This is a genomic window from Otoolea muris (assembly GCF_943193115.1).
In the GTDB taxonomy this organism is placed as follows: domain Bacteria; phylum Bacillota; class Clostridia; order Lachnospirales; family Lachnospiraceae; genus Otoolea; species Otoolea muris.
Genome location: NZ_CALPCY010000003.1, coordinates 173,015 through 219,787, shown reverse-complemented (window position 1 = coordinate 219,787; position 46,773 = coordinate 173,015). Strand labels below are relative to the sequence as shown.

Here is a 46,773-nt window from a genome sequence, read left to right as displayed (position 1 = left end):
GCCTGAGCGCTATTTTGTGAGCTAAAGTATTGATTTTTCAAGGAGCAAATCCCATTTTTAATGTGGGAAGTTTGAGTAAGGTCATAAATATGCTTGCAAATCGATGGATTGAAAGAGGGGCACTGGATTTAACAACCGATATTTTTATTCGGGATTATTACATGCCGTTATATCATGGGAACAGTCTTGCAGTCGATTCCGTTTATGACCAGATTATGGATGCATATAGTAATATTATCATGACCCAGGAGCAGAAAGCTCAATACCGGACCATGCGCAAAAATATGCGCGGACGATGGACCGGCGGCGGGTTTGGCTTAAGCGGTGCAATCGCAGGAGCAGCGACAGCAGGGATGCTTAACGCAGCCAGCGGAATCGGACATGGTATTTTTAATGCGATTGGCAATATCGGGTCAAGCTGGGAGGCGAAGGAGAAGAAAAGGAAACTGTATGAGAATCCTGACACTGTAGGACGTTTGCTGCAGGCGTTAAGTGATGATGCCTTTAATATCCTGCTCGCAAATACAGATTGTGGGAGTGAACGCTTTGGCATAGAATATAAACCGCGATATGAGGAAGAATCGGAGAGAGCGAATGCCATTTTGGGAAATCTTGAAAAGCTACAAGTGGAAGGCAGCAAATTTAAAGAAATGATGGGCGAGCTATTTGAACTCGACCCGTACAATATCCGGTTTTACCGGCTGGCCCTTTCCAGATTTGGAGATGAAAAAAAAGAGCTCCAATCGATGGCCGGATTCTTTGGGTGTGGAAGAGAACTGAACGCATACAAGAATCAGTTATTGGAAGACATGGCTTTAAAACCAGAGAGTGAAGATTTAGCCGGATATCAGAAACTGTTAGAGGAATTAAAACCGAAAGCTCAATATTATGGAATTGATGAAGCATCCAGCCCTGTTTTCAAAAAAGTGCAGGATAATTACAATCGGCTGGAAACCGAAGCGAGGATCTTTGAGGCGACGACATATTCTTCTATTCAGGAAGCGGAGGCAGCGAAGGCAGAGAAGCAGGAGCTGGAGCACATTTTTTCAGGGATTTCATTGACAGAGAAAAAATCAATTTGGGAGGGATTACTGCAGCTAAGAGATTATCCGGTAGAGCGGTATCCAAAAAAGAGCTACTTAGAAGAAGTAGAACGAGCCCTAAAAAATGAAATTATCAACTCGGTTGACAGTCTGGATAAAGCAAGTATCTTGAAGGCACAGGAAGAACTTTCGGAAGCCGGATTCCAGGAGATTTCCGTCGAGAAGGAGATTGGTGATTTAGAGGAGAAATTAAAGAATTTTGATACGAATTTTCGGACAGTGGACGGGGTGCTTTATTCTTCCGATGAAGAAGCAAGGGCGGCCAGGGAAGAGCTTAAATACTGCGAGGATACGCTGAATGCAGTAGATATTGACGATGAAGCAAGTATTTCCTCGGCAATGGAGAAGCTTCGCTCTCATTCGTTTCAGTATATTCATGTGAATGAATATTTGGAAAAAATAGAGCAGGTACTGGAGGCGCTTCAAGTTGAAATGCTGCCGGAAAAGATAGAAAGATTTTTAGAGCGCAGGGATTTCAGCGGGGCCTGGCAGTTTCTAAGGACGGTTGAAGTTCCGGAGGATGCAAGGGAAAAGGAGAAAAAATTGCTGAACCAAAATGCAAAAAGGATGCTGTCAGAAGAGCTTAAGCAGGCAGAAGAATATAAGGATACCGGAATGGGAAATACCCTGCTTGGGGCTGTCTTAATTGTCGTTATCGGAATATTTTTAACCGCGATTTTTCCACTGGCGTTTCCTATTGCGGTTATTATCAGTATTCTGGGTATCATTGGAAATTTGGGCAGAGCAAAAGAGCGGAAAGAATGGAAGAAGGCGTTTGACCTTATTTCTGAGTTAAAGCGGATTGGTTATACATTTTAGAGATACATATTTTTGAGGTTTGATAAGGGAGGAATAGAAGAGATGTTAGCAACAATGATGTTTATTGTAATAATCGTATTGACGATAGTGATCAATAGAATATATCATAAAATTTTTAAAACGGTGTTCTATATTGGCTGGCGGCCAGTATTTATGGAATGGTTCGCTTGCTTTTGTATAGCTACCTTAATTACGGCATCAATCTTATCACTATTTGTCAAAAAGGATCCGGATCGTGATAAAGGACGAAATACTGCTTCATCAGAATCCTACATAGAAACCGATGAAGACATGGAGGATAACAAAGAATATTTGGATTATGATGAGGAGGATAACCTGGAAACGATTTTCGCAGAAGAACAGGAAGATTTTATCAACGCAAATCCAAATTTTTTCCCAGCTGGTTATGATGACCTGGATGAATTGGAACCTTATATCAACTACAGCCTGGATTATGCCTATATGTCGAAAAATCCGCTGAGATATAACGGAACATTCGCTTTCTTAGAAAATCTGCAGGTGAATCAGATTTGGGATGAAAATGCAGATATGGAAGAAATTGAAGCAGAAGATACAGAAGGAAATTTGTACTATGTCCTGTATCCGAATATGAACGTCAATGCAGTGAAGGGTGATCTTGTCCGGGTGATTGCAATGCCTGTTGTTAGTCTTTCCGACGGGAATGAGCCAGAAGCCCAAGGTACAACGCTGGTAATGCTGGCAGGACTTGTGGAAACAATGTCTGCGTCAGAATTATCTGGGGGATATTTTTCTAACATGGAAGCATATCCGAAAGATGCTGCCGGAAATCTGCAGGAAGAATCCGGAAGTAATAATCCTTATGGGGATTCGCTTCTCCTTTGGAAATCTTTTTATGAGCCGCTGAGCCCAGAGGATGTTGCCGGCTTGAGTGCAGATGAGCTGAGAGTTGCCAGGAATGAGATTTATGCCGCGTATGGCAGACAGTTTTCTTCTGCTGATTTGAAGGCGTATTTTGAGGGAAAAAGCTGGTATAGCGGTAGGGTTCCTGCCGATCAGTTTTCGGATGATATACTGACAGAAGTTCAGAAAAACAATGTTGCATTGATTTCATCCTATGAGAAATAATCCTATTTCAGTACAGGATTTGTATCATCAAGTGTTTCTAATATATATTATCTCCCTGAAATATAACAACCAATCAAAATTCAAGGAGGTAATGAAATGTCAGCAGAAGTTGAGACCATGTTTTACACAAGAGAATGTCCCTGGCATGGCCTGGGAACCAGAGTAGAAGAAGCGCCTAATTCCCGTGCGGCCCTGCAGCTGGCTGGGCTGGACTGGAAGGTGATTCAGAAGCCGATTATGACTGGGAACGGACAGCTGATTCCTGGTTTCCGAGCAAATATCCGGGATAAGGACAGCCAGGTTTTGGGTGTAGTGACAAACCGTTACAAAGTCGTACAGAATGAAGATGCCTTCGCCTTTACAGATGCCCTGTTAGGCGAAGGCATTACTTATGAGACTGCAGGCTCTCTGCAGGATGGCAAGCGGACCTGGATTCTGGCAAGGCTTCCCCAACGCTATATCATCAGCGGGGATGAAATCACTCCCTATCTGGTATTTATGAATGCCCATGACGGGACAGGGGCGATCAAAGTAGCCATGACACCAATCCGGGTCGTATGCATGAATACGCTGAATCTGGCATTAGCCCAGGCTAAGCGGTGTTGGTCGGCGGCGCATACAGGGAATATTCAGTTTAAGATCGAGGATGCCAAGGATACCTTGTTCCGTGCAGAAACCTACATGAAGGAACTGGGGAAAACCGTTGAGGAGCTGCGCAGGATAAAGCTTTCCGAGCAGAAGGTAATGGAGTATATTGACCAGTTGTTTCCTGTGTATGATTCCCCTACGTCTCTGCAGAAAAAAAATCAGGCGCGGCTAAAGGAAGATTTAAAGGCCCGATATTTTGATGCACCGGATTTAAAGCATGTGGGGAAAAATGGATACCGGTTCTTAAATGCTGTATCCGACTTTGCAACTCATGCTAAGCCGCTGCGGGAAAGAGCCAATTATAAGGAATGCCTTTTCGCAAAAACAGTGGAGGGGAATGCTATGATTGACCGGGCTTATGAGTTGCTGAAAACAGCGTAGCCGGGGAAAGACAGGAGATAAAACGAGGGAGGACGAGAGATGCCATTTGCAATTATACATGTAATTGTGAAATTATTTAAGTGGTGGTAGTGCAGGTGTCGGAAACAGCAGAACGAGAAGAAAGGAGTGTCTTAGAAGGCACTCCTGTTTTTGCTTTATGCAAATCGATTAAATTGTTTGAGCGTAGATTGAGAGAAGGAGAAGAAGAAACGATGATGAGAAGTGCCATATCAACTGCAGGAATCAGCCGCGAAGAATGGCTGCGCATGAGGAAATCTGGGATAGGTGGTTCAGATGCCGGAGCAGTCTGCGGACTGAATCCATATAGCAGCCCGATGAAGGTATACCAGGATAAAATCTCGGAAGAGATTATCGACCTGGATAATGAGGCCATGCGCCAAGGCAGAGACTTGGAGGAGTACGTAGCCAGACGGTTTATGGAGGAAACCGGGCTAAAAGTACGCCGCTCCAATAAGATGTACCGGAACAGGGATTATCCTTTTATGCTGGCGGACGTGGACCGGTTGGTAGTAGGGGAGGATGCTGGCCTGGAATGCAAGACGGCCAATGCTTTCCAGGCAGGAAAGTGGAAAGAGGGGCAGATTCCGCCCCACTATCTGATTCAATGTCTCCATTACATGGCTGTGACCGGGAAACGGGAATGGTATATCGCGGTAGTCATCCTGGGAAGCGGGTTCCAGTACCAGAAGATCACCTGGGATGATCATGTAATCCAAACACTGATTACAATTGAGGAGGCCTTCTGGAACCAGCACGTTATCCCGAGAGTGATGCCGGAGCCGGACGGTTCTAAAGCCTGTGACGAAGTATTGGCAAAATATTACCATAGCGCCAGGAAGAATAGTGTGGTTCCCTTAGTCGGATTTGATGAAAAGCTGGAGCGGCGGGAAGCATTGCTTAAGACGATTTGGGAACTGGAACAGGAACAGAAGCAGATTGAGCAGGAAATCAAGTGTTTCATGCAGGACAATGAGCTTGCGGTGAATGAGAAGTACCGAATTAGTTGGACGAATGTGGACACTACAAAGCTGGACACCAAACGGATGAAGGAGGAGCGGCCGGAGGTTTATCGGGATTTTGCCAGAACGACTACATCCAGGAGATTCACCATCAAGGCAGCATAGGAACTGGTATCCCGCCAGACTTTTATGTGTGTTAGTGCGTTCTCCGCCGGGCGCATGGAGATTTAGAAAGGAGAAGAGAAAGCAGTGAGTGATATTAAGATAAGACTGCTTCGTGCAGATGAGATAGAATGCAGAATTTCTATGATTAATGAAAAGGGCTTAAGCCTGCTTTTATTCAAGGATGCCCGTGTTGACCAAAAAATATTGGATGAAACCTTTACGCCTTTCGGCTGGAAGCGGAGCCATCAGATGATTGACGGAAATTTATACTGCACAGTAGAGATTTGGGACCATGAGAAAGGACAGTGGGTCGGGAAGCAGGATGTGGGAACCATGAGCTATTCGGAGAAAGAGAAGGGGCAGGCATCGGACAGCTTTAAGCGGGCCTGCTTTAACTGGGGGCTGGGCAGGGAACTGTATACAGCGCCCTTTATCTGGATTCCTGCAGAAGTTGCAAATATCCAAAAAAAGGAAAAGGACAGGGAGCAGAAATATTATACCAGCGACCGGTTCCGGGTGCAGGCAATTTCTTATGACGAGGAAAGAGCGATTGATTTTCTCGTGGTGGTAAACGCTAAGGGGCAGGCTGTATATTCCATGGATAAAAGGAAGGATGCCATGTTGGCAAAGAAGAAGGCAGCTGCAGCCGGAAATATGCCTGGGAATGGATTGGGATACCTTAGCCAGGAACAGCAGGATACGCTGAAAAGGGAACTGGAGCGGACCGGGGTTACATTGGATACAGTACTGGCCCGATACCATCTCCAGTCCCCCGAGCAGATAGATGGGGAAACGTATAGGAAAGCCATGAAATCCCTTAAAAATTCAAAAAGCAGGGAAGCGGCATAGTGTATCCAGGGGCAGAAAAGAAATTTTGAAATTAGGAAGGACGTGTGAAAATGGATAGGAAAAAAGGAGATAACGCAGAAAAAATAAAGGAAGTGCTGGCGGCCCAGGAACCAGACTTTGGGCAATGGCTTTGGGATACATTGGATGATGAAACAAAAGACTTGCTGGAATTGCTTTTGGCAGAGAGATTGTCTTATTTCAGCAAGGAGAGGGAGAAAGAAAGCCCGGGGGATGCCCAGGAAGAACAGGAGCAGTTCCACAAATGGAGGGAATTGTTCACTGGGAAATATCCAGAGATGGAGAAGGATGGGAGTGATTTCCTGGACTGGCTGGTGGCCTGCCAAGGAAGGGAAATTGAGGATGTATACCGCTTTGGGATAAAAGAAGGAATCCACATAGCAAAATGGATTTTCCTTGCTTAAGTGAGGGGAATAGAACGGATAAAAGCAAATGATTGGAAGAAAGGAAAAAATATGTACCGTGTTGAAAAAGAGATATTGGGAGAAATAAAGAATGGGGATTCCACAGCCCAGGGAAACTCTATAAGTCAGATGGGAAAAATATTTTGTGAAGCTGTCGATGGAATACTTCGGGAGATGTTCGATTTCCAGAAGGTTAAGGGAAAGCTGATTTATCAGCTGGTTAATTTTGACCGAAACCAGGAAATGCTGAGGGAGCTTCCATATAAAGAAGTATGTGGTGACCTTACAGCAGTATTCATGATTGTGCTGGGGCAGGGAGAGCATGGGCGGGTGACCACCAAGGTGACGAACCGCCATATGGAGCTTTGGGGGACGGACATAGATGCCTTGTGGCAACTAGCAGAAGAAAATACGCCAAAGCTGTGCCCAGTAAAATGGATGCGCTTGCAAGATATGCTTAAGGAGATAACAGAAGGGATACCAGATTTCGGGAATCTGCTGGGGAGCTGCCACGATGAAGTGATGGGAATCCCGGGAAAAGAAAGAAGAAATCCATCTGACCTTATGTATGTGCTGACGAATACAGTAAACGTTAGAGGAGCAGCGTCCATCCTGTATCCCGGCGTTTTAAAGGAGATGGCAGAAGAGATGGGAGGTGATTTTATCATCTTTCCTTCCAGCATCCATGAAACCATCCTGGCGAAAATTGATGGCTTTTTTGACTGGGAGGAAGCAGAAACAATCGTCAGGGAAATCAACCGAAAGGAGGTAGCACCGGAGGATATCTTGTCAGATATGGTATACTATTACAGCCAAGAAAAAGACTGTATTATGCTGGCCCGGGAAACAGGGGGTGGAGTCTGCAGCATATTATGGTGATGGGCAGCTGCAGATAAGCTGCAGATACTGGCATCCATGGGGAAATCCGCCTGCCATAGTTTAAGGGCAGGCGGATTTTGGGATTGCCCTTGAAGGGCATAAATTTTTTTTGTATAATAGGGTTAGAAAGGTGAAAAGACATAAATAAGGGCAGGAACTTGGCTGCCCTATAGCAAATGAAGATAAGGGGAACTGGATGGAAGAAAAGGATGTAAAGAAGAATACCGACACGGCGATTGCCTACCAAAACAAAGACATCGTGTCCAAGTTTTTTGGTGACCGGATGAAAGGGAAATCCCTATCGCTGTTCCATTTAAAAAGTGATTTGAAGGTAGTGGATGTAAGGCCCACGAATATTCCAATCGTCCAGGCCAGGGAGCTTAGGATGGATAACCTATTTGAGCTGGAAGATGGGAGCGTGGCGATTTTAGATTATGAAAGTCAGTATAAGACAGAAAATTTTACAAAATATGGCCGGTACATTATGGAGGTGCTGGACCGCTGCTTAAGGGAGGGAAAGCTGCCGGATATCCATATGATGGTGCTGTACACAGCAGATATTGAAGAGGTTAACACGATTTTGGAATGTACGGCCTGTAAGATACGAGTAGAAGCCTCCTATCTGATGGAAGTCCCTTCCGATAAATGGCTGGAGGATGCCAAAAGGCACATATCAGAAGGCAAGGTTACGGATGAGGTGCTGATGCACCTGGTCATCCTGCCATTGACCTATAAAGGGGAGGAAGAAAAGCAAAAGGCAATCAGGCAATGTGCGGACTTGGCGAGGCAGATACCGGATAAAGAACAGGAGAGCTTTGTCATGGCGGGGATACTGACATTTACAGATAAAATAATCAGTGATGAAACGAAGCAGTATATCAAGGAGGTGCTTGGAATGACGCAGGTTGGAAAGATGCTGATGGACGAAGCTAGACAGCAGGGACTGCAGCAAGGGATACAGCAAGGAATACAGCAAGGAATGCAACAAGGAATGCAGCAAGGGGATATGGAAAGAGCAAAGAAAACAGCGTTAAATATGTTGAGGCGGGGGGATTCTTTAAATGATATAGCGAATATTTTGGATCTTCCGGTTGAGCGGATTAAAACCTGGGAAGAAGAAGCTTGTGCAATGGCATAAAAATCAAATTAATTAGAAATATATCAATGAGGTGTTAGGCATGACGCAGGTTGGAAAGATGCTGATGGATGAGGCCAGACAAGAAGAAGCAACCCAAACAGTTATGAATATGCTGAAATCCGGAAAATTTTCTGTAGAGGAGATCCAGGAATATGTCCCCAGATTATCAATCCATGAGATTCAAACGATTGCGGGGGAATTGAACCGTACTTGACTATAGCAAAGAGGGTGATGGAATGCAGCAGACATTTGGTTTTACAACCCCGCCAGAGGAACACTGGAAGTATTGCCCATACTGTATGAATCCGCTGGGGAAAGTGGAAATCATAAAGCGGAAAACGAAACGGATTGCTGTATGTAAAAAATGCAAAAAAATGATTGATGAACGTCATATTCGTTGGTAAATATCAACTTTATGCAAGAGGAAGATATCAATAGTTGACTGTGGGGCCAATTATCGACAAGGGGAACCGGATGGAAGAAAAGGATACAAATAAGAAGAAGGATACTGATGCTACGATTGCGTATCAAAACAAAGACATTGTTTCCAAGCTGTTTGGGGACAGGATGAAAGGAAAATCCCTTTCGCTGTTTGGATTGGGAAGCGACTTGAAGGTGGTAGATGTAAAGCCTACAAATATCCCCATCGTCCAGGCCAGGGAGCTTAGGATGGACAATTTGTTTGAGCTAGAAGATGGAAGCGTGGCAATCCTGGATTATGAGAGTGCCTATAAGAAGGCGAACTTTACCAAATATGGCCGCTATATCATGGATGTGATCGACCGTTACCTCAGGGAAGAAAAAGAGCCGGATATCCATATGATGGTACTGTATACGGCAGACATTGAGGAAGCGAAGGCCAGCATGGAACGGACTGCCTGCCTGCCGGATACAGGTGGAAGCATCTTACCTTGCCGGGGTTCCGTCAGAGGAATGGATGGAGGACGCCAGGAAACGCATAGAGGAAGGTAATATAACGGACGAAATGCTGATGCATCTGGTGATCCTCCCCTTGACCTATAAAGGGGAAGAAAAGAAGCAGAAAGCCATTAAAGATTGTGTAGACCTGGCAAAGCAGATACCAGATAAGGAGCAGGAAACGTTTGTGTTAGCAGGAATACTGGCCTTTACCGATAAGATAATCAGTGATGAAACGAAACAATATATCAAGGAGGTGTTGGGGATGACGCAAGTTGGGAAGATGTTGATGGATGAAGCCAGGCAAGAAACGAAAAAGAAGACAGCCAGGAATATGCTGAAAAGAGGGGATTCGTTGGAAGAGATAGCCGAGGTCTTAGAACTTTCCGTTGAAACGATTAAAGTTTGGGAACAGGAAGCGTGTGCGGTGGTGTAAACATCCATACACCAATTTATACACCAAATAGTTAAATAATCATAAACCCCAATAATCAAAAAATAAAAGGAAAGGCAGCGGATATGCCGGATTTAAGCGGTAATAAACCGTGAAAATCCAGTATATCCACAACCTCCCCTTTTTATCCGGCCCACCTGTGAAAGCACAGGCGGGCCGGATTTTTTTGCTGTACTTTCTTGAATCACAGAGCTTTTTTCAGTATAATAAAAACAGAGGCAATGCATTAAATCGTACAGATCAAAAGAGAAAGGAAGCTGAATGGGGCCGAAAGATACAGGTATTGCAGTAGCATATCAGAATAAAGATATTGTTTCAAAGCTTTTTGGAAATCACATGAAGGGAAAGCCGCTGTCTTTGTTTGGGCTGGGAACGGACTTAAAAGTAGTGGATGTCAAACCGACCGATATTCCGCTTGTCCGGGCAAGAGAGCTCCGGATGGATAATTTGTTTGAGCTGGAAGATGGAAGCGTTGCGATTCTGGACTATGAGAGTGAATACAGGAAAACCAATTTTACCAAATATGGGCGCTATATCGTAGATGTGATCGAGCGGTATCTGAAAGAGGGAAAAGAGCCGGATATCCATATGATGGTATTATATACGGCGGATATTGAGAGGGCGGAGACGGTACTTGGGCGGACAGCCTGCAGGATACAGACAGAAGCGGCGTATCTGACGGGAGCGCCGTCAGAGGAATGGCTGGAGCAGGCCAGGAAGAGTATTGAGAATCAGACAATTACAGATGAGACGCTTATGCATCTGGTGATTCTTCCGCTGACTTACAAGGGGGAAGAAAAGAAACAGAAGGCAATCAAAGAATGCGTGGATTTGGCAAGGAAGATATCGGATAAGGAACAGGAATCCTTTGTGCTGGCGGGAATACTGAGTTTTACCGACAAGGTAATCAGCGAGGAAACCAGGCAATATATTAAGGAGGTGTTGGGAGTGACGCAGGTTGGAAGAATGTTAATGGATGAGGGCAGACAGGAAGGCAGGCAGGAAACAGCCAAAAAAACAGCCAGAAATATGTTAAAGAGAGGCGACTCACCGGAAGCGATAGCAGAAGTTTTAGAATTTCCAGTGGAGACAATCAGGGCATGGGAGAAGGAAGCTTGCGTGTAACCGTTCAGAGGTTATCCGAACGGTTACGCCTGCGCAGCGATATAAAGGTCTGGCGGCAGTAAGAAACTGTCATGAAAACCGTTTGGCGGCAAAATGCTGTCTGAGATGTGATAATATTTAGGCAGGCCGGTCATGCGCTGTCTATGCTGCTGATTACCCCTCTTAAAGCATCCAACGGTTTTTTGCAGGCCGAAGCCCAGAGGAACAGCCAGTCGTAGGGGTTTCCCGGAAAAAGGTCTTCATAACCACATTCGGCCAGGAGGGCGTTGGTTTCGTCGCAGTAAATGTCAAAGGGACTGTGGTCAATTAAATCGGGCTGTAAAAGCAGGGCTGCCCAGAAATGATAAAATTTTAACAAAATCAGGCATTTCCGGATGGAATCATAGGAAGTGGAGCTTCCACAGCGGTTTAAAATATCAGAAAACGTTTTTTTGCTGGGGAAATTCCGTTTTACGAAGAGGGGGACCGGCGCCTGCCTGGAGAGGCCGGAATTGAGGGTAATCATCCGCTCTAACATAAAATCTACAGAGTCGATACTCTTGCCGGAGATATAATCAAATCGGCCGCCGCGGGCTGCCAGCAGGTATTCCTGTACGATAAGGCCGCATTGACGGACTTCTTTGGGGAGAAATGTCTTGCCGGCTTTGCATGCATTTATCACGGCTTTGTCCGATTTCTTTCCCCGTATGAGCTTGTCAAACCCGTTGATATATTTCATGGCAGTCTGATTCCACTGATGGAAAATATGTTTGTTATGTTTGAAAAAGCGGAGCAGTTCCTCATCGGTTTCACAGCGTTTCAGAGAATGGATGATGTCTTTTGTAAAAACGGTCCCGGAGCCGGAGGGGGATTTGGGGTCAGGGAACGCGCGGATGACGGCAATCAGCTTTTCAGCATGGCGATAGGGAAGCTTATGGGTGAGGCAGTAATCATAAACCGCTTCTTCCACGGTATGGCAGTTGAATGTCCTGTCAAAATAAACACGGCCGAAAAACCACTCCATATCGGCCGGGGAGACGGACAGGGCAAAGCATACATGAAACATATGTTCCCTGCTTTCGGAGGAAGAATTGGGGCGGCGCTTTTCCCTGAACCAGTCGAGAACCGTCGATTTTGTGATGGATATCTCTGCTTCTGAGAGCTTAGATAAGAGAAAACGGGTTTTGTCATCGGTATGGTCCGGGCGTCCTTTGTATCCATATTTACTGATCAGCTCTGTCAGTCCGGATGAAAACGAAGGAAAATGTTCCGGATTATTTAAATATTCCAGGGCATAGGCCGGATCCGCCTTATCAGAATCGATTGGCCAGTTAAAGCTGTCACTGGACTGTGTAGATGTAATTGCCATTATTCATTCTCCTTTAACTGCTGTAATTGTGTTCATTATACTACAATTCGGCCTGTTTAGGAGGATGAATTTTCGCGCTGCTGAAAGCGGAACATAAGATTTTATGCGCCGGAGCGGCTGATTTCGTGAGAAAGGGGGGGACGATGCTGGATGACAGAACAGCGCTTGCAAAAGGAGCGGCGGTAGAGTCAGAGGCCGGAGTGAAATATACGATCATTGAGGAAGCCGGGAGAGGCGCCAGTTGCATTGTATATAGCGCATTCTGCACGGATACATCAGGACACAGGCATTTGGTGCGGCTGAAAGAATGCTATCCCTGCCATTTGGATATACGGAGAAAGCAGGACGGCGGGTTGGAAGCGCCGCCTGGCGCGGAGGATGCGTTTGAAGGAGAGAAGAAACAATTTGAAGCGGCGTATGCAAAAAACGTGGCTTTAAAACATACATTGGGGCTGATCAATTCTACGGTGGATGCAATGGATCTCTTTTCCGGCCATCATACCCGCTATTCTGTCATGGCATGCATGGAGGGCAGGGATTACCGCCGGGATGCGGATGAGAATCTGCAGTCCCTGTTTACCCGGATCCTCACACTGGCAAAGATCATAAAAAAATATCATGACCATGGGGTGCTCTATCTGGATATCAAGCCCGAGAATATTTTTTTAATTCCTGAGACAAAGGAGCATATGATTCTGTTTGATTTTGATTCTCTGGTGGAAAAAGAGAAGCTGAGAGACGGGACGGCGGTAAGGCTTTCATTTTCGGATGGTTTTGCAGCCCCGGAGCTGGCGCGGGGAAACAGAAACAGGATATGCGAAGGGACTGATATCTACTCCATCGGCGCAGTGGTTTTTTACAAGCTGTTCGGAAGGACGCCCAATGCGTTTGACGGCGCAGTGGAGGCCAATTATGATTTCAGCCGGATGAAGATAAGAGATGAGCGGTATCAGCCTGATTTATACCGGGAGATGAGCGTGTTTCTGCATAAGACAATCGCCCCATCGGTTTTCAGCAGGTACCAATGCATTGACAACCTGATCGCGGCGCTCGAAACGCTGATCCGTATGTCAGATGTTGGCCGTGTCTTTTTATACCACAATTTTTCCTATAATTCGGCCTGCTTTATCGGGCGGAGGGAAGAATTGCTGGAAATAGGGGAAATCTTTGATTCCGGGCAGCAGCTTGTCTTTCTGTCAGGGATCGGAGGGATCGGAAAGACAGAGATTGCCAAAAGATATGCTTTTGAGAATGCCGGAAAATACGGAAAAGTTGTATTTGTCCCCTTTGCGGACTCCATTTTGGAAACGGTTTGCAGGGATGATCTGCGCATCAATGGCGTTGAACAGGGGGAGGAGGAGACGAACGGGCAGTATTTTGAGAGAAAGCTTGGTATCTTAAAGACCGTTGTTTCAGCCAATGACCTCATCATTCTCGATAACTTTGATGTGGATTATGACGAGAATCTGGAAAAAATACTGGAGTGCCCGTGCAGATTTTTAATTACCTCAAGAGAGGTTTTCCGGGACTATGATTACACGCAGATTGATGTGGAACGTCTGGGGGAGGCAGAAGAAATCCTTCAGTTGTTCCGGGTCTGTCATCCACAGGAATACGGCCCGGAGGAGCAGGAGCAGATTCAGGAAATCATTGAGATAGTAGACCAGCATACCATGACGGTGGAGCTGATCGCAAAATATCTGCGCACCACAGGCGAGAGGCCGGGGATACTCTTGAAAAAACTGCTGAGAACAGAGGGGATTGCCGGTACAGAGGAAACCGGCGTCCGCCACAGAAAGGACCGAAGGCTCCGGGCAGAGAGCATCCATAACCATCTGCTGGCCCTGTTTGATTTATCCGGGTTTTCTGCAAAACAGGAAGAGATGATGAGAAGCCTGTCGCTTCTGGGCTATGTCCGCATTGCGAAAAAAAGGTTTTGTGAATACTGCGGCGCAGAGGATCATGAAACGGAATTGGACATACTGATCCGCCGGGGCTGGGTGGAGTATGATGAAGCTTCCGGCAAGATATCGCTGCATCAGATTATTCTGGATCTGGTATATAACGATATGCAGCCATGCGCTGAAAACTGCCCTCATATCGTGGGCGCAATGACAGACTATCTCAGAGAGAGTATGCCGAATCATGTGGAACGGCGGATCCAAAGAAAGCTGCTGGGCTATTTTATCCGCAGAGTGAGGGGAGCGAATCTGGCTTATGCCGGGCTGTGCGTATCGTACTGCGAACACATAGCAAGACATTCAGAGTACCTGGATCGCGCAGAAGAAATCTGCCTGCCAAATGCGGAGAGGGGCTCAAGGGATCTGCTGCAGAGGATCTGCCGGGTGAAGATGCAGGCGGCGGGCTCGGATGATGATTTGTCTGCGCAAATGCTGGAGAGGGATGACTTTGACGAGGACAGATATTGGGAAGAAAAATCCGTGGAAGTCTGCAGGTTAGCAAGAAAAGCATACGCTTATGCCAGGGATTTCAGCGAAGAGCCTGCGTTTCTTGGAACCTTTTGTATAGAACTGGCCGGCGAGCTGGATGGTATTGTGGCAGACAGCCTGTTCTGGTCAATGCAGACAGAAAGACAACCCTATCTGGACCGAATCATGGATTTGATGATGAATTTGCTGGATGATGCAGCGGGATACTTTCTGAAGTCCGGGCTGGATTTGGGTGAAAAGAGAAGGCTGTTCCGCCAGATGCAGGAGTTTTACAGAACCGATGATTATACATCCATGTACCGCTCCATTTATTACGGCAATGCAGAAACGGCATATAAATACCAGCAGATTATCGACAGCCTCCGGGAGCCGGGGGATGCGGCAGTCTATATAGGGCCGGGCCATGCAGATTTGTCAGATCTGGCGAAGGAGGCGGAAGAACAAGGGGAATACCAAAAGGCGGTGGAATACTATCAGAAAGCCTGCGGGGAGGGGACAGAGCCCTACCAGACTGCGCTGCGCCAGATTGCGCATATCTATTTGAAGCTGGATGACAGGGATACGGCAAAAGAATATCTGGAACGAATACTGGAAATCGATAGGGAACGCGAATACGGGCATAACGTTCTGTATACGAATCATGTGTGCTGCGAACTGATTGACTTGTTTATGGAAGAAAAAAATGACGAAAAAGCCAGGAAGTACAGCGAAGAGTTAATTCATTATAATATCCGGTATGTGGAAGAGGAGAATAACGCCTTTCACATCAAATGGCTGATCGCGGCATATTATCGGTTATATAAAATAGAACCATGCGCTGAAAAAAAGCAGGAATACTGGAAAAGCGCCGCTATGTATTTTTCCATGCTTCCAGAAGAAGAAACATGTTCAGAAGAACTTGTGGAGTTTTTGGTGGAGCTGGCGGATCATCAGGAAAAAGAGGCCGATAAAATACAAAAGGCATTTGCGTACAGAGAGCGCGCGAAAGACGGATACATGTGGGAAAACACGATCCCGTTTCTGGATTATATTTTGCGGCTCTGTGAAGAAAAGCCGGAATACGCCAGGCAGCAGGTGATGGCCAGGCTCTGTTACAGCGAGGCATTGTCCCGGATGTATGCAGAACAGGGCGAAGAAGCCCTTTCACATGCCCTCAGGGCAAACGAGCTGTATGATCAAAGCGGAATGGAAGATGCGTATGTGTACAGCCTGATCCATAAAGCTATCGGACATTGCTATTCCAATAGCAGTGATTACGATTATGATCAGGCGCTGGAAGAAAAGAGAAAATGCAATTACCTTCTTTTAGCGGAGCATGACGCCGCGGGAAAATCAGAAGAGCAGCGGATAGAAATATGGAAGGAGGCAGCCCGCGCGTATAACGAGGTAGAAAACAGTGCGATGGAAGAACTCTGTTATGAAAGGCTGTTCGCGGTGTTTGACCCCATCCTGGGCCGGTATGCATACAGCGGATTTGACGAATACTGGTATGCAGCGTTAGAACAGGTTTCCTGCTATATGCGTTTAAAGAAATGGCAAAAGGCGGGAGAACGGATCATAGATTTATATGAAAAGCTGCTGGGCGAATATGGCAAACGGGCCCGTGAAAGCGATTCCGGGAACAGCGCCCGGGAATTCCGGGACAGGCTCATCACATGCGCGGATAAGCTTGCGGAGGCTCAGAGGGAGAACGAAGCATTCTGGATGTATATCATGGCGATCCCGGCCGGAGTTAATGGAACAATTCCGACAAAATGGCGGTGTGCGGATGATACGGCGGACGCGGTCAGGCAGAGAGAATTATGGACGGAATTTTCCAGTGTCCTGCACGGGACTGTCACAAGCCGGAATGTGGAGGACATCATCAATATTTATGAAAAAGTAAAGCCGGTATTGGAAGAAGATGTGGAATTAGAAGAATTTTATAAGGAGCTGAGGTGGTTTTCAGAAAGGTATCAGTACCAGAATATAGAGTTTAAACGGTAAAACGGGCGTGATGCCCGTTTTTTTCTGTGCGCCAAATACAGAAAACAAAAAGCGCGGCTGTCCAAAAGAGCGTTTGTAACAGTTCGGATAACCCTGGACTGTTATGGGCGTTGGCCAAAAATGGTTTTTACAAATTGAAAATAAAAATCTGGTAGAATATGGAACGCAGGGAATCAGGAGAAAGAACCAATCAGATTTTGAGGAGGTCACAGGCTGTGGAAGCAAATGAAAACCAGAAAAGGAACGGCAGGCGGACAGGGATCGATGCAGAGACGGAAAAAATAATAAGCATGCTGATTGCAGAACGGATTGCCTGCTCCGGGAGAGAATGGGGGAAGACATATCCGGAGGAGGAGCGTCAGAAAACGGAGCTGATAGAACGGTGGGAAGCGCTTTTAAAAGAGCAGCGCCCGGAAATCCTGAGGGAGAACAGCAGTTTCGCGGACAGCATCATCGCGGTTACGCGCGGGGAATTGGAAGGGCTTTATTTGTTCGGGCTGAAGGATGGGGTGCGGCTGATGCGGGCCCTGCTCCGTGTGTAAGCGGCGCGGAAGGCGGAGGCCCGGGCGATGAAATACCCGGGGAATGAACGCGTAATGCGAACGGAGATGGCTGTCCCGGAATTTGGCTGTGCAAAAACACCGGATAAGCCGATACAAAAGGAAATGGCAAAACAAAAATACGAAACAGGAAAAGGAGATAATTTATGAACAGCTTGTTATTATTTGCATATATTATTTTATCCTATATAGCGATTGACAGGGTATGGTATTCAAAGAGGAGCTATATTATTCGTAACCATGGAGCTTTCTATACGATGAAGATCTCGTTAGCGATTCTGTTTGGTTTCATTTTTATTCCGATATTTATCATACAGATGATAGTTTCAAAAAAATAGTGTCAGAAGCAGTCATATATTCAGATTTCCCGCGCCATTTGGCGCTCTGGGCCCCGAAAAGGGATCCTGTTTTTACATCGGCGAGACGGAAATGACATTCGCGCATCATCCTGGTACAGCATTGCATAAATAACGGTGAATTCAGCATCCGATATTTATGCGATGCTGTACTGGCAGGCGGCGGCAGGAGGAACTGGCTGGGTGCGCCAGTTCCCAGGATGTGAAAGTCACCTTAAAAAAGCTTCTATGATATAGAGAACAGCCTCGCGCTGCTTCCGGTTCAGCAGGCCCCATTTGTCTAACAATAATTCTTGCTCCTGATTCAATGATTTTCTGGTTCCGGTGCTGAAAAATTCGGACAGGGAGATGCCAAACGTATTGCAGATGATTTCAAGCTTATCGACAGGCGGAAGCAGATTTTTCTGGTACCAGGTTGCGATCGTGGATTGAGGGATATCTGAAAGCTTTGCCAGCTTGTATACAGAAAGCCCTCTGGCTTCCCGCAGCTCCTGTAACCGTTCCAGTACATTGAACATAATACCACCTCTTTTAAATTAATTATTACGATAATTTTATTTCGGCAAAACGATGGACAATAGATAAAAGACGTATAATATATATCGTATATACGATATATCGGCTGGAAATATGCAGATAGTGGAGATTTTTTAAGGAACAAAGAAGTGGAATTCCTGCTATGAACAGAATGTATGATGAAGCAAACCAATAAATGTAATTACCCGGAGATAACAAGTATGAATCCAATCATGTTAGAAACATCCCAGATGCTGAGAAATCATCCTATTTTAAACGAAAAGCAGAGCTATAAATTAAAGTATATCAATATACTGGAATACTTTATCCGCAAGTATTCGGCAAATGACGCATGGGCAAATCAGACACTGAAACTTTATATAAAAAAAGTCCTTGGTAATGAGGATAATTACCAATACAGGAATTTCAATTTGCAGCGCGATTCAAAACCTGTATTGGCGACAAAATTCCGAATTTTTAAGTTTTTTACATACCGATACTGCCTGATCATTGATTGTATATTTATCTGTGCATACGAAGATAAGGATAAGGGAGAACAGATTTTTGCAGAACTCTCATCTATATATCGCAAACGGTATCAGAAAAAGATTCGGCAGGTATTTGATTCTCTGTATGACCGTTCGGATTCCGTTGAGGGTATTGAGCAAATACAGTATTTGAAGACTTGTTGGGATCAAAACAGGGCTTTTACAGGGGATAAGCCGATTAAGGTAATTGTTACTGCAAATATGAGCGCAGGCAAATCAACGCTTTTGAATGCGTTTGTGGGTAAGAAAGTGAATAAAACGCAAAACGACGCCTGTACAGCAAAAATACATTACATCTTAAATAAGCCATACGATGACGGCTTTTGCTACGAATTGGATCATCTGTTAGAGTTGGATGCGGATTATAAAACCTTAATGGAAGATAACTCAGATAACAGAAGTTCTGTAATTATGGTTGGCTCTTTCTTTAGGACGGTTGGTACAAAGGCAAAACGGATCTGGTTTATTGATACGCCTGGAGTGAACTCTTCCCAGGATATTTCTCACCGGGAAATTGCCGAAAAAACCATTTGCAGTACAGACGCGGATTTGCTGATTTATCTGTTGAATGGTGAAAATATTGGAACGGATGACGACAGAAAACATCTGTTGTTCATATTGGACAATTATCACGGAAAAATTATTTTTGTTGTAAATAAGTTGGATCGCTTCAGGAAAAAAGAAGATTCCGTTACTGCTACGCTTGAAACTGTCATATCTGACTTAAGCAATATGGGATTTGAAGCCCCTGCTGTTGTACCGGTTTCGTCATATGCGGCATATCTTGCAAAAATGAGCATTTTTGCAGAACCACTTGATGAAGATGAGCAGGACGAATTCGACAGAATGTCAAAAAAAATGAAGAAAAAAGAATATCAATTCGGTAATTACTACCCTGATCATATACAAAGCAATGTCCGTGTCAGGAGAGAAGATGAAAATTATCAGTTACTGCTGCACTCAGGTCTGCCGTATCTTGAAAATATAATTTATAATATGAGGTGATAACATGAGAGAAATTTTTATTAAATACAATCCGTACAGCTTAGAAACAACCATTTTAATTGATAATGCCGCGCCTAAACAGAATAGCCGATTAAACTTCGGCGACCGCCGCCTTCAGGAATGGATTGAAGAATTACCTGAAATTCTTTTTGAGGAATGCAGCAGCCGTGATTTCAAAATTATTTTCCATGGCGCCATTCTCGATTACGAGGATGTTGAAGCAATGGCCCGTGAAGCGGAGAAAGGCGGCCTGAACATAGAACTGGAGCATATACCTGCAAAAGAAGTATCAGACAAAGAAGCTGCTATCAGTGAAATTTTCGATGAGATACAATCAGGTCCTTTTGACGAGCTTAAGCAGCCCGATGTAATCAAAGCCTTTAATATGGCCAAGAGCAGCGATTTTGAAGTAAATGTTGTCGCAACCATGAGCGCTGGCAAATCTACCCTGATCAACGCGCTGCTCAGACAAAAGCTTATGCCGGCAAAACAGGAAGCCTGTACGGCAACCATCACGGAGATTAAAGACAATGACGGCGATTCCTTTATGGCAAAGGTTTATGATACGAACGGCAATTTGATTCAGACTCATCCGGAGCTTTCTTTTGAAATTATGGATTCTCTGAACAGTAATCCTGATGTTTCAAGAATCAGGGTCGAAGGAAATATTCCTTTTGTTTCCTCCGACGATGTGGCGCTGGTTCTTGTAGATACTCCTGGCCCTAATAACTCAAGGGATCCAGAACATAAAGCGGCGACGTACCGTATGTTGTCCGAATCCTCGAAGACGATTGTACTGTATATTATGAATGCAACACAGCTTGCGGTGAATGATGACTATAATTTATTAAGCCACGTAGCTGACAGCATGAGAGTTGGAGGAAAACAATCCAGAGACAGGTTTATTTTTGTTGTGAACAAGCTGGATGATTTCAAAAAGGGTGAAGACAGCATTGAAGCAGCCATAACGAAGGTAAGAGACTATCTGCGTGATAATGGGATTGAAAATGCAAATATTTATCCTGCGTCTGCCCTCACAGCTCTCAATATCAGAACCATCCTTTCTGAACGCGATGACGAGGATGATGATGAAGTGTACGAAGCGAAAGGAAAAGTCAGGAAGTTTAACCGGAATCCTGAAATGTATTTTGAGACGCTCGCCCCGCTTACGCCGTCTATCCGGGGACAAATCGAGAACCGGCTTGCGGATGCGCGAAATAACGGGGACACTTATGAAGAAGCGTTAATCCACTGCGGCATCATACCGATTGAAATGGCGATTCAAATGTACGTCAGGAAGTATGCAAAGACAGCGAAGATTAAAAATATTGTTGACACGTTTTCAAAGCGTCTTGAAAGCGCAAAATCGTTTGAAGTTACGAAACAGGAGATTACTGAAAATCAGGACAAGCAGAGAGAAATCCTTGCAAACATTGAAAGCATCAAAAGGAAGCTCGCAAGCGGTGAGGACGCCAAACGTTTTAAAGGCCGCATTGAGCAGATTAACTATGACAGCGAAATCAGTAAGCTGGCAAATGAAGTCATTATGGAAGCGCAGAAAAGAATCACCGATCAGCTCTCTTCCAGTGACACAAAGATAAGCAGGCGTGAGGCAGAGGAGCTTTGCAGGCAGTTTGCCCGGTTTGCTGATAATCTCCAGGCAGATGTACAGGTGAAACTTGAACAGTTGATTGCGAATCATGTTCAAAAGAGTGCAAATGATTTACTCGATGAGTATAAAAAGAAAATTTCTGAGCTCGCTCAGGATGTGAGCGTCGGAAATGTTGCCATCGATCCGTTTGAATTAATGGCAGGAGATATTTCTACGGATGCGTCCTCTCTCATCAGCAATCTGACTGAGACGAAACGTGTTAAAGTGGATGAAGTCTGGGTGGAGAATACAAACAGAAAATGGTACAAACCATGGACCTGGTTCCAGGAAAAAGGGCACTGGAAAAATGTTTATGAAAATAAAGAATATGTTGGCGGCACAAAGCTTGCCCAGCGTTTTTTTGCTCCCATTCAGGAACACCTTTATGAGAATAGTAATAATGCCATCGAGTATGCCAAAGATCAGGCTAAGAAAATCAAGCGTGAATTTTCTAAGAAATTTACCGAACTTGATGGCGTGCTCAAAGAGAAACTTCAGGAACTTGAGGATTGCGCGAATGACAGCAAAGATGTTGAACGCAGAATCCGTGAATCACAGGCCAGACTGAAATGGCTTGAGGAAATCCAGATTAAGACAAAATCTATTCTGGATATTTAATGAGGGCAGGCAGCGTATGGTATCACCTGAATTCAAAGCAGTCATATCAAAGAAAAATTTGCTGCGCGTGAGAATTATGCTTAAAGATTCTTTTGTAGTGGATCCTACATTTGTACAGTTGGATGAAATGTTATCTTATGCTAAAAACAATCTTCCTGGTTTGCTGGTTCCTTATGATGGCGGTTATCTTGAAAATGACTCGTTAAAATGGGACTGTGATATGATGAATGAGGAGCTGGTTCAGTTGGTTACGAATTTCTCCGAAGCCAGAATAAACCATCTGAAGAAAGTGGTGGCCAAAGTAATGGCTGCAAAAGCGAAGAAAACGAAAACCAGGCGAATGGAAGAAAATGGCCAGAGATTCCATTCAAGGGGATCAACATCGGAATTTGCCGCCAGGCCATGGAAAGAGATGATAGGAAACGTTCATTCCACAAAAGAATTCGCACGGCATAATGCGCTGAAGGAGCTGATGAGCCAGGCAAGAAAGATCAACAGGATTATGTTTGAGGTTGAATCGAATAACGCCTGGAAACCTTACAACATTCACGAAATGGAACAGGCCGCGGAGGCAATTCTCATGGCGGTTCAAGATTACGAAGATAACAGATAGGGAGAATTTAGCATGGCTATAACAAATGAATTTATGGATGCGGTGCAGTCAGGAAACATGATGCGCGTCCGTATCATGTTGAAGGACAGTCTTTTAATAGATCCGACAGCAGCCCAATTTGACGAAATGGAGTTGCATGCGGCTGAAAAGATGGGGAATATCTATACGGAACACGATGGAGAAAAACTGGACTTTGATGTGAGCGCCTGGAACGAGGATTACCTTAATCGGCAGATGGTTACGGCCGTCAATAGCTTTTCAAAAGAGCGAATTGCTCTTTTGAAAGGAATGGCGCGGTATTTGTACAAAAATAAGGCAGACAAGATTCGGAATGAACGAAAAGAAATCTATTCCACCAGCGGAATCACACGTAAACAAGTGGGCGCGGGTATAACAGTTGCCGGCTCAGTTGCCGTTGTTGCGGGCATCTGTACTTCTCATATGGCGCTGACGATCGGCGGCGCTGCTGTTGCCGCTGTTGGAGTGGCATTAATTGTTAGCGATAAGGGGAATGACAAATGGGAGAAATAGCAGAGAAGAGACAGGAAATTGTACCCGCTGCGGCTTCTGCTTACCCAAATATCGCAAGTGAGTATCAGGCTGCCTTAAAAGTTGTTGACGACGTGATCCTGAAAAATTACATTACAGAACTATCCAGGCTGGAGATTGTTCCGTTGAGCAAAAGCATGCTGCAATCTAATATCCGGGACAATGTCCGCTTTTTCAAAATCACAGAGATGGCGTATGAAAAGTTGCTGGCAAGTCGGTGGAAATGCTTTCCAATGCTATTGCTGAAATGAGAACTTACGGAGAAGGATTTATTATTGCCGATCAATCTCCAGGAGCTGTTGACATTTCAGCAATCAGAAACACAAATACTAAAATCATCATGAGGCTGCCGGATGAACAAGACCGCCGTCTCTCCGGGAAGTCAGCCGGATTAAAAGACAGTCAGCTTGACGAAATAGCAAAACTTCCAAGGGGTGTCGCTGTTGTGTATCAAAATGACTGGATTAAGCCGGTTCTCTGCAGGATTGAGAAATTCAGGGGAGAAGAAGGCGCCTATAGGAGGAAAACCAGCATAGTTCCTGATTCTTCAGGCGAACAGAAAAAAATTCTTATCAAAAATCTTCTAAATAAGGCCACAGGTGAAAAGCTTGATATGACAATAGGCGAACTAACCGATATTCTGACAGGTATGAATATTTTAACAGAAACGAAGGTCAAAGCATTACGGGCATTGCGGGTTCATGGCGATTGTTCTCTGAGTGAAGTCAGCCCAGTTATTTATGATTTGGTTTGTACATCTTCTGCCGAAAAAGAAGCCGATGCTGCCGGGTCTGTCGAAGAATGGAGGGATGCCTTTGTCTATGCAAATGATTCCATCCTCGCAGGACTTGACAGAATTGCTCAAAACACTGTGCTCGAATGTATTTTGCGTGAGCAGATTGAGCGCTATGGCAGGCCTGCTGAATACCTCGAGACATGGAGGCGGTTTCTTAAGGAAGAGGTGATGTGATGTCCCCATTTGCTATAAAGGAAGCCACAGAATGTTCAAAAGGCAAAAGCGAGGTAAGAAATACTGCAAAGGCATTTGAAGAAAGTAAAAACGAAGTTAAGCCTCCGAGACATATTACTACAATTAACGAGGGCCTTGCCGGCCAAATCTATCCTGGTACAAATGTAGAATATAAAAAACGCTCATTTATGCTCAACGGTGAGAGAATAGAGGGTGTTTTTCCACAGTTTGACAGCAAATTTGAGACAAGGCTTCCACAAAATTTGTGGAACGCTTTCGATACAGAACAATTTAGGTTTTGTACACAACGGCTTGCAAAACAAATTGAAATAAATCCTGATCTGGCAAGCCATTTTACATCAAGGCAGCTTGAACAGATCAAAAACGGCGAGCCCCGTATTTCCGGCTTAACCTGGCATCACAACGAAATTTCGGGTAAAATGCAGCTTGTCAGCGCGGATGAACATAGTATGTGCCGCCATACTGGCGGCCGAAGTATCTGGGGCGGCGGTTCTGATTGCAGATAGGAGGTTAAAATGGCTATAATATGGAAATATAAAATTGATTTATCGGACGCTTCCGTGTTTGATAAGATTGAAAAAGAACGCGGTATTTCCTTTCCGGATGAACTGAAAAGATTTATCTCAGAAACAAATGCATCAACACCGTCCAAATATAACTTTATGGCTGGTAATAATGAGCGTGTTTTCGGCGCTGTGTTATGCTTTAATGACGGAAAAAGTGAGACAGACTCCGTATTTACTGCCCTTTCAATCATTGATGACAATAATTTAATTCCATTTGGAATTGATCCTTTTGGCAATTATATTTGTTATTCCCTGAGGGAAAAACTGGTGGTCTTTTGGGATCATGAAACGGGAAAGGTTGTATCTACAGGCGCTTCCCTGACAGACTTTATAATATCGCTCTATTAAAATAACAGGCTGCGAGGCGCGGCCTCCTTTCATTCATTTGTTCCGGATTAAAGGATAAACCTCATCGCGCCGGCACAGATGGAAGCCAACAGTATCACTGCTCAAAAAACAGTTACATAGCCCGCTATGCGCCTGATTTTTGAGCAGCGCTCCCGAAGAAAAATTCTGCGGATTAATGGGAAGTTATTTCGGGACAGTTTCTAAAAATTTACGCTTCTTTATCCTCCTTCCCCGCCCCGTCCTCCTCTTTTAGCTGCCGCTGCCGGACTTCTGTCTGCTGGGCTTTCGCCGCGCGCTGTGGATCGAAAAGGCGGACTAAATGGAGGGAGCTTAAGAGGGAGATCACAGAAAATCCAAGGATCAGATACAAAAAGAGGATCTCCCCAAAATAAGCGGGGGCTGCCACAATGGCGAGCGCAGGAAGCAGGTTGATCACCATAATAAAAACCGTGAAGACGCCGTTCTTCATAGAAAACAGGAAGGCCCTGCGGACACTTTCCTTAACGCCGGCGTCAAAATAGGCGAGCACAGGAAAAACATGGCTGAGCACAGCAAGATAAAAGTAAAACACAGCCAGTATGACCACAATAAACACAAATCGGAACGGTATATCCCACAGGATGGCGCACCAGAGATCCAGGGCAAGAAACAGTCCCGCAGCCAGGAAGGCAAGGAACAGCAGGGTCGCCTTTTTAAAGGAATGCCGGAAGGTTTCAAAAAAGGTTCTGATAATGGGCGGCTCCTCATAGAGGGCGTAGCGCATTGTGATTTCATAGAGGGCGCAGGTTGACGCGCCGATCGTAAAAATGGGCAGGCAGCACACAAACCACAGTAAATTTAAGAGAATTAAATCCGTCAGGCGGTTTAAAAAATTTGCCAGTGTCCCTTCCTGAAGAAATTTCATGCAGAAATCCCCGCTTTCTTTAAATTTAAGATACGATTTTGACGCCGCTCAGGCCGCCGGGGCCTGGGCTATTCTAACTGGAACTGCTGTACCAGAGAATTCATGCTCTGAGATTCGTCCGACAGCTCCCGGGATGTTTCAGCGCTGCGCTCGGAGGTTACGGAGGTGGCGTGGACTACAGAGGAAATCTGGTCGATGCCCCTGGTAACCTGGGAAATAGCGCTGGTCTGATTCCCGACCGCATGGACCATGAGGCTCATTTTGTCCGTCACATTTCCGGCAAAGACGCTGGTTTTGTCCAGGGCGTCGGTTACATTGCCTACGGCCTGGCTGCATTCGGCGACCGCTGCAATCGAGCCTTCAATGAGCTCCTTGGTGGCCTTGGCCGCCTCATCGGATTTGGAGGCCAGAACGCCGACCTCGTCGGCCACCACAGCAAAGCCCTTGCCGTCAACGCCCGCCCGCGCCGCCTCGATCGCGGCGTTTAAGGCCAGAATATTGGTCTGGAAGGCGATGGTTTCGATGGTATCAATGATTTTGCCGATTTCCCGGGAGGAGGTCGAAATCTGTTCCATGGCCGAATTCAGATCTTTGACATAATCCACGCTGACGCCTAACTGGGCTCCGGCCTGATCGACGAAATGATTCGCCTCTATAACAGCATCCGCCGTCTCTCTGGCGCTTTTGTCGATCTCGCCGATGGTAAAGGAGAGGTCCTTTACAGCGCCGGCCTGCTCCGCGGCCCCCTGGCTCAGGGACTGGGCCCCGTCCGCCACCTGGCCTGCGCTGGCAGCCACTGTCCCGGCAGACTGGCGGATCTGACGGAGCGTGTCCTTAAGAGCGCTGTGGATGGAGCGTATCGATTGCTCAATGGCAATAAAATCGCCCCAATAAGAGCGGTTTATCTCTTCCCGGAAATCGCCGCGGGCCATCTGCCCCAGGTGGTGAGAGACGTCCTGCACCACATCATTCAGGTGGGAGATCGTTGTCCCCAGGGCGTTTGTCAGCTCAGCCGTTTCATCATTGGACTTTACGACAGGGGTGGGTGTATGTAAATCGCCGTCAGAGAGGCGTTCCAGCCGGGCGACGCAGGCCCGGATAGGTTCGGAAATCGAACGCGCCATTCGTATCGCGACAGGAAAAGAGGCGATTACCACCAGAGCCACAACCAGGATCGTGAGAAGGATGCTGCGGTCCAGGGTGGACTTAAACTCGCGCTGGCTGGCTTCAATGGCAAGGCTCCAGTTTTCACAGCCGCCGATGGGGGCAAAGCCTACCAGCTTATTGTCGCCATAAAACTTATAAGCGCCGAAGCCGGTTTCCCCCTGGATCATGCGCTGGTTGACCGCGGCCACATCCGCAACGCCGGGGTCGGTTTTCGCGGCCTCAATCATATTGGAGCCTTCCTCCACGACCGAGCGCTCCCGGTGGCCGATGACATTGCCCCTCTGATCCAGGATATAAGCCACGCTGTCATTTCCCATGGCCAGATTAACCACAATATCCGTCAAAAAGTCGGCGCTGATACCGCCATAGACCACCCCTTCAAAGCGGCCGTCGGTCAGGATCGGTACTTCAAGCAGAAAGATCATCTGCTGGCCATCGCTCATGATATTGGAAATATAGGGCTGCATGGATGTCCTGCACGCCTGGAAATAGTCCTCGCCGCCATAGCTGATGCCAGTGGAGGCGAAACCGTTCGCATCCATCTTTCCGACATAGAGGAATCCGTTGCGGGCCGCGATGTCGTCCCGGATCGGGCTCAGATTTGGATCCGTGGGCTCCGATTCGCGGAATACTTCAGAGGCCGCCGCCTCGGAAAGCGCTGTCCAGTAGTTATCCATCCGCCAGCGGACCGCGTCCGCAGCTATCTGCGTGGCAGGCCCCAGGGTTTTTTCCATCAGGGCATCGATGCCGCCCGCATTCAGCAGGGCGGTGATTGTGCCAATCAAAATCGAACCAATCAGGACGACGGACAGCATGCTAACCAGAATTTTTGACTTGATCGACTTCATGGGTTTTGTTCCTTTCATTTCTTAAATTGTTACAATCCTCCGCCCGGCAGACTGGCACAGCGTTTTTTAAAAATCATTCTGCATCATCTGAATGAAAATGAACGTGTCGCCGGCTGCCCGCGGAAATCAAATCTATTCTATCATAGCTCAGGGATTGCCGCAATATGGTCTGAACAGGGAATTGTACGAATGGATCGCTGCGGATAACCGTTGAGATAACCTCTGAACGGTTACGGCATACGGCCGCTACACATTCGTACGGTCAGCGCAGCAGGTGCGCAGACCTATCTGAACTGATACCGCTGCGGTTACTGTCCACAAAACAATGTACTTATGTTAAGCGGACGATTGCAGGATTTTGTTTATCGTGGGAAGGCCGCCAGCGCCAGATCCTGTATCCATAAGGAACCCTGCTTCCACTTATGATATTGCGTGCGAACAGCAGCCGTCGTTTCCGCTGGAATTAGAAAAAGTGCACAAAAATTTCACGATAAAATTATATACATTTCACATTCTTTGCATTTTGGCGCAGAAATTTATGAAAAGCTATGGACAAAATTCGGAGAAAGTGCTAATATATAGCCACAGACATGGAACGGGTTCCACAAACCCGGAACAAAACCACAGGAGGCGTCCTGTGGTAAAAAATGAAGTATATGGAACGGGTTCCATATAACAAGTTTAAGGAGGAAAATGATATGAAGAAAAACAAAGCAGCCAGCTTGGTTCTGGCATCTGCGATGGCTTTATCACTGACAGCCTGCGGCGGTGGCGGCGGCAGCGCCCAGCCGGCTGAGAGCGGCGGTTCAGACGCCCCGGCAGCTCAGGAGGGAGGCGTCAGCTTATCCATATGGAGTCCGACGGATAAAGAAGCCGTGGAGAAATGGTGGGTGGAGAAGATTGGCGAGTGGAACGCAGAGCACCCGGAGATTCAGGTAAGCCGTGAGGCGATTGACCGTTCCGACTCCTATGCGTATGAGAATAAGATTACCACAGCCGTTACGTCCAACGATCTTCCGGACATCTTTTTCGTAGACGGCCCGGCGGTATCTTATTACGCAGGCAACGGCATTATCGTACCGATCACGCAGTTCTTCAGCGAGGAAGACCTCTCTGATTTTGCGGCTTCAACGGTAGCCCAGTGTACATATGACGGGGAGCTGTACGCCATCTCCGCGACGGAATCATCGGTGGCCCTGTATTATAATAAGGATTATTTAAGCGCCTGCGGCGTGGACGTGGCGGACATCGAGTCCCGCACGCTGGATAACCCGCTGACCTGGTCCGAGCTGGCGGAGATTGCTGAGAAATGTACCACAGCGGATTATGTGGGAACCCACATCATCATGGATCACGGCGAGGGACTTCCGTATGCGCTGGAGCCCATGTTCATCTCCAACGGCAAGGATTTCGTCAGCGAGGACGGTTCCCAGGCTGACGGATATGTCAACAGCAGCGAGTGTGTGGAGACCGCCGAGTACCTTGCCAACCTGATTGCAAACGGCTATGCCAATATTGACCCGATCCAGGATGAGTTCTTAAACGGCGCCTGCGCGACCATGCTGGGCGGCTCCTGGGATGTGGCAATCTTAGAGGGAAGCGCTGATTTTGAGTGGGGCGTAACTTACTATCCGGTATCGGATAAGACTAAAAAGGCCGTTTCCCCGTGCGGCGACTGGTCTGCAGCGGTCAGCAAGGATTGCAAGAACGTAGAGGCAGCGGGAGAGTTCCTCCAGTGGCTGATGAGCACGGACAATGTGGCTACCTATGCAGCGGCAGTTGCGAAGCCGGCTACCCGCACTTCCTCTTATGAGACGGAGGCTATGGCTGAGTACAAGGAAGGCGCCCGCGCCCTGTTCGTGGAGCAGCTTCAGAACACGGCTGTTCCCCGTCCGAGAACGCCATCCTATTCTGTATTCTCCACAAAATTTGCGGAGTCTATGACAAATATCTTCTCAGTGGCCGCTTCCTCCCATACGGTGGATACCGCGGAGATCCAGTCTGAGCTGGACGCTGTAGCGGAGGCATTTAAGGAAGATTACGATATGTATTATGCCCAGTAAAGGGGAGTAACAGCGGAACATTGGGAGCTGCTGCAGTTAAATGGTAACAGTTCAGAAGGGGCATCTTCTTGCCCGTCTGCGCCGGACAAAAAGCATCGGATGTCCATCCAATGTGGAATCTGGAGAAAATTTTGGCTTTTAAGCAAGCTTAACGCCAAAATTTCCTTCACATTCCCCGCCGTCTGAACTGTTATGTTAAATGAGGTGTTTGTCCGGCTCATCCCCTGCGTTTCAGGCGCAGGGAAGGCCGGACGGAAAAGAGAGCCGCACCCGCGATGCGGTGCGGCTCTTTTCTTATCAGGAAACGGCGTTTTGTGCGGCAGGTTTTTGCCGGCCGCCGCGGCGTCTGAACGGTTGATTTTAACAAAATGGGGCCTTGTGTACAGCTTGTCCGGTATATGGGAAGCACGCACAAGAGGCCAAAAGAAAGAGGGGAAAAATATGTCGAATAAGGCCAGTCTGCCGGGGAGAAAGAAAAATGAGCGCGTCGCCGCTTATGTATTCAGCCTGCCTGCCATGTTTTTGCTGATTGCATTTCTGGTGGTGCCGATTGTATATACCATCCGCTATTCTCTGTTTCAATATCAGATTGTAAGGCCGGATAACATTAAGTTTATCGGCCTGCAGAATTATACGAAGCTGTTTACCGACGAAAATTTCTGGCTGTCGCTCAAGAATACGGTTTACTTTACGGTTCTGGTTGTTCCGTTCCAGTGTGTTCTGGCATTGGCGCTGGCCATGCTGGTTTCCTCCAAGTTTCGCGGGGTAGCCATTTTCCGTACCATGTATTTCAGTCCGCAGCTTACCTCTATGGTTGTTATCTCGATTCTGTGGACCGTGCTTTACAACTCCAATCCGAATACGGGCCTTATCAACTCGCTTCTGGTGAGTATCGGGCTGGAGCCGATCAACTTTTTGAGTAACCCGAAAACGGCGATGAATGCGATTATCTTCATGTCGGGCTGGCAGGGCGCCGGTTATCAGATGATGATTTTCCTGGCCGGCCTTCAGGGGATTCCCAGGGATCAGTATGAGGCGGCGTCCGTGGACGGGGCCACCAAGGTGCAGCAGTTCCTCTATATCACGCTGCCGGGCCTTAAGGGAACTATCAAGTACGTGGTCATGATCACCATGATTCAGGCTATGAAGCTGTTCACACAGCCGTACGTTATGACGCAGGGCGGCCCGAAGAACAGCACAAAGACACTGGTTTATTACATTTATACCCAGGGCTTCCAGCAGGGTAACTTCGGCTACGCGTGCGCGGTGGCAACCGTGTTCTTCATCATCGTAGTTGTGATGTCCCTGTCCATGAAGAAGCTGATTGCGGCTACGGATTAAGAAAGGAGGATAAGAAAATGACAGGTTCTATGAAAGCGTCGAAATTCCTGACTAAATTTTTATTCTATGCGGGAAATATCATCATTGGTATCATTTTTGTATCTCCTTTAATCTGGATGATATCCGCGTCACTGAAGCCGGAGGCGGAGATCTTTGCAAATATGAACTCCATCGCCACCTTTATTCCGGTTGACGCATCCTTAAATAACTTTGCAGAGGTGTTCTCACGCCTTAACATGGCGCAGGTATTTAAAAATACGCTCGTCTACATTGCGCTGATTCTGGTGTTTGACCTTCTGCTCAACTCGATCTGCGGCTATGCGCTGGCAAAATTTGATTTCAAAGGCCGGGGCCTGATGCTCAGCTTTATCGTTGCGCTGATGGTAATGCCCATGGAAGCAATCATGCTGCCGCTTTACATTGAAATGTCCCAGATCGGCTGGGTGAATAAGCTCCCGGCCCTGGTGGTGCCCTTTATCGCCAAGTGTTTCTCGATTTATATGTTCCGCCAGTTCTTCTGCGATATTCCGGATGAGCTCCTGGAGGCGGCGTCCATCGACGGCAGCAGCCCGATCCGCACCTTCTTTACCGTAGTTATGCCGATTTCCAAGACGGTGTATGCGACTGTGTTTATCCTTGATTTCGTGGCGCACTGGAATGACTTTATGTGGCCGTTCCTGGTTATGACAGGCGAGAGCAAGCGTACCATCCAGCTCGCGATCCAGGTCTTCTTCGGAACGCAGCCGATCCACTACAGCGCGATCATGGCGGCTCTGGTGGTATCCGCGATTCCGATGCTGGTAATGTTCATTTTCATGCAGAAGTATTATATTGAAGGAATCGCTTCTTCCGGTATCAAGGGCTGATTGACAAATGCCGAAAAACGAAGTAAACTGGATAGCATGGTTTACCAGAGCTTGTTTCAGACAGGCTGGCCTGTATATGGAGGCTGGAGCAGGAGGGGATATCCTGCCTGCGGCGGCGGTTTGGGATTTAGGTTTTAGGTATTATGGTTACAATTCAGGATGTTGCAAAGCATGCGAATGTAGGAGTAGGGACCGTTTCGCGCGTGCTGAGCGGTAAGGGCTATGTCAAGGATGAGACCAGAAAAAAGATTCAGGCCTCGATTGAGACTCTGAATTATACCCCGAATGAGAGAGCGAGGAATCTGTTTTTCCGCAAAAGCGGGATTGTGGCTGTGATTGTGCCGGAGATGGCGCATCCGTTTTTTGCGCAGTTTGTCAGCGCTTCGGAGTCGGTGCTGTGCGAGATGGGCTATCAGACCATGATCTGCAATACGTATTACGAACAAAACTATGAGCGCCGATACTTAGAGATGCTCAAACAGCAGAGAGTGGACGGGATTATTTTCGGAGCGCACACAGCGCTGGATGTCACCTTATACGCGGATGTGGATATGCCGATTGTGGCGATGGACCGGGATCTGGGGGAACATATCCCCTGTGTATCGTCTGACCACGAGTCAGGAGGGCTTATGGCAGCGGCGGAGATGATCCGCTCCGGATGCCGGCATGTGGTCCAGCTTATGGGTGTCCGGGGAGAGGATAAGGTCGCGACGCCGTCGAGCGAGCGCCATAGAATCTTTAAGGATGTTCTGAGCGGCGCGGGGATCCGGTGCAGTCCCTTCTATATCAAGTGGCATCTGTCAGACTACAGCTATTATCAGAAGGTGGCGGATGAGATATTTGAGGCGTACCCGGATGTGGACGGGATATTTGCCACGGATCTCACGGTTATGGCTGTGCACCAGTGGGCGGGAGCCCGCAAAAAGCGCATTCCGGAGGAGCTTAAGCTGGTGTCGTATGACGGAACGAACGGAGTGAGGCTGATACGCCCGCGCGTCACCATCATTGCGCAGCCGATCGAGCGGCTGGCAAGGGAGGCTGTGAAACTGGTGGTTGACTTAATTGACGGAAAGCCTCTGAAGAATAAGAAGATTAAGCTGCCGGTTTCCCTGATTCCGGGCGAGACCACCCTGTAAAACGGGGTGGCCGCGTATGTGGAACCGGTTCCAAAATGAACATTAAGGCGCCTAAGGCGCAAGGGAAAGGAAAGTTATGAATCGAGGTAATAACATGAAGAGCAGTAAACTGACTGAGGCAAGAAGCTATGAAACGAAATACGGAGATCAGATAAGCCCCCAGGAGCGCCCTCTGTTCCATGTTACGCCTGCGGTGGGCTGGCTGAACGACCCCAACGGATTTTCGGTTTACAAAGGGGAGTATCATCTGTTCTACCAGTATCATCCGTATGACATCAATTGGGGCCCCATGCACTGGGGGCATGTGAAAAGTACGGATTTGCTCCAATGGGAGCGTCTGCCGGCTTCCCTTGCGCCGGATCAGGAGTACGACGGGCAGGGCTGTTTTTCGGGAAGCGCGGCGCAGACGCCGGACGGCAGGCATCTGATCATGTATACAGGCGTCCGGGGAAAGGATAATTCGCCGCAGTGCCGCCAGACCCAGTGCATGGCTTACGGAGACGGGGTGGAGTATGTCAAATATGAGAACAACCCGGTTATCTCCGCCGAAATGCTGCCAGAGGGGTGCAGCGCGTCTGATTTCCGCGATCCGAAGCTGTGGTGGGACAGGGAAGAGGGCTGCTATTATGCGGTAGTCGGGAACAGGACAGAGGACGGCAGCGGCGCGGTGCTTTTGTTTACCAGCCCGGACGGATTTCAGTGGAGCTATGTATCCATGCTCGACCGCTCGGGAAATAAGCATGGGCGGATGTGGGAATGCCCGGATTTGTTTGAGCTCGCGGGAAAAGGGGTGATGCTCGTTTCGCCCCAGGAGATGCGCGCGGAGGGCCTTACGTTTCACAACGGAAACGACGTTATCTGCCTGATCGGAAGCTATGATAAGACGGCGCATTCCTTTACCCGGGAGGAGATTGCGGCAGTGGATTACGGCCTGGATTTCTACGCCCCCCAGACGTTAGAAGCGCCGGACGGGCGGCGGATTATGATCGCCTGGATGCAGTCCTGGGAGACCAGCCATTTTCATCCCCATGGGACAAAGTGGGCGGGCATGATGACGCTTCCCAGGGAGCTGTCCCTTGTGGACGGGCATCTGATCCAGACGCCCGTCCGGGAGCTCCTTTCCCGCCGCGCCAACCCGGTTGTGCACAAGGGGGCGCGGCTTGAGGGGAGGACAAAGTTTCCCGGTGTCGAAGGGCGCGTTCTCGACATGACCGCTGAGTTTCGTGTTCCGGACGGAGAGGAGCTGCCGCGCTCTGTCGCTGTCCATATCGCGGAGAATGAGTCCTACAGGACGGCGATCATCTTTGATCCGCGCGAGAACACGGTCTGCCTTGACCGGACGGATTCCGGCTACCGCTATAACATCGTTTCAAGCCGCAAAGCGCCGGTGCGGGATCAGGGCGGAAGGCTGAAGCTGCGGATTGTGATGGATCGGTTTTCCGTGGAGGTGTTTATCAACGACGGGGAGCAGGTGATGAGCGCATGCCTGTACACGCCGCAGGAGGCGGATGGCATCACGTTTGAGTCGGACGGGGCGGTTCTGCTGGATGTGGAAAAATATGAGATTGTATTAGATTAAAGTGGATAAAAAAACCGTGGCGTCAATCAGGTATTGGTTGACGCCGCGGTTTTTATCCGGCAAAAACGCCGCCAGCCGCCCGTATTTCCAGGGAAACGCTTCAAAAGAGCTCGGGGCAGCCTTCTTTTTTTAACTGGAGGACGCGCTGGTTCGTGCTTCCGCGGAATTTGAGGCTGATGTCGTACTGCTCCTGGTCGAATTCGCCGTCTACGAGGATATCGACGCAGTTTAGGAATGCGTCCGTGACCTCGCATCTGGCCCTGCCTTCGGGGTTTTTGAGGTCTGTTTCGTACGTATAGCCTGTATAGCACCAGATATCCTTTTGCGGGAACTCCTCCTTAAAGCGCAGAAGGAGCGGCAGGAGCGCCCGCTGGTTGACAGGCTCCATGGGCTCGCCGCCCAGGAGCGAGAGCCCGCGTATATAGGGGGGCCTGCAGGAGTCAAGGAGCGCCTGTATCGTCTCTTCGGTAAATTCCGCGCCGTAATCAAAATCCCAGGCAATTTCATTGAAACAGCCCTTACAGCGGTGGGTGCAGCCGGATACAAAAAGGCTGGTACGGACGCCGAGGCCGTTCGCAATGTCGCAATATTTTATATCCGCATATTTCATCTGTGTCCCATCCTTTCCGGGGCCGGAAGCTTAAAGGTGCAGCACCCGCTCCCGTATCTCCTGTGTGCGTCCCTGATTCCAGAACTGGGTTCCGATGTAGCCGCAGGTGCGCCTGGCCACATTCATCTTTTCCTGATCCCGGTTGCCGCATTTTGGGCACTCCCAGATCAGCTTATTGTGGTCGTCCTCAATGATGCGTATCTCGCCGTCATAGCCGCAGCACTGGCAGTAGTCGCTCTTGGTGTTGAGCTCCGCGTACATGATGTGATCATAAATATGCTGCATGACGGCCAGGACGGCCTCGATGTTGTCCTGCATATTCGGAACTTCCACGTAGCTGATCGCGCCGCCCGGGGAGAGCTTCTGGAACTGCGCCTCAAAGGTCAGCTTGTCAAACGCGTTGATCGGCTCTGTCACATGGATGTGGTAGCTGTTGGTGATGTAATTCTTATCCGTCACGCCCGGAATGACTCCAAAGCGGTCCTGAAGGCATTTGGCAAACTTATAGGTCGTGGATTCCAGCGGCGTCCCATAGAGGCTGAAAGCAATATTGGACTCCGCCGCCCATTTTTTGCAGGAATCATTCAGGTGATTCATAATCTCCAGGGCAAAGGGCGTGGCCTCCGGGTTCGTGTGGGAGCAGCCTGTCATATAGCGGACGCATTCGCACAGGCCGGCATACCCGAGGGAGATCGTGGAGTAACCGCCGTAGAGCAGGCTGTCAATGGTCTCTCCCTTCTTTAAGCGGGCCAGCGCGCCGTTCTGCCACAGGATGGGAGCCACATCCGAGGGCGTGCCCTTTAAGCGGTTGTGGCGGCACATCAGGGCGCGGTGGCACAGGTTGAGGCGCTCCTCCAATATCTCCCAGAATTTGTCCATATCCTGCCCGGAGGAGCAGGCGGCGTCCACGAGATTGATGGTCACAACGCCCTGGTTAAAGCGCCCGTAAAACTTCGGCTGCCCGTCCGGCTCGCGGTATACGGTGAGGAAGGAGCGGCAGCCCATGCAGGGATAGCAGTTTCCGTCCTTTAATTCCTTCATGATTTTCTCGGAAATATAGTCCGGGACGAGGCGTCTGGCGGTACACTTCGCGGCCAGCTTCGTGAGCTCCCAGTAGCGGCTTCCCTCGCGGATGTTGTCCTCCTCCAGGACATAAATCAGCTTGGGGAAGGCGGGAGTGATATACACGCCGGCTTCATTTTTAACGCCCTGGATCCGCTGGCGCAGCATCTCCTCAATAATCAGGGCCAGATCGTCCCGGGTCTGTCCCTCGGGTACTTCGTTTAAATACATAAATACGGTGACAAAGGGCGCCTGGCCGTTTGTGGTCATCAGTGTGATTACCTGGTACTGGATCATCTGGACACCCTGCACGATCTCGCGCTTGACGCGCATCTCAGCCATACTGGCGACCGTCTCATCATTGGCCGGGAGGTTCTGCGCCTCAAGCTCCTGGCGGACCTCGCGGCGGAATTTCTCACGGCTCACCTGCACAAAGGGGGCGATGTGGGAGAGCGTGATGCTCTGCCCGCCGTACTGGGAACTGGCGATCTGGGCGATCGCCTGCGTCGCGATGTTGCACGCTGTGGAAAAGCTGTGCGGGCGCTCGATCATGGTTTCGCTTATAATCGTGCCGTTCTGCAGCATATCTTCTAAATTGACCAGACAGCAGTTATGCATGTGCTGCGCAAAGTAATCCGCGTCGTGGAAATGGATAATGCCCTTTTCATGGGCTTCCACGATATCCTGGGGAAGCAGGAAACGCTTTGTAATATCCTTGCTGACCTCGCCGGCCATATAATCCCGCTGCACACTGTTCACAACCGGATTTTTATTGGAGTTTTCCTGGAGAACCTCCTCATTGTTGCACTCGAGCAGGGAAAGGATCTGCTTGTCCGTGGAGTTGGACTTGCGGATCAGCTCGCGCTTGTAGCGGTAGGTGATATAATTGGACGCGACCTTATAGGCGTCCTGCTTCATGATCTCCTCCTCTACAAGATCCTGGATCTCCTCTACGCTGGGGCTGCGTTTCATCTGAATGCAAAGTTCCGTCACCTGCTCGGTAACTGCCTTGATCTGGGCCTCAGAAAGGCGGTCTGCCTCGTGAACTGTGGCGTTTGCTTTCGTTACGGCCTCCTTTATTTTAATGGCGTCAAAAGGAGTTTCCATACCGCTTCGCTTGATGATATTCATGTTTGCCTCCGCTATCTTGTATTTGATTTGTGTCCGAAAACTACATGTAGTATTATAATACAAATTCCAAAATAAGCAAGGGGATTTTTTGTATACATGAGTGACGGTTCAGACAGGTCTGCGCAATGCTTGCGCTGACCGTATGAAAGTGTAGTGGCCGCGGGCATACGGCCCATCGCGAAGCGATTCTAAATGGCCGTATGCCGTAACCGTTCAGAGATTATCTGAACCAATGGGGTTTAGTTAAGCGGACGATTGTTTATCGTGGGGAGGCCGCCGTCGCCAGCTCCTGTATCCAACGGAACCCCGCTCCCGCTGCGCTTTTCTCCGAGCGGGAGCGGGGTTCCGTTGGATACAGGAGCTGGCGACGGCGGCCCTCTCACGACAAATAACGCCCCGCAATCTTTCACTTCGCTTATCTAATTACCATTGGTTCAGAGGTTATCTGAACCGTTACATACATGAGATTGGTAATCGCGAGGAGCCTGCCAAAAATATTTTGCAAAAATCCCCGTCTTGTTATATACTAAAGACGGGCTGCCGCGGCAGCAAAAATATTTTATGGAAAAAGGAAGGATATAACCTATGGCATTATTAGAAAACTGGCGCAATCAGGCGTATGGGGACGGGCTGGACGATAAGAAAAAGAACGAGCTCTGGGAACGCTATTTTAAGATTGAGAAGGGAATCTACGAAAAGCTGCTGTCTGACCCGGCCCAGGTAGTGGAAGGTACTGTGAAGGAGCTGGCGGAGCGGTACGGGACAGAGGTCTTTATCATGACCGGGTTCCTGGACGGGATTAACGAGAGCTTAAAGGGGTATGAGAACCCGATTGAGACTATGGAGGAGGACACGCCTGTTAAAATCGAGATCGATCCGGAAAAGCTCTACTATAACATGGTCGAGGCCAAGGCGGACTGGCTCTATGGGCTTCCCCAGTGGGATTCGATCCTGGACGCGGAGAGAAGGAAGGAGCTGTTCAGGGAGCAGAAGGCGTCCGGCACGGTGCGCAATGAGCAGAAGATTTATCCCAACGATCCGTGTCCCTGCGGCAGCGGCAAGAAGTATAAAAAGTGCTGCGGCCGGAAGTAATTATGATGCCGCAGTCTCGCCGCGCCTGATTCTGCAGGGCTTCGGGGAGCACATGTAAGCGGAGAGAGGGAGAACTATGCTGAGGATTACGCTGGGAGATATTACGAAAAGCCATGCGGACGCGATCGTGAATGCGGCCAATACAAGCCTTCTGGGCGGAGGCGGCGTGGACGGGGCGATCCACCGCGCGGCGGGGCCGGAGCTTCTTGCGGAATGCAGGCTGCTTCACGGCTGTAAAACGGGGCAGGCGAAGCTGACAAAGGGCTACCGCCTGCTCGCGAGGTATGTGATCCATACGCCCGGGCCGGTCTGGAACGGAGGGAGAAACGGCGAAGAGGCGCTTTTAAAGAGCTGCTATGAGAGCTGCCTGGCCCTGGCTGCCGAATATCAGTGCCGGACGGTCGCTTTCCCCTCTATCAGCACCGGGATCTATCATTTTCCCCTTGAAAAGGCGTCCCGGATCGCGGTGGAGACGATTCTGGAGTTTTTAAAGGGGCATGAGGAGATGGAGATCGAGATGGTCTGCTTTGACCGGGAGACGAAACGCTTCTATGAGGAGGCGCTTGAGAGCCTGGCGCAGCCGTCCTGATGACGGCAGGGTGCCGCCGCATACGGGAGAGGATAAACGTGCGTTTATATGCGTGGCAGAAGGAATGTATACGCGCCTGGAGGGACAACGATTTTCACGGGATTGTGAATGTTGTGACCGGGGCGGGGAAGACGATTATGGCGCTGTATGGCGCCAGGCTGCTGGAAAAGCATCTGCAGAGTGTTTCTCCGGCCGCTTCCCTGCGCGTAAAGGTCGTTGTCCCCACATCTGCGCTGGCCGCCCAGTGGGAGGCCGCCATGAGGACGTATCTTCCGGGCTGCGGCGCGTTCCATCAGCGGCCCGGTTTTCACCACAGTGAACGCAGGGATGATCCGGGCCGGCGCCACATGATCTATGTGATCAATTCGGCCCGTTACGCGCTGGCCCGCCATATTCTGGCCGACATCCGCGCCGGCTTTCATGTCCTGCTGATCGCCGATGAATGCCACCATTATGCCAGCCCTGAGAACCAGAAGATATTTGATTTTCTGCGCGCGGGCGCGGATCTTGAAGGCCGCTATCATAGTCTTGGCCTTTCCGCCACTCCTCTGACGGGCGGCGGGAGCGCTGTCCTTACATCTGCCCTGGGCAGGGAAATCTATCAATACGGCTTTTCCCGGGCAGCCAGGGAGAAACATATCTGTGATTTTTCCATTTTTCAGATTGCAATGTCCTTTTCCTGTGAGGAAATGGAGGAATATAAGGAGATCAGCGAGAAGCTGTCTCTCTCCCGCAGGCGGCTTTTGCAAAGCTTTCCGTACTTAAAAACGCTGGATCGGCAGGCATTTTTCGCCGCCGTCCGCCGGATTGCAGGGGAAGATAAGAACCGGCTTTCTTCCTATGCTAATGTATTCCTGAATCTCTCTTACAGAAGACAGGCGGTCACCCATATGGCGTCGTCCCGGATTTCGTGCGCGCTCAGCCTGGCGGACCGGCTGGATCCCCGGGAGCAGATCCTGGTTTTCGGAGAGCGGATCCAGCAGGCGGAAGCAGTATACCGCGCGCTGCTGATGAAATACCCGAACCGTGTCGGCTGCTACCATTCCGGTATGACGGCGCAGGCCAGGAAAAATATCCTTGGCCGTTTCCGCGACGGGGAGCTGCGCATCCTCGTGTGCTGCCGCGCCCTTGACGAGGGGATTGACGCGCCGGGGGCCGGGGTCGGGATTGTTTTGTCGTGTACGTCGGTAAACCGCCAGAGAATCCAGCGCCTGGGCCGCATTCTCCGCTGCCGGGAGGGAAAGGATTTTGCCAGCCTGTATTATTTTTATATCCCTGAATCAACTGATAACAGCGCATTTCTTCCGGATCAGGCGGAGCGTTTTACACTCTGCGATCTGTCGTATCTGGCGCAGGAGGACGCGTTTGTCCATCCCGCGTATGAGAAGGCGGCAAAGGTTGTGCTGAGCGAGGTGTGCAAAACGTATACGGATGAACGGCTGATCCGGGAGGCGCGCCGCTGCCTGTCCCTGGGCCTTGCGCGATCGGACTGGCTGATGAGCGAGGCGGCGTGTGAGGAGAGGATACGCAGGGCGGAGGATCAGGGGGAGAAGAATTACTGGATTTGTATGCGGAAGATGGCGAAGGGGCGGTGAGTTCTTTGTGAGAGGGCCGCCAGAGCCCATAACATTGCGCCTGAACAGCAACAATAAGAGAAATTTGTAAAATTATGTCAAAAAAGGTTGCTTTACCCCCTTATCTTTAGTATACTGATCCAGAAATTATGTATGTATGATAAATATGAAGGAACGGAGAAATTCATGAACTACGAAGATTTATACGAGGAGCTTGTGCCGCTGGAGAAGCGGATGAAGGACGCGCTTGCCTCCCTCCAGAAGCTTTACAAGGCAGTCGCCAGGGATACGGAATCGGGCGATATCAGGAGCCTTTCCAGGAATCTGGCCGGTTTTTCGGATCTTTTGCAGGAACAGGCGGCTGCTGCGTCCCGGCTTTCAGAGGCGGTAAGGGCCTTTGACGGAAAGGAATACTATGAAAGCGGTGATTTTACCGCCCAGATGCTGGAATTGTGCCGGGAGAAGGGGATCGACGTGACGGGGGAATATCCGGTATTTGCGATGTTTCCATATAAGGTGCGGCTGGACGCGGAGAATCAGGATGTGTATCTGGACCGGAAGCGTTTTTCCTGTGTCCGTCCGCAGAGCTTTGTGCAGGCCGTGAAGGCCGGGCAGGATCGCCTGATGAAGGCAGGGTTCAACGCGCAGGCGTTTGCGAATGAACTGGCGGACGCCTATGATCTGGCGCTCCTTAAGATGAGGAAGCAGCCGGAGGCGGATCTCTACCTTTCAAGTCTTTATAAATACCTGGTTCCCATGGGGAGGTTCCGCAGGGATTACGATCAGCAGAGCTTTGCGTTTGATCTGGCGCGCCTGTATGCCTGTGTGGATGAGATTACGACAAAGAACGGGCGAAAGATTCAGTTCGGGCCCAACCGTGAGAACAGCAAGGCGATCCGGATCCTGGATTCGGGCGGGAACGAGCATTTTCTGGCGACCATCCGTTTCTATGAGGGTTAGGATGTCACTGAATAACCCGCATATAGCCCGCGGGTTGTCCGGCGGCAGTTCTTTATAAACTCATTTGGTGAAACAGGCGCGCGCGGGAAAGCGCCGGATGTACTCCCGGAAAATCGGCCGCCAGGGCAGGCGCGGAGTAATAGTTCAGGTTGTCTGACTGTTACGGCGCGGAGAGACTTCCGGGGTACATGCCTGATGTACTCTCGGAATCTCGCTGTGCCTGATTTTGTGAGATGATTTTTTGTCAGATGTGCACAAATTTATGAGGCGTACGTGGAGCGTACGTTGATTAAATTTGGGTGCATCTGGCGGAAAATCAGCCGCAAAAGCAGGTGCAGAGAGATTCCGAGAGTACATCCTGTTGGAATGGAGGAAAATATGGCATTGGAGACGGCGTCCGGGGCGGACGTTTTACTCTATACGCCGTCGGCGGAGGAGCTCCTTTTGGAGGGAAAAGCGCCGGGCAGGGGATCCCTTGTCAGGGAGCTGTCGGCCGGGATCGGTTTCCTGGCCGATTTCTGGGCGGATCGGTATTTAAAGGAGTATATCGCCTCAGGCGGCAGCAAGATAAAGTTCATAACCGGAAAGACAGGCAGCGGGAAAAGCCATTTCCTGCAGCTTTTTTCTGTTATGGCAGAGGAATTGGATTATAAGACGGCCGATTTTTCGGCAGAGGATATCTGGCTCCATGATTTTAAGGATATTTATGTGGAAATTCTGCGCCAGTGCGATTTGATGGAGTGCCTGCGCGGCTGTGCCAGGCAGGTCATCGCGCGGATGGGCTACGGGGCGGATGAGATTCCGGATGGCATGACGTTTATGGATTACCTGTCGTCCCGGGACATGGGGGATGCGCTGACGAGGCGCGAGATACGCCTGCAGCTTAAAGAGCTTTTTCTGGAAAATCCTCTGATGGACAATAATTTCGCCCTGGCGTGCAGCCTGCTGACCGGCGGGATACTGGGCCATCCGGTGCTGGAGCGGCAGAACCAGGAGCTCCTTCTCGGCTGGCTGCGGGGCGACAAGACGGTGAAGCTGGCGCTGCTTCGCGCCCTGGGGCTGTCGCCCAGCCGGATCACGCGCTACAATGCGCGCCATATGCTGCGCTCCCTCGCGGAGGCGGTCCGCATCAGCGGGCGTGCCGGGCTGCTTGTCTGCGTGGATGACGTGGATATCCTGCTGAGCCGATCCAGCCTGGCCCCGCTTCATTATACAAAGCTGCGGCGCGAGGATACATATGAAAGCATACGCCAGTTGATCGACGAGATAGACAGCCTGAGAAACATCATGTTTCTGTTTGCCGCGGACCGGGAGCTGTTTGACAATGAGAATACAGGTGTTAAATCGTACCAGGCGCTGTGGATGCGGCTCCAGAACGAGATCGTGGGAGAGCACTTTAACCGCTTTGCGGATATTGCCGATTTAGACAGGCTGGCGGCCCAGGCGTATACGCCGGAGGTTCTGACAGATATGTCGGGACGCCTGGCGGCCGCGGTTCATGCACAGGAGGGCGGCGCGAACGCGCGGGTGATTTCCAGGCAGGAGGCGCAGGAGATTTTAGAGGGCGCGGGCCTCGGCGGAGTGGGCATTCCCAGGATGGTAAACGAAAGAACCCTTGGAGGTGAGGCGTATGTTTGATATGGAAGCGAGGCGTGTGATCGAGGCGCTGCGTTCCGGGATCCCCTCCCGGGCCGTCGGCCAGTATTTTTCGGAAGCCCGGCCGCAGCTCATGAAGGAAATCTCCGGCCGCCTGGACAGGGTTTCGGAGAGCGGCCGCCCGGACGGCATGGTTATTTCCGGAAAATATGGGGAGGGAAAGACGCATCTGCTGAACACGGTCTTTCATCTCGCCCATTCCGGGAATATGGTGGTTTCCTACCTCTCCCTTGGCAAGGAAACGCCCATGGACAAGCTGTATCTGCTCTACCAGAAGATGATGAATAACACCTACCTCCCTATGCGGCGGCAGCCGGGCTTTATCCAGGTTCTGGAAAAGCTGACGCCGAACAGCCCCCTGGCCGGCGAGATGCTTCCGTACGCGGCAAAGGAGCTGACGACGGATAAGCTCTATTATCTGTTAAAGGCGTATATGAGCACCGAGGATCAGGAGGAAAAATTTCTCCTTCAGGCGGATCTGGAGGGGGATTTTATCGCCAATGCGCCGCTAAAGCAGATTTATAAACGGATTTTCAGCCAGACCGTGAAATTTAACACAACATTCAGTAAGACAAAGCACTGCGCCGACTATTTCGCCTTTATGAGCCATCTGTTTGCCGGGCTTGGGTATAACGGATGGGTGATTCTGATAGATGAGGCGGAGCTGATGGGGCGTCTGGGGAAAAAGGCGCGCCTGAATGCATACCGGAATATGGCGAAATTCCTGCTTCCGGACCGCAGCCTGGAGTCAGTGTTTACCATGTTTGCCCTGAGTTCGTCGTATGCTGAGGATGTGATTGAGAGCAAGCATGAATTTGAAAACCTGGCCGCCGTCTACCCGGAGGAGCAGGAGCCGGCCAGGAGCGTGCTGAACATGCTTCTGAAAGCGCCGCAGCTCAATCCGCTCACGAACGATGAGATCCGGCAGGTTTTAGCAAGGGTGCAGGAGTTCCATGGCCGCGCCTATGACTGGAGCCCCGGCGTGTCAGTGGACGCGATCGCCAGGGCCACCCAGGCCGGCGGATACCTGCTCCGGACGAAGATCCGGGCGGCTATCGAGTTTTTCGACCAGTTATATCAGTACGGGGAGGCCGGAAATACGAGGATCAACGAGCTGGGGAAGGAACAGCTCGGGGAAGAGGTTCCGGCGCTGGATGAGAATATGTGATCACGGATTTTGCGGTATTGATTTGGAGCCGGGTTTAGGTGTTAAAATGTATTCGATCAGTTAGGAGCTGTGCAAGAGTTATTTCTGTACAGCTCCTTACTATTCACAAGTTATTTCCAGACAGTTTCTAAGTTTTAAGGGCCGCCCTTGTTACCGTATACGCGCGAAAATTTGCAATAGTGTTGCTATTCTAAAAAAGAATATGGTATACTTACCAGGATATTTAAATTTAGGAGGGATTTGCAGATGAAGAAATTTATGGATGAGTTTAAGACGTTTATCGCGCGCGGCAACGTCATGGACATGGCAGTCGGCATTATCATAGGCGGCGCTTTCACGAGTATAGTCACTTCCCTGGTGGAAGACATCATCAATCCGCTGCTTGGATTATTTGGCGGTATGAATTTTGATCGGCTGCAGGTGAACCTGCTCGGCGAGGTAACGCTGAATTATGGGAAATTCATTACCGCGGTGGTAAACTTTCTCATTATGGCGTTTATCGTATTTATGATTATGAAAGCAGTAAATGGCATGGGCGATAAGCTTACCAAAAAAAAGGAGGAAGAAACCGCAGCCGCCGTCAGGAAGTGTCCGTTCTGTAAAAGTGAGATAGCAATCGATGCGACAAGATGCCCGAACTGCACTTCCGAGCTTGAACCGGAGAAGGCGGTTTAAGCAGAAGCCGGAGCACAGGGCACAGACCCATATGCCGGATTATGTGGGATGCCGCTGCTTGCGCATCCGCGTTTTGCTCATTTGGGAGCGGGTTGTTAATCCAATGTCTTGCCTGCATTGCCATAAATGGCATGCAGCCAAGTTATTGGATTGCAACCGCACAGGTGGAAATTCATTATAGTCTTTAACTAATATGATTTAAAACAAAGCACTGTAAGCAGCAAGGAAGCGAGGGAATAAAAGAGATAATGAAACCATATACCCTGATGCACAAAAATATCCCTGTAGCCGATTTGGCGCTGGACACCGCTTCCGGCGTAATCATATCAATCGGCGCGGTTTATGAGGCGGCTCATGCGCCGGTGGGCGTTCCGGCGAGAGAGGGGAGCATGGACCGCGGAAGTTTAAACGAGTGGTGGAGGGGACGCGCAATCCCGGCGAGCCGTTCCGGGATAAGGGCGGCCTTGTCAGAATTGGGAGTGTCTGCTCCCGAGCTTCTATTGGAGAAATGCCTGGGCCTGAGTTTGTCTGACCAATATTGGATCCGCCCCGCAGGTTCGTCTCTTTTATGGGAAAATGTCAACTTTTTTGATAATCCGTTTTCAGAGGATGTGGGAAATATCCTTTTTGGCAAGGAACCGGGCAGCGCCGAAATCAGCCTGATGTCCCCGGACAATACATCCGACGGCTGGCTGAGGAAAAAGTGGAAAATCATAGATGGGAAACGGTGTCTGATAAAGGGCGGCAGCGGCGCTGCCCGACAGGAGCCGTATAATGAGGCGCTGGCCAGCCGGATCATGGATCGGCTGGATATCCCTCACGTTTCCTATTCCCTGCTTTTGGAGGAGGATTATCCATACAGCGTGTGCGAGGATTTTATAACGCCGGATACGGAGCTGATTTCCGCATGGAATATCATGAAAACAGCCAAAAAGCCGAACCATGTATCCGTATACCGCCATTATCTTGACTGCTGCAGCCGGCTGGGAATTGGGGGCGCAAAGGACGCTGTGAACCGGATGCTGGCGCTGGATTATCTGATTGTCAATGAGGACAGGCACCTGAATAATTTTGGCGTTGTGCGCAGAGCGGATACGCTGGAGTATATCGGCGCAGCCCCGATTTATGACAGCGGTACGTCCCTCTGGTTTGACAGACCGCTGCCGATGATACATGCCCGGGCAAAAGCGGTCTGTAAGCCATTTAAGAACAGCCATGACGAGCAGATCCGGCTGGTAACGGATTTTAGCTGGCTGGAT

Annotated in this window: 42 protein-coding genes (1 of these 42 running past the window's edge); 36 read left to right on the top strand and 6 right to left on the bottom strand. The window is 49.1% G+C overall.

All coding sequences use genetic code 11. The annotated features are described in order from the left end of the window. Window positions 1-161 precede the first annotated feature (161 nt). The 13 genes from NFS31_RS03985 to NFS31_RS03925 all read left to right on the top strand — a co-directional run bounded on the left by NFS31_RS03985 (window position 162) and on the right by NFS31_RS03925 (window position 10,988). Window positions 162-1,922: a hypothetical protein gene (locus NFS31_RS03985; RefSeq protein ID WP_251491859.1), complete on the top strand. Its 1,761-nt coding sequence runs from the start codon at window positions 162-164 to the stop codon at window positions 1,920-1,922. A 42-nt stretch (window positions 1,923-1,964) separates the two neighbouring features. After that, window positions 1,965-3,029, top strand: coding sequence for a YARHG domain-containing protein (locus NFS31_RS03980; protein ID WP_251491857.1), 1,065 nt, complete (start codon window positions 1,965-1,967; stop codon window positions 3,027-3,029). Between the two features lie 96 nt (window positions 3,030-3,125). Further along, window positions 3,126-4,058 (top strand): DUF932 domain-containing protein, encoded by a 933-nt coding sequence (locus NFS31_RS03975; RefSeq protein ID WP_251491855.1) that lies wholly within the window; start codon window positions 3,126-3,128, stop codon window positions 4,056-4,058. Window positions 4,059-4,270: 212 nt separating this feature from the next. Next, window positions 4,271-5,203, top strand: coding sequence for a YqaJ viral recombinase family nuclease (locus NFS31_RS03970; RefSeq protein ID WP_331482472.1), 933 nt, complete (start codon window positions 4,271-4,273; stop codon window positions 5,201-5,203). A gap of 84 nt (window positions 5,204-5,287) precedes the next feature. After that, window positions 5,288-6,052, top strand: a complete 765-nt coding sequence (locus NFS31_RS03965) for a hypothetical protein (protein WP_251491853.1) — start codon at window positions 5,288-5,290, stop codon at window positions 6,050-6,052. 50 nt (window positions 6,053-6,102) lie between these two features. Next, complete coding sequence (locus tag NFS31_RS03960) at window positions 6,103-6,474, top strand: hypothetical protein (RefSeq protein ID WP_251491851.1); 372 nt, start codon at window positions 6,103-6,105, stop codon at window positions 6,472-6,474. A 51-nt stretch (window positions 6,475-6,525) separates the two neighbouring features. Continuing rightward, on the top strand, window positions 6,526-7,353 hold the full coding sequence (locus NFS31_RS03955) for a DUF5688 family protein (protein WP_251491849.1): 828 nt from the start codon (window positions 6,526-6,528) through the stop codon (window positions 7,351-7,353). Window positions 7,354-7,549: 196 nt separating this feature from the next. Next, on the top strand, window positions 7,550-8,491 hold the full coding sequence (locus tag NFS31_RS03950; RefSeq protein ID WP_251491847.1) for a BMP family protein: 942 nt from the start codon (window positions 7,550-7,552) through the stop codon (window positions 8,489-8,491). 40 nt (window positions 8,492-8,531) lie between these two features. Further along, complete coding sequence (locus NFS31_RS03945) at window positions 8,532-8,705, top strand: hypothetical protein (RefSeq protein WP_251491845.1); 174 nt, start codon at window positions 8,532-8,534, stop codon at window positions 8,703-8,705. Between the two features lie 22 nt (window positions 8,706-8,727). Then, the gene (locus NFS31_RS03940) at window positions 8,728-8,895 is read left to right on the top strand and encodes a hypothetical protein (protein ID WP_251491843.1); all 168 of its coding nucleotides are present in this window, start codon (window positions 8,728-8,730) and stop codon (window positions 8,893-8,895) included. A gap of 70 nt (window positions 8,896-8,965) precedes the next feature. Next, window positions 8,966-9,463, top strand: a complete 498-nt coding sequence (locus tag NFS31_RS03935) for a hypothetical protein (RefSeq protein WP_251491841.1) — start codon at window positions 8,966-8,968, stop codon at window positions 9,461-9,463. Continuing rightward, entirely contained in the window at window positions 9,429-9,845 is a 417-nt protein-coding gene (locus NFS31_RS03930; RefSeq protein ID WP_251491839.1) for an RpnC/YadD family protein, read from the top strand. The genes NFS31_RS03935 and NFS31_RS03930 overlap by 35 nt, the downstream gene beginning before the upstream one ends. 279 nt (window positions 9,846-10,124) lie before the next feature. Then, window positions 10,125-10,988 (top strand): RpnC/YadD family protein, encoded by an 864-nt coding sequence (locus NFS31_RS03925; RefSeq protein ID WP_251491837.1) that lies wholly within the window; start codon window positions 10,125-10,127, stop codon window positions 10,986-10,988. Window positions 10,989-11,118: 130 nt separating this feature from the next. Here NFS31_RS03925 and NFS31_RS03920 read toward each other — a convergent pair whose 3' ends face one another. Continuing rightward, window positions 11,119-12,336: a hypothetical protein gene (locus NFS31_RS03920; protein ID WP_251491835.1), complete on the bottom strand. Its 1,218-nt coding sequence runs from the start codon at window positions 12,334-12,336 to the stop codon at window positions 11,119-11,121. A 143-nt stretch (window positions 12,337-12,479) separates the two neighbouring features. Here NFS31_RS03920 and NFS31_RS03915 point away from each other — a divergent pair, with 143 nt between their 5' ends. Further along, on the top strand, window positions 12,480-16,772 hold the full coding sequence (locus tag NFS31_RS03915; protein WP_251491833.1) for a tetratricopeptide repeat-containing protein kinase family protein: 4,293 nt from the start codon (window positions 12,480-12,482) through the stop codon (window positions 16,770-16,772). 215 nt (window positions 16,773-16,987) lie between these two features. Next, window positions 16,988-17,314: a hypothetical protein gene (locus NFS31_RS03910; RefSeq protein ID WP_251491830.1), complete on the top strand. Its 327-nt coding sequence runs from the start codon at window positions 16,988-16,990 to the stop codon at window positions 17,312-17,314. 583 nt (window positions 17,315-17,897) lie between these two features. On the opposite strand, the gene NFS31_RS03905 is transcribed toward NFS31_RS03910, so the two are convergent. Then, the gene (locus NFS31_RS03905; protein WP_251491828.1) at window positions 17,898-18,206 is read right to left on the bottom strand and encodes a helix-turn-helix domain-containing protein; all 309 of its coding nucleotides are present in this window, start codon (window positions 18,204-18,206) and stop codon (window positions 17,898-17,900) included. Between the two features lie 219 nt (window positions 18,207-18,425). Here NFS31_RS03905 and NFS31_RS03900 point away from each other — a divergent pair, with 219 nt between their 5' ends. Genes NFS31_RS03900 through NFS31_RS03865 form a run of 8 tightly spaced genes read left to right on the top strand, consistent with a single transcriptional unit; the run spans window position 18,426 to window position 25,093 of the window. Further along, on the top strand, window positions 18,426-19,757 hold the full coding sequence (locus NFS31_RS03900; protein WP_251491826.1) for a dynamin family protein: 1,332 nt from the start codon (window positions 18,426-18,428) through the stop codon (window positions 19,755-19,757). Window positions 19,758-19,761: 4 nt separating this feature from the next. After that, window positions 19,762-22,026: a dynamin family protein gene (locus NFS31_RS03895; RefSeq protein ID WP_251491824.1), complete on the top strand. Its 2,265-nt coding sequence runs from the start codon at window positions 19,762-19,764 to the stop codon at window positions 22,024-22,026. Between the two features lie 16 nt (window positions 22,027-22,042). Beyond that, window positions 22,043-22,639, top strand: coding sequence for a hypothetical protein (locus NFS31_RS03890; RefSeq protein ID WP_251491822.1), 597 nt, complete (start codon window positions 22,043-22,045; stop codon window positions 22,637-22,639). 12 nt (window positions 22,640-22,651) lie between these two features. Continuing rightward, a complete protein-coding gene (locus NFS31_RS03885) occupies window positions 22,652-23,170 on the top strand; it encodes a hypothetical protein (RefSeq protein WP_251491820.1) in 519 nt (172 codons plus the stop codon). Further along, a complete protein-coding gene (locus tag NFS31_RS03880) occupies window positions 23,158-23,439 on the top strand; it encodes a hypothetical protein (RefSeq protein WP_251491818.1) in 282 nt (93 codons plus the stop codon). The genes NFS31_RS03885 and NFS31_RS03880 overlap by 13 nt, the downstream gene beginning before the upstream one ends. Next, a complete protein-coding gene (locus NFS31_RS03875; RefSeq protein WP_251491815.1) occupies window positions 23,412-24,158 on the top strand; it encodes an ATP-binding protein in 747 nt (248 codons plus the stop codon). The genes NFS31_RS03880 and NFS31_RS03875 overlap by 28 nt, the downstream gene beginning before the upstream one ends. Next, the gene (locus NFS31_RS03870; RefSeq protein WP_251491812.1) at window positions 24,158-24,685 is read left to right on the top strand and encodes an HNH endonuclease; all 528 of its coding nucleotides are present in this window, start codon (window positions 24,158-24,160) and stop codon (window positions 24,683-24,685) included. The genes NFS31_RS03875 and NFS31_RS03870 overlap by 1 nt, the downstream gene beginning before the upstream one ends. Window positions 24,686-24,694: 9 nt before the next feature. After that, entirely contained in the window at window positions 24,695-25,093 is a 399-nt protein-coding gene (locus NFS31_RS03865; protein WP_251491810.1) for an SMI1/KNR4 family protein, read from the top strand. Between the two features lie 208 nt (window positions 25,094-25,301). Here NFS31_RS03865 and NFS31_RS03860 read toward each other — a convergent pair whose 3' ends face one another. Together NFS31_RS03860 and NFS31_RS03855 are read right to left on the bottom strand one after the other, a co-directional pair. After that, on the bottom strand, window positions 25,302-25,997 hold the full coding sequence (locus NFS31_RS03860; protein WP_251491808.1) for a YesL family protein: 696 nt from the start codon (window positions 25,995-25,997) through the stop codon (window positions 25,302-25,304). 68 nt (window positions 25,998-26,065) lie between these two features. Then, complete coding sequence (locus NFS31_RS03855) at window positions 26,066-28,012, bottom strand: methyl-accepting chemotaxis protein (protein ID WP_251491805.1); 1,947 nt, start codon at window positions 28,010-28,012, stop codon at window positions 26,066-26,068. Between the two features lie 698 nt (window positions 28,013-28,710). On the opposite strand from NFS31_RS03855, the gene NFS31_RS03850 reads away from it, so the two are divergent. The 5 genes from NFS31_RS03850 to NFS31_RS03830 all read left to right on the top strand — a co-directional run bounded on the left by NFS31_RS03850 (window position 28,711) and on the right by NFS31_RS03830 (window position 34,997). Then, window positions 28,711-30,075: an ABC transporter substrate-binding protein gene (locus NFS31_RS03850; protein ID WP_251491803.1), complete on the top strand. Its 1,365-nt coding sequence runs from the start codon at window positions 28,711-28,713 to the stop codon at window positions 30,073-30,075. A gap of 441 nt (window positions 30,076-30,516) precedes the next feature. After that, window positions 30,517-31,416, top strand: coding sequence for a carbohydrate ABC transporter permease (locus NFS31_RS03845; RefSeq protein WP_251491801.1), 900 nt, complete (start codon window positions 30,517-30,519; stop codon window positions 31,414-31,416). Window positions 31,417-31,433: 17 nt separating this feature from the next. Beyond that, window positions 31,434-32,282 (top strand): carbohydrate ABC transporter permease, encoded by an 849-nt coding sequence (locus NFS31_RS03840; RefSeq protein WP_251491799.1) that lies wholly within the window; start codon window positions 31,434-31,436, stop codon window positions 32,280-32,282. A gap of 143 nt (window positions 32,283-32,425) precedes the next feature. After that, on the top strand, window positions 32,426-33,418 hold the full coding sequence (locus tag NFS31_RS03835; RefSeq protein ID WP_251491797.1) for a LacI family DNA-binding transcriptional regulator: 993 nt from the start codon (window positions 32,426-32,428) through the stop codon (window positions 33,416-33,418). A 76-nt stretch (window positions 33,419-33,494) separates the two neighbouring features. After that, a complete protein-coding gene (locus NFS31_RS03830; RefSeq protein WP_251491795.1) occupies window positions 33,495-34,997 on the top strand; it encodes a glycoside hydrolase family 32 protein in 1,503 nt (500 codons plus the stop codon). Window positions 34,998-35,097: 100 nt separating this feature from the next. Here the strand turns inward: NFS31_RS03830 and nrdG are convergent, their stop codons facing one another. Continuing rightward, complete coding sequence (gene nrdG / locus NFS31_RS03825) at window positions 35,098-35,607, bottom strand: anaerobic ribonucleoside-triphosphate reductase activating protein (protein ID WP_251491793.1); 510 nt, start codon at window positions 35,605-35,607, stop codon at window positions 35,098-35,100. Window positions 35,608-35,637: 30 nt separating this feature from the next. After that, complete coding sequence (nrdD, locus tag NFS31_RS03820) at window positions 35,638-37,800, bottom strand: anaerobic ribonucleoside-triphosphate reductase (RefSeq protein WP_251491791.1); 2,163 nt, start codon at window positions 37,798-37,800, stop codon at window positions 35,638-35,640. A 585-nt stretch (window positions 37,801-38,385) separates the two neighbouring features. Between nrdD and NFS31_RS03815 the strand changes: the two genes are divergently transcribed. The 8 genes from NFS31_RS03815 to NFS31_RS03780 form a co-directional block, all read left to right on the top strand. Then, window positions 38,386-38,892 (top strand): SEC-C metal-binding domain-containing protein, encoded by a 507-nt coding sequence (locus NFS31_RS03815; RefSeq protein ID WP_251491789.1) that lies wholly within the window; start codon window positions 38,386-38,388, stop codon window positions 38,890-38,892. Between the two features lie 76 nt (window positions 38,893-38,968). Continuing rightward, window positions 38,969-39,481, top strand: coding sequence for an O-acetyl-ADP-ribose deacetylase (locus NFS31_RS03810; RefSeq protein WP_251491787.1), 513 nt, complete (start codon window positions 38,969-38,971; stop codon window positions 39,479-39,481). 38 nt (window positions 39,482-39,519) lie between these two features. Beyond that, window positions 39,520-41,076 carry a DEAD/DEAH box helicase gene (locus NFS31_RS03805; RefSeq protein ID WP_251491785.1) on the top strand — a complete coding sequence of 519 codons (1,557 nt, stop codon included), beginning with the start codon at window positions 39,520-39,522 and terminating at the stop codon, window positions 41,074-41,076. A 165-nt stretch (window positions 41,077-41,241) separates the two neighbouring features. Further along, window positions 41,242-42,015 (top strand): hypothetical protein, encoded by a 774-nt coding sequence (locus NFS31_RS03800; protein ID WP_251491783.1) that lies wholly within the window; start codon window positions 41,242-41,244, stop codon window positions 42,013-42,015. Window positions 42,016-42,393: 378 nt separating this feature from the next. After that, the gene (locus tag NFS31_RS03795; protein ID WP_251491781.1) at window positions 42,394-43,653 is read left to right on the top strand and encodes a BREX system ATP-binding domain-containing protein; all 1,260 of its coding nucleotides are present in this window, start codon (window positions 42,394-42,396) and stop codon (window positions 43,651-43,653) included. Continuing rightward, entirely contained in the window at window positions 43,646-44,839 is a 1,194-nt protein-coding gene (locus NFS31_RS03790) for a BREX system ATP-binding domain-containing protein (protein WP_251491779.1), read from the top strand. Before NFS31_RS03795 ends, NFS31_RS03790 begins: the two co-directional genes overlap by 8 nt. Window positions 44,840-45,085: 246 nt before the next feature. Continuing rightward, window positions 45,086-45,514, top strand: a complete 429-nt coding sequence (gene mscL, locus NFS31_RS03785) for a large conductance mechanosensitive channel protein MscL (RefSeq protein WP_251491777.1) — start codon at window positions 45,086-45,088, stop codon at window positions 45,512-45,514. A gap of 248 nt (window positions 45,515-45,762) precedes the next feature. Then, window positions 45,763-46,773: the 5' portion of a HipA domain-containing protein gene (locus NFS31_RS03780; protein WP_251491774.1), read on the top strand. 228 nt of this gene lie beyond the right edge of the window; 1,011 of the gene's 1,239 nt are visible here — the first part of the coding sequence; its start codon is at window positions 45,763-45,765; its stop codon lies beyond the right edge, outside the window.

Bases quoted from the DNA above. Each gene is read 5' to 3' on its own strand.
- NFS31_RS03985 (WP_251491859.1), top strand. From the start codon at position 162: ATGCCGTTATATCATGGGAACAGTCTTGCAGTCGATTCCGTTTATGAC.
- NFS31_RS03980 (WP_251491857.1), top strand. From the start codon at position 1,965: ATGTTAGCAACAATGATGTTTATTGTAATAATCGTATTGACGATAGTG.
- NFS31_RS03975 (WP_251491855.1), top strand. From the start codon at position 3,126: ATGTCAGCAGAAGTTGAGACCATGTTTTACACAAGAGAATGTCCCTGG.
- NFS31_RS03970 (WP_331482472.1), top strand. From the start codon at position 4,271: ATGATGAGAAGTGCCATATCAACTGCAGGAATCAGCCGCGAAGAATGG.
- NFS31_RS03960 (WP_251491851.1), top strand. From the start codon at position 6,103: ATGGATAGGAAAAAAGGAGATAACGCAGAAAAAATAAAGGAAGTGCTG.
- NFS31_RS03955 (WP_251491849.1), top strand. From the start codon at position 6,526: ATGTACCGTGTTGAAAAAGAGATATTGGGAGAAATAAAGAATGGGGAT.
- NFS31_RS03950 (WP_251491847.1), top strand. From the start codon at position 7,550: ATGGAAGAAAAGGATGTAAAGAAGAATACCGACACGGCGATTGCCTAC.
- NFS31_RS03945 (WP_251491845.1), top strand. From the start codon at position 8,532: ATGACGCAGGTTGGAAAGATGCTGATGGATGAGGCCAGACAAGAAGAA.
- NFS31_RS03940 (WP_251491843.1), top strand. From the start codon at position 8,728: ATGCAGCAGACATTTGGTTTTACAACCCCGCCAGAGGAACACTGGAAG.
- NFS31_RS03935 (WP_251491841.1), top strand. From the start codon at position 8,966: ATGGAAGAAAAGGATACAAATAAGAAGAAGGATACTGATGCTACGATT.
- NFS31_RS03930 (WP_251491839.1), top strand. From the start codon at position 9,429: ATGGAGGACGCCAGGAAACGCATAGAGGAAGGTAATATAACGGACGAA.
- NFS31_RS03925 (WP_251491837.1), top strand. From the start codon at position 10,125: ATGGGGCCGAAAGATACAGGTATTGCAGTAGCATATCAGAATAAAGAT.
- NFS31_RS03920 (WP_251491835.1), bottom strand. From the start codon at position 12,336: ATGGCAATTACATCTACACAGTCCAGTGACAGCTTTAACTGGCCAATC.
- NFS31_RS03915 (WP_251491833.1), top strand. From the start codon at position 12,480: ATGCTGGATGACAGAACAGCGCTTGCAAAAGGAGCGGCGGTAGAGTCA.
- NFS31_RS03905 (WP_251491828.1), bottom strand. From the start codon at position 18,206: ATGTTCAATGTACTGGAACGGTTACAGGAGCTGCGGGAAGCCAGAGGG.
- NFS31_RS03900 (WP_251491826.1), top strand. From the start codon at position 18,426: ATGAATCCAATCATGTTAGAAACATCCCAGATGCTGAGAAATCATCCT.
- NFS31_RS03895 (WP_251491824.1), top strand. From the start codon at position 19,762: ATGAGAGAAATTTTTATTAAATACAATCCGTACAGCTTAGAAACAACC.
- NFS31_RS03890 (WP_251491822.1), top strand. From the start codon at position 22,043: ATGGTATCACCTGAATTCAAAGCAGTCATATCAAAGAAAAATTTGCTG.
- NFS31_RS03885 (WP_251491820.1), top strand. From the start codon at position 22,652: ATGGCTATAACAAATGAATTTATGGATGCGGTGCAGTCAGGAAACATG.
- NFS31_RS03880 (WP_251491818.1), top strand. From the start codon at position 23,158: ATGGGAGAAATAGCAGAGAAGAGACAGGAAATTGTACCCGCTGCGGCT.
- NFS31_RS03875 (WP_251491815.1), top strand. From the start codon at position 23,412: ATGCTTTCCAATGCTATTGCTGAAATGAGAACTTACGGAGAAGGATTT.
- NFS31_RS03870 (WP_251491812.1), top strand. From the start codon at position 24,158: ATGTCCCCATTTGCTATAAAGGAAGCCACAGAATGTTCAAAAGGCAAA.
- NFS31_RS03865 (WP_251491810.1), top strand. From the start codon at position 24,695: ATGGCTATAATATGGAAATATAAAATTGATTTATCGGACGCTTCCGTG.
- NFS31_RS03860 (WP_251491808.1), bottom strand. From the start codon at position 25,997: ATGAAATTTCTTCAGGAAGGGACACTGGCAAATTTTTTAAACCGCCTG.
- NFS31_RS03855 (WP_251491805.1), bottom strand. From the start codon at position 28,012: ATGAAGTCGATCAAGTCAAAAATTCTGGTTAGCATGCTGTCCGTCGTC.
- NFS31_RS03850 (WP_251491803.1), top strand. From the start codon at position 28,711: ATGAAGAAAAACAAAGCAGCCAGCTTGGTTCTGGCATCTGCGATGGCT.
- NFS31_RS03845 (WP_251491801.1), top strand. From the start codon at position 30,517: ATGTCGAATAAGGCCAGTCTGCCGGGGAGAAAGAAAAATGAGCGCGTC.
- NFS31_RS03840 (WP_251491799.1), top strand. From the start codon at position 31,434: ATGACAGGTTCTATGAAAGCGTCGAAATTCCTGACTAAATTTTTATTC.
- NFS31_RS03835 (WP_251491797.1), top strand. From the start codon at position 32,426: ATGGTTACAATTCAGGATGTTGCAAAGCATGCGAATGTAGGAGTAGGG.
- NFS31_RS03830 (WP_251491795.1), top strand. From the start codon at position 33,495: ATGAATCGAGGTAATAACATGAAGAGCAGTAAACTGACTGAGGCAAGA.
- nrdG (WP_251491793.1), bottom strand. From the start codon at position 35,607: ATGAAATATGCGGATATAAAATATTGCGACATTGCGAACGGCCTCGGC.
- nrdD (WP_251491791.1), bottom strand. From the start codon at position 37,800: ATGAATATCATCAAGCGAAGCGGTATGGAAACTCCTTTTGACGCCATT.
- NFS31_RS03815 (WP_251491789.1), top strand. From the start codon at position 38,386: ATGGCATTATTAGAAAACTGGCGCAATCAGGCGTATGGGGACGGGCTG.
- NFS31_RS03810 (WP_251491787.1), top strand. From the start codon at position 38,969: ATGCTGAGGATTACGCTGGGAGATATTACGAAAAGCCATGCGGACGCG.
- NFS31_RS03800 (WP_251491783.1), top strand. From the start codon at position 41,242: ATGAACTACGAAGATTTATACGAGGAGCTTGTGCCGCTGGAGAAGCGG.
- NFS31_RS03795 (WP_251491781.1), top strand. From the start codon at position 42,394: ATGGCATTGGAGACGGCGTCCGGGGCGGACGTTTTACTCTATACGCCG.
- NFS31_RS03790 (WP_251491779.1), top strand. From the start codon at position 43,646: ATGTTTGATATGGAAGCGAGGCGTGTGATCGAGGCGCTGCGTTCCGGG.
- mscL (WP_251491777.1), top strand. From the start codon at position 45,086: ATGAAGAAATTTATGGATGAGTTTAAGACGTTTATCGCGCGCGGCAAC.